The organism is Brevundimonas sp. (genome assembly GCF_041919755.1).
Classification (GTDB): domain Bacteria; phylum Pseudomonadota; class Alphaproteobacteria; order Caulobacterales; family Caulobacteraceae; genus Brevundimonas.
On sequence record NZ_JAYRTD010000006.1, the window covers coordinates 107,996 to 164,008 of the forward strand.

A 56,013-nucleotide genomic window follows, 5' to 3' on the forward strand; every position below is an offset into this window, starting at 1 on the left:
CCCGGCCCAGGTCGCCGTGACCTCCGGTGACGATGATGACGCGGTTGCTCATGGTCGGCGCTCCGAAAAAATACAGTCCACTGAGTCCACTCAGTCCACCTGGTAGGGGTCAGCCCGTCGACCGCCCCTCTCTGACGCCAGCGTGGCAGGGTCGAAAGACTATGTCATGAGGCTGCGTCAAATTCGGTCGTCAGGCGGCGAACACCTTGGCCATCAGCCGCTCCAACGCCTCGGCATCGACGACGTCGAAGGCGGCGACCTCCGTGGCGTCCACATCGAAGACAGCGAGCAGTCGGCCCGACGCATCCAGCACCGGCACCACGATCTCGCTGGCCGAGCGGGCGTCGCAGGCGATGTGGCCGGGAAAGGCGTGGACGTCCTCGACAATCTGGGTCTGGCGCGTGGCCGCCGCCGTCCCGCAGACGCCTCGCCCGAAGGCGATGCGCAGACAGCCCAGGGTGCCCTGGTAGGGACCGACCACGAGCTCCTCTGCCTTCGTCTCGTCGACCACATAGAAGCCGGTCCAGAAGAAGACCGGGAAGGCGTCGGACAGCATGGAGGCGACGGTAGCCATGCGCGCCACCCGGTTCGGCTCCCCTTCCAGCACGGCCAGGATCTCGGCCTCGACCTCGGCATAGCGTGCGGCCTTGTCGGCAGGGCGGTCGTCGCGGGCGATGTAGGACATGAGCAGTCTCGGACAGAGCGGGGCGTGGGCTCGCGGATATAGGCCCTGAGGCCCGCCGATGCGAGGTCCGGAGATCGTCAGTAAACCCCGACAATCGAACGTGCATCCAACCGTCCTGGCCGAACGTAGTTCAGGTGGAGCTGGCCGCTGTCCGGTCAGAGGAGGGAAGGATTATGCGACACATCACACTGGCCGCTGTGGCGGCGACCACTCTGCTGGCGATGGCAGGGACGGCCACGGCGCAGGACTGGAGTGGCCCCTACATCGGCCTGTCCGCCGGGGGCGCGGTGGCCGACGATGACGAAGACGAGCGCGTTGTCTTTGACACCAATCTGGACGGCAACTTCAACGACACGGTTCGCACCACGGGCGGCGTGGATGCCTTTGGCCCGACGACGGCCAATCCCGGTGGCTTCTGCAACGGCAAGGCTAGCGCCAACAACTTCGCTGCGGGTTGCACCGACGACGACAACGTCAAAGGCGATTTCGCCGTGCGCGTGGGCTGGGACTTCCAGTCTGGTCCCTGGGTCTATGGCCTCGTGGCCGAGGCGGCGGCGGTGGACGTCGAGGACTTCAACACCGCCTTCAGCATCACGCCCGCCGCCTATCAATTCAATCGCGAGATCGAGGACGTGGTCTATGCGGCCCGTCTGCGCGGCGGCTATGCCTTCGGGCGGACCCTGGCCTATGTCACCGGCGGTGCCGCGTTCGCCAAGGTGACCGACAGCTACTTCACGACCAATGCCGTCAACAGCTTTACGCCGTTGGTCTCCGAGCAGGATGCGACGGGATATCAGGCCGGTTTCGGCGTCGAGACGTGGCTGAACGACCGAATTACCGTCGGAGCCGAGTATCTGTATACCAGTCTCGATGCAGACGAAGGACTGACCGTGCGTACCGGCCCCGGCACCGCACCGCCCACCAATCCATTCCTGATCGTCAATCCGGCCGGTACCGACCAGCGCCGGACCAATGACGAACTGGCCTACCACGGGTTTCGCGTGACGCTGTCCGCGCGGTTCTAGGCTGTGTCAGCCCATTGAGGTGAAGCGGCCCCGGCGCAGCGCGTTCGGGGCCGTTTTCCTAATCGGGCCGGTAGGCGTGGAGGGACTCGAACCCCCAACCAGACCGTTATGAGCGGTCGGCTCTAACCATTGAGCTACACGCCCGCCGTGCGCGTGGCCTAGCAGGGCGGCGGCGGGCTTGCCAAGAGCGGTTTGCAACCGCGGGCCTGTCTGCGAATTCATGCAGATGAACGGCGTCTGTCGCCGTCGCCGTCCCGGCGTTCAGCCGACAGGCGTCACTGTGGCGACACGGTTGATCGACACGGTCATGCCGGATGGATCGTCACTGAGTTACGGAGACCAAGATGAAAACCCTTTCCCGCGCCCTGGTTCTGGGCGGCGTCATGATGGCGTCGGGCCTGATGACCACGACGGCCATGGCCCAGTCGCAGCCGAACGGCGGTGCGCCCCTGACCATCCAGGCCGTGACCGAGCGCCCGTCGCTGAACCTGTCGGCCTATGGCGAGGTCAAGGCCGCGCCGGACATGGCGACCATCAGCTTTGGCGTCGTAACCGAAGCCGCCACCGCCGCCGAGGCGATGCAGCAGAATGCGACCCGCATGACCCAGGTCATGGCCGCCCTGCGCCGCGCAGGCATCAACGAGCGCGACGTCCAGACCAGCGGATTGAACCTGTCGGCCCAGTACGACTACGTTCAGAACGAGCCGCCGAAACTGCGGGGCTATCAGGCCAACAACCGGGTGACGGTGATCATCAACGATCTGTCGAAGGTCGGCACCACCGCCGATGCCGTGGTCGCCGTGGGCGTCAACCAGATCGACGGGATCAGCTTCGGCCTGAAGGATCCGTCGTCGGCCGAGAACGAGGCGCGTCGTCTGGCGGTGCGCAATCTTCAGGCCAAGGCCGCCCTGTATTCCGACGCCCTGGGCACGCCGCTGGGCAGCATCCGCTCGCTGTCTGAAGGCGGCGGCTATGCGCCCCAACCGCCGATGCCGATGTATGCCGCACGCGCCATGTCGATGGACGCCGGAGCCTCGACCCCGGTCGCGGCGGGCGAGCTGACGATCCGCATCGACATCACGGGCGTCTACGACCTGAACCGCTAGGTCAGAGCAGCGGCCCTTCCTCGTCCGTCGCGGACGGGGAGGGGTCGTAGGTCCACTCTCGCGCCACTACCATCAGCAGGGCGACGTTGAAGCCATAGCCGATGATGAACACGGCCAAGGTCGTGACGGAGTCCAGGCCGGCCAGCAACGGCACGAGGCTCCACGGCGCGGTAAGGATGCGGGCGGGCAGGAAGCTGAGGCTGTCGAGCGACAGGCCGAGCGCGCTCAGTCCGATCGGCGTGGCCATCATCACCGCCGCGCCACCCGCCAGCACATAGGCCGCGAACAGCGGCCAGCGTAGTTTGGATAGTAGGTGGATCATCGTCAGTCCTGGGTGACGCCTTGAAGACGACTGGACCGAGACAACGCCCTCGTCAGCCGATGGTCAAGCCGCGCGCTTGATGGCGTTGCCGTCGTCCAGCAACACGACGGAGGGGCTCCACTGGCGGGCCTGTTCCTGGGGCATCTGGCCATAGGTGACCACGATGACCTTGTCGTTCTTCTGGACCAGGCGGGCGGCTGCACCGTTGACGCCGATCACCTTGGACCCGCGCGGAGCCTCGATCGCATAGGTGGTGAAGCGCGCGCCATTTGTGATGTTCAGCACATCGACCTGTTCGTGCGGGAAAATGCCGGCAGCCTCCAGCAGCTCCATATCGATGGCGATGGAGCCTTCGTAGTCCAGATCGGCCTGGGTCACCGTCGCGCGGTGCAGTTTGGCCTTCATCATCGTGACCAGCATGGGAGTGCGGTCCATTCAGACGCGGGGCGATAGGCCCCCGCTCGCAGGCGGCTCATATAGGGGTTTCGATGCGGCTCATCAATGCGCGTGTTGCAGCGCAGCGTAATGGTCGGGTGGCGCAGTTGATTACGGGACCTTCATTTGACCGGGGCGGAGGCCCCCCTATGCTGGCCCAAGGGCCAGTGCCGGTCCGGAACGGGTTTTCGACGACATCATGAAGCAATTCTTCCTGACCATGGGCGGCGTGTTCGCCGGCCTGCTGCTGTTCTTCGTGGTCATTCCGGTCGTCTTCATCAGCATCATCGTCGCCTCCGCCTCGTCCAAGCCGGCGACGCCCGGCAATACGGTCATTGAACTTGACCTGCGCGAGGGCGTGACGGACCAGACGCCGACCAATCCGTTCGCGGCCTTCGGCGGCTCGGGCCTGTCGACGCTGCAGATCGTGGATACCCTGGCCCAGGCCGGGGACGACGCCAAGGTGAAGGGCCTGCTGATCCGCCTGCCCGAGGGGGGGATGACGCCCGCCGCCGCCGACGAAATCCGTCAGGCCATCCGCCGCTTCCGCGCCAAGGGCAAGACGGTGATTGCCCACAGCCAGGGCTTCATGCCCATCGGCACCTCGGTCAGCAGCTATATGGTCGGCGCGTCTGCGGACCAGCTGTGGATGCAGAACACCTCGGCCTTCCAGCTGGCGGGCTTTTCGGCGGACTCCATCTTCCTGGGCCGCGCTTTCGACAAATACGGCGTCGAGCCGCAGTTCGAGCAGCGGCTGGAATACAAGAACGCCGTCAACGAGTTCACCGAGAGCGACTTCACGCCCGCGCACCGCGAGGCGATGTCGGCCTGGATGACGTCCATCTATACGACGTCGCTGGCCAATGCGGCCCAGGATCGCAAGCAGACGCCGCAGGCCCTGCGCACCGTGATCGAGGCCGGGCCCTATTCCTCGGCCCAGGCGCTGCAGAACCGCCTGATCGACAAGATCGGCCAGGTCGAGGAGGCCGAGGCCGAGATCAAGCGTCTGGCCGGTAGCGGCTCCGAGCTGATTGAGTTTTCCGACTATGCCTCGTCCAAGGGCGAGCGCACCGGCTCGGGCAGTTCGGCCATCGCCATCGTGGGTGGCGAGGGCGCGATCATGACGGGCACGGGCAGCGGCGGTTTCGGTGGTGGCTCGCAGATCAGTTCCGACGACACGGCCGAGGCCATCTATCAGGCGATCGAGGACAAGAGCGTCAAGGCCATCGTCTTCCGCGTCTCCTCGCCGGGTGGCTCGCCTGATGCTTCGGAGCAGATCCTGGCGGCTGTGCGCGCGGCCAAGGCGGCGGGCAAGCCGGTGGTGGTGTCGATGGGCGACTATGCGGCGTCCGGCGGCTACTGGATCAGTTCGGAGGCCAGCTGGATCGTGGCCCAGCCCTCGACCCTGACCGGCTCCATCGGCGTGTTCGGCGGCAAGTTCGTGCTGGCCGATGCGCTGGGCCGGTTCGGCGTGGACATGCGCGGCCTGTCGGTCGGCGGGGACTATGCCAGCGCCTTTTCGCCCTCGCAGCCGTTCACGCCCGAGCAGCGTACGGCCTTCGCGGCCCAGATCGACCGGACATACGATGAGTTCATCACCCGCGTGGCCACGGGGCGCAAACTGTCGCCCGACCGGGTGCGCCAGATCGCTCGGGGCCGGGTCTGGACCGGGGCGCAGGCTCAGGGACTGGGCCTGGTCGATCAGCTTGGCGGTCTGACGGAAGCCGTGGCCAAGGCACGCGAACTGGCCCGGATCCCGGCCGGCGATTCGGTCCGCTTCAAACGCTACCCGACGCCGCAGTCGCCGTTCGAGGCCCTGTCGGAAGCGTTCGGCGTGTCCAGCGAGGCGGCCAGGGTTCTGGTCGGTATCGGCGGCGTCATGAACGACCCGCAGGCCGAGGCCCTGGTGCGCCGGGTGCAGGCCGATCGGGCGCGGGCGTCGGGGGCGACGGTCCTGGCCGATCAGCCGTACTGAGACGAAACGACGCCCTGCACCGACCTGTGATGTGTCGGTCATTGACGGTTCATGTCGATGGACCGACATTGCGGCCAAGGCGTTGTTCGCAGCGCCCAGCAAAGGTGAAGACATGAGCCCGTCCGACCGCATCGCCCTCGGCCCGCAAGGCCGCCGTCCCTCCGGCAACCTGTTCGCGCCGGTGGTGTGGCTGGGTGGCGTGATCGCGACCATGGTGGCCATGGCCGTCGGGGCCGTGCTGGCCGTCTTCGCCGCCGCGGCGGTCGCTGTGTTCGCCGTGTTCGCCGCCGTGCTGGTCTTCTTCGCGGGACTGGCCCTTAGGGCGCGTCGCCGGATGACGGTGCGCAACCGCCGCGCCGAGGACGGTGTCATCGAGGCCCGCAAGGTCGATGGGGCCTGGGTCGCCTATGGCTGGGAGCGGACGGGCCGCTAGAGACGTTCAGGGAGGATCATGTTGATCGTCCGCGACGTTCCGTCCCCGAATTTCGATGCCCGGCGCGGCCCGCCGGACATGCTGGTGCTCCACTATACCGGTATGCAGACCGCCGAGGCCGCGATCACACGCTTGTGCGACCCCGAGGCCAAGGTGTCGGCCCACTATGTCGTCCACGAGGACGGCTCCATCCTGAAACTGGTCCCCGAGGAACGGCGGGCCTGGCACGCGGGGCGGGGCGTGTGGCTGGGCGAGACCGACTGTAATGCCGCCTCCATCGGCATCGAGATCGTCAATCCGGGCCATGAGTTCGGCTATCGCGACTTCCCCGAGGTTCAGGTCGATGCGGTGATCAGCCTGATCGCGGACATCCGCACGCGCTGGACCATTTCCGACAACCGCATCATCGCCCACTCCGACCTGGCGCCTGAGCGCAAGCAGGACCCGGGCGAGCGGTTTCCGTGGAAGCGACTGGCCGGTGCTGGCCACGGCCTGTGGTTCGAACCGGCGCAGGAGCGGGTCGCGGCGCTGGGCGTGCCGCTGAAGGTCGGGGACGAGGGGCTGGGCGTCATCGTCCTGCGCGCCGGCCTGCACCGCCTGGGCTATGGCTTGGCTCCCGGTGGTGACTATGACGAGGCGACCCGGCTGACCGTCGAAGCCTTCCAGCGCCACTGGCGACCGGCGCAGGTGGACGGCGTGGCGGACGGCGAGACGCGGGCAACGCTGATGGGGGTGCTGCAACTGGCGACGGCGGAGAGCACGACCGGGGTGCTGAACTAGCGGGACGGCCGTGAGTGCGGGCTTCCCTAACACTCGGCCAATGTCCGCTTTCAGTGTTGATGTCGGCGACCGCTCTCGACCCATAGCGGGCCTGCCCGCAGCGATAATCAAAAACTTAAGTTCAGCCTTTTGGCTCGTTTACCCGCCGACTCGCCGCAGTCTGGTCAAGTCTGGCCTGTCCGCAAGATCCAGAAACTCGGAGATACCGGTGAACCTCAATATAGGGGTCCGTGGAAAGCTGCCGTCGCAAATGCTGTCGGCGGTTCCTTGATAGCCGGCAAAATCAGTGAAAGCGGTTTCAACCGGCAAGGCGCTTACAAGTTCTCCGTCTCGTCGGTAGTTCAGGTTGGCTACTATCCGGTGCCTATGCGCCGAGCATTCGATCTCAATCACTTGCGATGTCGCGTCGAACTGCATTGTGTCAGGCAATTGTTCGGGCAATCCGGCGGGGCTTCGCTGCAGCAACAATGTCTCTGCAAAGATCCTGTCAGGATTAATGCTCGACTTTTGGATATCGATAACCCCAAGACGCCCACCGCCACCGAGATCGAGCAATACACCGTCAAACTGCCTGCGTGATCCGGGCGTAAACTCACTGCTCATTCCCGTTTGAGGCTGCTCACGAGCGGGAGCGCCATTCGAGCAAGCGCCTGCTATGGCTGTGGTCAGAAGTAAAACAACCAACCTAGCCTTTATCATGATCGGTCCTTCATCATCCCGGCTCACCTTGCCCGGCCGAACAGACCACAGATCACCTCGGCAATATAGGTCCGCTTACCACCCGTGGCGGACCCTCGCGAAGTCCGTTGAGCCGGCGTTGACCTGCGCGTCGCAAAAGCGCACCTAGCGGCTGTCAGACGGTCGGGCGGTCGCGGCGGGGGTTTCGGCCTCGGTCGAGGAAAGTCCGGGCTCCACGGTGAAAAGGCGGCGGGTAACGCCCGCCCGGGGTGACCCGAGGGATAGCGCCACAGAAAGCAAACCTCCGGACCTGCGGGACCGGTAAGGGTGAAAGGGTGGGGTAAGAGCCCACCGCGTCTCTGGTAACAGCGACGGCAAGGCAAGCCCCGCCTGGAGCAAGACCGAATAGGGACGTCGCGCAAGTTCGCTTGCAGGGCTCACCGCCCCGGACGTCCGGGTAGGTCGCGAGAACCGTCCAGCGATGGGCGGTCCAGATGAATGATCGTCGCTGCATCTCGGTGCGGAACAGAACCCGGCTTACAGGCCGTCTGACATTCTTTCTTTCAAGAGGAAGGGCGCTAACGCTCGGCTCGCGGAGCCTCGCTGCTTGAGCGCTTTTTTCCAAGGGGAAGAGCGCTAACGTTCGGCTCGCGGAGCCTCGCTGCTTGAGCGTAAATGCGGCGAGCGCACCGCGTTCGCGCGTTAACGCCTGTGTCAGCATCGCGGCGCGATAATAGTCCACAGCCTGTCTATACTTTGCGTGTTCCTTGTATGTTCACGGCCTTACTGCCATTGCGAGCCCAATTGAGGTTAATCCTCGTCAACTAATCCCATTGAGACCCATTCAATCCCATGCTATCCCATCTGCATCGAGTGGGGTGAGGCGTGCGCCGAACGGCGTCAATCGGATCAGAGGGGCGGGCCGAAGGGCCCGAGTTGGGGCGGTCGTGTTTCTCGGAACCTATGAGAAACAGTTGGACGGAAAGCGGCGCCTGCTGATCCCGCAGGAGTTCCGCACCGCCGACAACGGAGCCCAGAACGGCGTCTTCTGCTTCTTCTCCATCGCCTCGGATTGTCTGGAGGCCGGCGGCGACCGGCTGATGGCCGAATATGTCGCCCGCATCGAGGCCCTGCCGTTCGGCAGCGACGAACGCACCGCCATGGAAGAGGCCTTCTATGCCGCCCAGCGCCCGCTGTCCTATGACAGCGGTGGCCGGATCACCCTGCCCGAAGGTCTGTGCCAGGAGGCCGGGCTGGGCGAGGACGTCGTCATCGCGGGCATGGGGCCGCGCTTCCAGATCTGGGATCGCAAGGCGTGGAACGCCCGCCGCGCCGCCAGCCGCGCCCTGGCCCGCAAGGTCATGAACGGCGAGACGACGCGCGCCGTTGGGGAGGGTGCATGACGACCGCGCCCCACGCCCCGGTCCTGCTGGACGAAGTGATCGAAGCCCTCGCGCCCCGAGCCGGCGATGTGATCATCGATGCGACCTTCGGGGCCGGTGGCTATACCCGCGCCATTCTGGCGACCGGCGCGACCGTGATCGCCCTGGACCGCGACCCGACGGTCCAGCCGCATGCCGACGCCGTGGCCAACGACTATCCCGGCAAGTTCCAGCTGGTCCGCACGCCGTTTTCAGGCCTGGCCGAGGCCTTTGCCGGGACGGGCGAGGCGCGTCTGGACGGCGTTGTGTTCGATATCGGCGTCTCGTCCATGCAGCTGGATCAGGCCGAGCGCGGCTTTTCCTTCATGCGCGACGGGCCGTTGGACATGCGTATGTCGGATGAGGGCGAGACCGCCGCCGACATCGTCAATACCTGGGACCACGGGCCGATGGCCCATATCTTCAAACTGTATGGCGACGAGCGTCAATCGGGACGGGTCGCCACGGCCATCCTGCGTCGCCGGGTGGAGAAGCCGTTCGAGCGCACGTTGGATCTGGCCGCCGTGGTCGAAAAGGCCCTGGGCGGGCGTCGCGGAGCGGCCATCCATCCGGCGACGCGCGTGTTCCAGGCCCTGCGGATCGCGGTCAATGACGAGCTGGGCGAGTTGCGCGCCGGGCTGGAGGCGGCCGAGGCGACGCTGGCCCCCGGTGGCCGTCTGGCCGTCGTGACCTTCCACTCGCTGGAGGACCGGATCGTCAAGGCTTTCCTGACCGAGCGGACCGGCAATGCGCCGGGCGGTTCGCGTCATACGCCGGTGGCCATCGACACCCGCAAGCCCAGCTTCACCCTGGCGTTCAAGGGCGCGCGCGAGGCGGGCGAGGCCGAACTGGCCGCCAATCCGCGTGCCCGGTCGGCCAAGCTGCGGGCGGCGGTACGGACCGACGCCGCGCCGTGGGGGAGGGTGGCCGCATGACTGTGCCCGCCGTCGTTCAACGCGTCTTCGCCTGGAAGGTCCGGGGTATCCGCTGGGTCGAGATCATCGGCGTCATTCTGGTCGCCCTGATGGTCCTGTCCGTCTATGTCGCCAAGGCGGCGGCGGCGCGTCAGAGCAGCGAGATCGCCGACATGGAACGCCAGATCGCGACCAACGGCGAGCGGGTCCGTCTGCTGAGTGCCGAGGTGGCGCGTCTGGAACAGCCGGCGCGTCTGGAGGCTTTGTCGCGCGAGGCGGGTCTGGGTCCTGTCGATGTGCATCGCCAGGCCACCGAACAGGGCCTGCCCCTGATCGCGCCGGAGCCTGATCCTCGCCCGGTGGTCATCGCCCCGCCGCCCGCCGGTCCCGCGCCGGTCGCGGAAGAGCAGGCGGCGGTGCCGGAAGCGCCTGCGGAGGCTGCGCAATGAGCGTGCACGATCCGCATCATCAGGCCTGGACTCGCCCGGCCCCGGGTGTGTCAAAGCTGGGCGAGCTGTCGCGCAAGCTGCCGTCCTGGCGCTGGCTGGGCGAGGCCATGTGGTGGGTCGAGCATGCCTTTGGCCGGGCGCGGGCCGATGCGCGGCCCGAAGAGGACACGCGGGTTCGCATCCTGCTGATCCGCTGGCTGTTCGCGGGTGTTTTCTTCTGTCTGGCGCTGGGTGCGGCCAAGGCGGCGCTGTGGGGGCCGCAGGTGGGGGTGGGCAGCGCGTCGCATCCCAACGCAACGATGCGGGCCGACATCGTCGATCGCAACGGGGCCCTGCTGGCCGCCAACATCACCCACTACGGTCTCTATATCGATCCGTCGGAGGTCTGGGATCGCCCGGCCACGATTGCCGCCATCAAGAGGGCTGTGCCCCGCATCCGCATGAGTCGCCTGACCCGCGCCGTGAACGGCGATCGTCGGGTGCTGGCCCTGGCCCGTCTGACGCCGGCCGAGCGCGCCCGCGTGCACGATCTGGCCCTGGGCGGCCTGACGTTCGAGCCGGAGGATGTCCGCGTCTATCCGCTGGGCCAGTCCGCCCGCCACGTCGTCGGCAGCGTCGAGGAGGGCGGCGAGGCCGGCCTGTCCGGCGTCGAGAAGGCGTTCGATGCCGAGGTTCGCGCCGCCGGAGCGCGCGGCGAAGTCTTCCAGACCTCCATCGACCTGCGCGTCCAGGGCGTGCTGGAGAATGAGCTGGCCGCCATGGCTATGGAAACCCAGGCCAAGGGCGCGGTCGGCATCATCACCGACGTCCAGACGGGCGAGGTTCTAGGCATGGCCAGCTGGCCGGGCACCAACTCGCGCAATCTGGCGGCCAATGCGACCTATGAGATGGGGTCGGTGTTCAAGACCTTCACCGTGGCCGCCGCCATCGATACGGGCCGGGCCGACATGAACACCATGATCGATGCGTCGGAAGCGCTCCAGATCGGCAACCGTCGCATCAAGGACTTTCACGCCCAGAACAAGGTGATGTCGCTGGAGGAGGTCTACCTCCACTCGTCCAATATCGGCACCTCGCGCCTGGCGACCGAGATGGGGCCGGCGGTCATGCGCGACTATTTCCAGCGCTTCGGCCTTCTGTCGCAGGCTCCATTCGAGATCGGGTCGGAAACGCCCATCGTGCCGCGCGAATGGTCGGACTCGACCCTGGCGTCGCTGTCGTTCGGTTACGGCGTCTCGATCACGCCGCTACAGATGGCGGCGGCCATGCAGGCGATGACCAACGGCGGGCGCTATATTCCCCTGACCCTGCGCAAGGGCGGTCGGCCGGACGCGCCGGTGCGCCAGATCATTTCGCCCGAGACGTCCTTGACCATGCTGGATCTGATGCGGCGCAATGTCGTCAACGGCTCCGGCACGCGCGCCGATGCGCCGGGCCTGCGGGTCGGGGGCAAGACGGGCTCGGCCAACAAGTCGGTCAATGGCCGCTATTCGACCGCCCACGCCATCGGCACCTTTGCCGCCGTGTTCCCGGCCGACGGGCCGGTCAATGCGCGGCGGTATCAGATCCTGGTCCTGATGGACGAGCCTCAGACCTATCCGCGCACAGGAGGCTTCGTCGCGGCACCGGCCGTGGGCCGGATCGCCGACCGGATCGCGCCCTTCCTGGGCGTCCAGCGCCGGGCCGACGTCTGGCGCACGGCCACCGGGGAGCGCGTGCCGACCTATGAGGACGTCGAGGGGGACGGGCGATGAGCGTCCAGCCGCCGGTCCGCCTGTCCGACCTGCTGCGCCGCGACGTGGCCAGCGACCCGATGATCACGGGCGTCACTTCCGACAGCCGCAAGGTCGCGCCCGGCACCCTGTTCGTGGCACTGCCGGGCAGTGCCGCCGACGGCCGCGCCTTCATTCCCCAGGCCCTGTCGCAGGGGGCGGCGGCCGTTCTGGCCCCGGCAGATACCGACACGGCGATCGCGCCAGTGCTGGTCACCTCCGGCGATGTGCGCCGGGCCTATGCCATCGCAGCCCGCAGCTTCTATGGGGCCCAGCCCGCGACCTGCGTCGCCGTGACCGGGACCAACGGCAAGACTTCGGTCGCCGCCTTCTGCCGCCAGATCTGGGCGGCGCTGGGCCTGACCTCGGCGAGCATGGGCACCCTTGGGGTTTTGAAACAGTCCGGTAACGTTAATCAGGCCTTGACGGGGCCGGGCCTGACCAGCCCCGACGCCGCCGATGCTGCCCGACTTCTGGCCGATCTGGCCGAGGGCGGCGTGACCCATCTGGCGCTGGAGGCGTCGTCGCACGGCATCGACCAGCGGCGTCTGGACGGGGTGACGCTGAAGGCGGCCGGCTTCACCAACCTGACCCAGGATCATCTGGACTATCACGGCGATATGGCCGCCTATCGCGACGCCAAGCTGCGGCTGTTCGAGACCCTGCTGCCGCGGGGGCGGACGGCGGTGCTGAACGCCGATTCCGACGCCTATTCCCAGTTCGCCTCGGCCAGCATCATGTCGGGCCTGGGCGTGATGGCTGTGGGTGAGCGTGGGCGGGATCTGACCCTGCTGGGCCGCAAGGCCGTGCCGGAGGGCCAGCGGCTGTCACTGGATGTGCGGGGCAGCCTGCATGAGGTGCTGCTGCCGCTGGCGGGAGCGTTTCAGGCGTCGAACGCCCTGGTCGCGGCGGGGCTGTGCATCGCGGGCGGCGAAAGCCCTGAGCGCGTCCTGGCGGCGATGGAGAAGATCGAGGGCGCGCAGGGGCGGCTGGAGCGCATCCCGGGCGGAAGCGGGAAGGGTGAAGTCTATGTCGACTATGCCCATACGCCCGATGGGCTGGAGACGGTGCTGTCGGCTCTGCGGCCGCATGCGACAGGACGGCTGATCGTCGTGTTCGGCGCGGGCGGCGACCGGGATCGGGCGAAGCGCCCTCTGATGGGCGAGATCGCGGGTCGGCTGGCCGATGTCGCCATCGTCACGGATGACAATCCGCGCGGTGAAGACCCTGCCATTATCCGGCGGGCGGTGCGGGAAGGCTGTCCGGACGCGCAAGAGATCGGCGACCGCCGCGAAGCCATCCACCACGCCATCCACATGATGCGCGACGGGGATGTGGTGGTCATCGCCGGAAAAGGGCATGAGCAGGGCCAGATCGTCGGCGGGGTGACCCACCCCTTCGACGACGCGACCGTCGCCGCCGAAGCCCTGAACGCCCATGCCTGCTAAGCCTGCGCCCGCCAAACCTGTCCTGTGGACCTCTGAACAGATCGAAGCGGCCACGGGCGGACGCCTCTCCGGCCCGCCTTTCGCGGTCACGGGCCTGACCTACAACAGCCGCGAGATCGTGCCGGGCGACCTGTTTCTGGCTCTGAAGGGCGCGCGGGACGGGCACGCGTTCGCCGCTTCGGCCTTTGCGGCAGGAGCGGCCGGGGCGCTGACGGAGCATGGCGTCGAGGGCGGGCCGTCCATCGTCACCACCGATACGCTGAAGGCGCTGGAAGCCTTGGGTATCACCGCCCGCGACCGGGCCGCACGACGCGGGGCCGTCACCGGCAGTGTCGGCAAGACCAGCGTGACCCAGGCGATCAAGGCCGGGCTGGATCTGGCCGGCTCGTCCCACGGGTCGATCAAGAGCTACAACAACCACATCGGTGTGCCTTTGACCCTGGCGCGGATGCCACAGGGGACGGACAGGGCCGTGTTCGAGATCGGCATGAATGCGCCGGGCGAGATCGCACCCTTGTCGCGCATGGTCGCGCCCCATGCCGCCTGTGTGACCACTGTCGGGCCGGTCCATATCGAGGCCTTTGCCGATGGCGAGGCCGGTGTGGCGGCGGAGAAGGCGTCGATCTTCGAAGGCCTGCTGCCCGGCGGCGCGGCGGTGCTGAACGGGGATGTGGCGCAGGCGGCTGTGCTGGAAGCGGCGGCGCGGGCGCAAGGGGCGCAGGTCCTGCGCTTCGGCACCGGGGCCGCCCACGAAGCGCGGCTGATCGGGTTCACGCCGGACGCTGAGGGGGCGACCGTGCGGGCCGAACTGCACGGCAAGGCGCTGGAGTATCGCCTCGCGCAATCGGGCCATCACTGGGGCCTGAACAGCCTGTGTGTCATCCTGATGCTGGAGGCGCTGGACGTGCCGCTGGAGACGGCGCTGGCGGCCCTGGCCGGGTTTGCGCCCCTGGCCGGGCGGGGGCAGACCATACAGGTGGCGGCGCCCGGCGGGGCCTTCACCCTGATCGACGAAAGCTACAATGCCAATCCGCTGTCGATGGCCGCGGGGTTCCGCAGCCTGGGCGTCAGGCCGGTGGGGCCGGGCGGTCGGCGCGTGGTCGTCCTGACCGACATGCTGGAACTGGGCGACCAGTCGCGGGCGCTGCATCAGGGCCTGGCCGGTCCGATCGAGGCGGCGGGGCTGGACATGGTCCACGCTGCCGGGCCGGAGATGAAGGCACTGTACGACATTCTGCCGGACTCGCGGCGGGGCCTGTGGCGCGAGACGGCGGCCGAGCTGGCGGCCGAGGCCATGGTGCTGGCCGGGTCCGGCGACGTGGTCATGGTCAAGGGCTCGAACGGATCGAAGGCGTCGATGGTCGCCAAGGCCCTGGCGGCCTTGGGCAGCGAACCGCCCCTCAAGCAGCGAGCGTCCGCGACGCGAGCGATAGGGGCAAAGGAAGTCTGATGTTCTATCTGCTGTATCTGCAGTTCTCCGATGTGGCGCAGGACTATCCCCTGCTGAACCTGGTCCAGTACCAGACAGTGCGCGTGGCGCTGGCGATGGCGACGGCCATGATCGTGTCGGTGGCCATGGGCAGTCGGTTCATCAACTGGATCCGCGCCAAACAGGGCCGGGGCCAGCCGATCCGCGACGACGGCCCGGTCTCGCACCTGTCCAAGGTCGGCACCCCCACCATGGGCGGTCTGATGATCCTGGCGGGCATCGCGGTGGCAGTCCTGCTGTGGGGCGACCTGACCAATCCCTACATCTGGATCGTCAGCTTCGTGACGGCGGCCTTCGGCGTGCTGGGCTTCATCGACGACTATGCCAAGGTAACCAAACAGACCTCGGCGGGCCTGACCTCCAAGCAAAAACTGGCGGCCCAGGTCGTGGTGTCCGTGATTGCGGGCATCCTGACCGTGCTGTGGATGACGGCGTCGCCGACCTCGCCGGGGCTGGAGACCTCGATCGCCTTTCCGTTCTTCAAGGCCGTGCTGCTGAATATCGGCTGGTTCTATGTGGCGTTCGCGGCCTTCACCATCGTGGGCTTTTCCAATGCGGTGAACCTGACCGACGGTCTCGATGGCCTGGCCATCGTGCCGGTCATGATGGCGGCGGCAGCCTTCGGCATCATCAGCTATCTGGTCGGCAACTTCATCTTCTCGGGCTATCTGGGTGTCCACCATGTGCCGGGCTCGGGCGAGCTGGCCATCTTCTGCGCGGCCATCATCGGCGGGGGCACGGGCTTCCTCTGGTACAATGCGCCGCCGGCCAAGATCTTCATGGGCGACACCGGCTCGCTGGCCCTGGGCGGCGCGCTGGGGGCCATCGCCGTGGCGACCAAGCACGAACTGGTGCTGGGTATCGTCGGCGGCCTGTTCGTCATCGAGGCCGCTTCGGTCATGATCCAGGTCGCCTATTTCAAGGCGACCGGAAAACGCATCTTCCTGATGGCGCCGATCCACCATCATTTCGAAAAGATGGGCTGGCCGGAATCGACGGTGGTCATCCGCTTCTGGATCGTCGCCGCCATGCTGGCCCTCGCCGGCCTGGCGACGTTGAAGCTGCGCTAGGATGATCCCTGTTCCCGGCTTCGAGGGGCGGCGCATCGCGGTCTTCGGCCTGGGACGGTCGGGGCTGACGGCGGCGCGCGCCTTGAAGGCCGGCGGGGCCTTGCCGGTGCTGTGGGACGACAGCGTCTCCAGCCGCATGCAGGCCGAGGCCGAAGGCTTTGTGGTCGAGGATCTGACGGTCGCCGACTGGTCGGGCTTTTCGGCTCTGGTCCTGTCGCCCGGCGCGCCACTGACGCATCCCAAGCCGCACTGGACGGTGGACAAGGCGCATGAGGCCGGCATCGAGATCATCGGCGACATCGAGTTGTTCGCGCGGGCACTGGCGGCCTTGCCGGAGGGACAGCGCCCCCGCGTCGTCGCCATCACCGGCACCAACGGCAAGTCCACGACCACGGCCCTGATCGGCTGGGTGCTGAAACAGGCCGGGCTGACGGTCCATGTCGGCGGCAACATCGGCATCGGCGTGCTGGCCCTTCCCGAGCCGACGCCTGAGGCGGTCTATGTGATCGAGGTGTCGAGCTATCAGCTGGACCTGACCACCACCTTCGCGCCGGACGTGGCGATCCTGACGAATATCTCGCCGGACCATTTGGATCGGCATGGCGGGATGGAGGAGTATGTCGCGGCGAAGGCGCGGCTGTTCCAAGCGCAGGGGCCGGCAGCGCTTGCGCTGGTTGGGACAGATGAGGAATGGGGTCTCGCCGTCGAGAGCAAGCTGGCGGTCCAGGGGCTGAGAACGACTCGGGTCAGCAGCGCGAGTCACTCAGTGCGCTCGGAAGAGATCGTGGTTTCAAATGGCGCACTGGCCGTGCCGGGTCAGGATGAAATTGCCCTGACGCAAGCCCGGTCTCTCCCCGGCCGCCATAACGCCCAGAACGCTGCCTTCGCCTACGCAGCCTCTCTGGCGCTCGGCGTCTCGCACGACGCCGCCGTCGAGGGCCTGCTCTCCTTCCCTGGCCTGGCCCACCGCATGGAGACCGTCGGCACGCTCGGTCGCGTGCGCTTCGTCAACGACTCCAAGGCCACCAATGCCGATGCGGCGCGGCAGGCGCTGACCAGCTATGATCGCAGTTTCTGGATCGCGGGCGGGCGGGCCAAGGCGGGGGGGATCGACGATCTGGAGGATCTGTTTCCGCGCGTGGTCGAAGCCTTCCTGATCGGCGAGGCGGCGGGGCCGTTCGCGGCCCGGCTGGGGGATGCCCCGCACCGGATCAGCGGCGATATGGCCACGGCGGTGCAGCAAGCCTATGAGGCCGCTGCCGCCACGGGGCGCGAAGAGGTGGTGTTACTCAGCCCCGCGGCCGCCAGTTTCGATCAGTATCCCGACTTCGAGGTGCGCGGCGAGGCGTTTCGCGCCGCCGTCCTGGCCCTCGGCGCAACCCCCCTGGCCCCGTCATGACCGAAGCCTATAGCCCCGCGTTTTCGCGCAATGACAAGGGACCGGTGGCCAACTGGTTCTGGACGGTAGACCGGGGGCTGCTGGCCGCGGCCCTGACGCTGATGGGGATGGGCGTCGCGCTCAGCTTCGCCTCCAGCCCCGCCGCCATCCTGGCCGACCAGTCGATCACCGACCCCTTCCACTACAGCTGGCGGATGATGGTGTTCAGCTGTGCCGGGCTGATCATGCTGCTGGGAACGTCCTTCTTCTCGCCGCGCGGGGTGCGCCGCATCGCCCTGGCCGCGTTGCTGTGTGCCATCGTGACCATGATGCTGCTGCCCTTAATCGGCGATGAGGTGAAGGGCGCGGCTCGGTGGATCAATCTGGGTCCGTTCAGCCTGCAACCCTCAGAGTTCGCCAAGCCGGGCCTGATCGTCTTCTCCGCCTGGATGTTCGCGGAAGGCCAGAAAGGCGAGGGCGTGCCCGGCGTCAGCATCGCGTTCGGTGTGTGGGGCCTGACGGTCGCCCTGTTGCTGATCCAGCCGGACATCGGCCAGACGCTGCTGATCACCACCACCTTCATGGCGGTCTTCTTCATGGCCGGGGTGCCGCTGAAATGGGTGGCGGCGCTGGCGGCGGCGGGAGCGGCTGGGGTCGTGGGCCTTTATTTCAGCTTCAGCCACATGCGCGATCGCCTGAGCCGCTTCGGCTCGGACGACGCCAATGCCACCTATCAGATCGACCGCGCGTCAGAGGCCATCCGTGCCGGTGGCCTGGTCGGACGCGGTGTGGGCGAGGGGGTGATGAAGCGCTCGGTGCCCGACCTGCACACCGACTTCATCTATTCCGTCGGGGCCGAGGAGTTCGGCCTGGTGCTGAGCCTGATCATGATCGGCCTGTTCGCCTTCATCGTCCTGCGCGGCATGCAAAAGGCGATGCGGCTGCGCGACCCGTTCGAACAGACGGCGGCGGCGGGGCTGTTCATCCTGATCGGGCTGCAGGCCTGCATCAATGTGGCGGTGAATCTGCGGATGATCCCGACCAAGGGGATGACCCTGCCGTTCATCAGCTATGGCGGCTCGTCCATGGTGGCCATGGGCCTGACCATGGGGCTGGCCCTGGCCCTGACCCGCAAGCGGCCGGGTGCCTATGAGCCGGGGACCAGCCTGCCGCGACGGCGTATCCTGGGCTAGTAGGCATCCATGACTTCAAAACTCTGCGTCGTCGCCGCCGGTGGGACCGGTGGGCATATGTTCCCGGCCGAGGCCCTGTCGCGCGAGCTGGCCGGGCGCGGCTGGCGGATCGTGCTGGCCACGGATCGCCGGGGAGAGGCCTATGCCCAGAACTTTCCGGCCGAGGAGCGGATCGCGCTGGATGCCGCCACCGGGCGCGGGCCGATCGGCATGGCCAAGGCGGGCCTGGCGATCACGCGCGGTGTGGTTCAAGCACGCTCGGCGCTGAAGCGGTTGGATGCGGCGGTCGTGGTCGGCTTTGGCGGCTACCCTTCCGCCCCCGCCCTGCTGGCGGCGCTCAGCCAGGGTCGGCCGACGCTGTTGCATGAACAGAATGCCGTGCTGGGCCGCACCAACCGCTGGCTCAGCCCCTATGTCGGGGCCGTGGCGTCATCCTTTCCGAACCTGCAGAAGGTGCCGCAGGGCGTCGGCGCGCGGGTCACCCTGGTCGGCAATCCGGTGCGGGCCGACATCCGGGCGCTGGGCGAGCGGGCGTTTGTGGCCCCGACCGGCGACGGTCCGATCCATGTGCTGGTCACCGGCGGCAGCCAGGGCTCGCGCATCCTGTCCGACACCGTGCCACAGGCGCTGGCGGCCTTGCCCGACACCTTGCGCACACGCCTGCGGGTGCAACAGCAGTCGCGGCCCGAGACGCTGGAGGCCGCTCGCGCCGTCTATGCCCAGGCAGGGATCACGGCCGAGATCGCGCCCTTCTTTTCCGACATGGCCCGGCGTCTGTCGCAGGCGCATCTCGTGATCGGCCGGGCCGGGGCCTCGACCTGTTCGGAGCTGGCGGCGGCGGGTCTGCCCTCCCTGTTGATCCCGCTCAAGATCGCCATGGACGACCACCAGCGGTTCAATGCCCTCAGCCTGGTTCAGGCGGGTGGCGCAGAGATGGTGTTGGAAGACGAGGTGACGGTCGATCGCCTGACGGCGTCGCTGGATGCAATGCTTTCGGCCCCCGCGCGTCTGTCGGCCATGAGCGCGGGCGCGCGTTCGGCGGCCCTGCCGGACGCGACCTCGGACCTGGCCGACATGGTCGAGGCGGTGGCGATCTGAAGGCTGGCCTTCGCCTCGCCACCGTGACGCGCTAAAGGTCGCCCATGCCGACCTTTATCCAGGACATGACCCGCGAGGTCTTCCGCCTCTGGCGCGAGTTCTACTGGCTGCCCGAGTGGGTGGTGATCTCCGTCATCGTCGGCGTCTTCGTCTTCATCGGCTGGGCCGCCAATCAGGTGGTGTTCGGCCTGCTGAAATGGGTGGTGCGCAAGAAGGACGTCTTCTGGCGGGGCATGGTCGGGCGCGCCCGGCTGAAGGTGCGGATCGCGGTGATGATCATCGCCATCGGTCTGGGCGTCACCGTCTCGCCGATGGACCCGGAACCGTCGCTGCTGATCCGGCAGGCCCTGCTGTTCGGCTTCATCCTGGTGTGCGGCTGGATGCTGGCGGGGGCCGTGGACATGGGGGCCGTCGTCCACCTGCGGAAGTTCAACATGGACGCCGAGGACAATCTCAGTGCCCGCAAGCATGTGACCCAGACCCGCATCCTGCAAAGGGTGTCGGCCCTGCTGATCGGCCTGATCACCCTGGGGCTGGCGCTCCTGACCATTCCGGGGGTGCGCCAGTGGGGGCTGTCGCTGCTGGCCTCGGCAGGCGTCGTCGGCATCGTGGCCGGCCTGGCGCTGCAGCCCTTCCTGACCAATCTGATCGCCGGCATCCAGATCGCCACGGCCCAGCCGATCCGCCTGGACGACGCCGTCATCGTTGAGGGCGAATGGGGCCGGGTGGAGGAGATCACCTCGACCTATGTGGTGGTCAAGCTGTGGGACTGGCGCAGGATGATCCTGCCGCTGACCTATTTCATCCAGAAGCCGTTCCAGAACTGGACACGCGACAACGCCAGCCTGATCGGCACGGCCTTCCTGTATGTCGATTATGAAGCCCCCATCGACCGGCTGCGCATGAAGCTGGAAGAGATCGCCCATGCCTCGCCCCTGTGGGACGGCGATGTGGTCTCGCTGCAGGTGACCGAGGTGACCGAGCGCACGGTCCAAGTCCGCTGTCTGACCAGCGCTCGCAACGCCTCCATCGCCTTCGACCTTCGTTGCGAGGTGCGCGAGAAGATGCTGGCCTTCATGCGCGATGAGTTGCCGGAAGCGCTGCCGCGGGATCGGCTGGGGTGGGATCGCGACGCGGCCCCAGTCTCGCCGCAGGGCTAGTCGACGGCCGCCAGATTGGCCCGGCCCTGCCGGACAGCCTCCTTCAGAGTGGTGGCATCGGTCTCGTAGTTTTCCGGATTGCAGGCCGCGACCAGCAGTTCAAAGGCATCGCCGCCCTGAATGGCTTCGTACGACGGGGCGTCGTCGGGCGTCGATGGCCCTTCTTGACCCCCCTCGCGCACGCTGGCGAAATCCAGCCGGTCGACATAACCGTTGGCTCCGCAGTCAAACCGCCACCAGGACCAGCCGCCCCAATAGGGCGTGCCGCCGGCGCGGAAGTCCGGCTCGACCACCTGAAACACGCGGATGCGGCCGCCGTCGCCCTCGGGCTGAAGGCTGGCCAGGTCGGCGTACTGGGCGAACCGTCCGGCACCCAGAAAGACGAACCGGTGCGGTCCTTCGGGCTCGGAGAAGGTCAGCAGCGACAGCAGGCTCAGGATCATGCTCGATCGTAACCGCCCATTGACCCGGGCGCGATAGGGTCCCGGCATGACGCGCTTCATGACGCTGGATTTCGCCGACGGCGACCGTGCCGCCCTGCTGGGGCGGGTCACCGAGATGGCGCGTGGTCCCTATGCCTATGTCGTCACGCCCAATGTGGATCACGTCATCAAGCTGATGGACGAGCGGGTCGGGGCCGATGTCTATCAGGGCGCGGACCTGAAGATCTGCGACAGCCGCATCCTCAGCCATCTGGCCCGGCTGAAGGGCAAACGACTGTCGGTCTATCCGGGCTCGGACATGACGGCGGACCTGCTTGGGTCAGCGGCCGCCCGTGAGCTGACCATCGCGGTCTTCGGCCCGGATCGCGAGGCGTTCGACGATCTGGTCGCGCGCTATCCGCAGGCCCGGCTGGTGTTTCTGGACGCCCCCATGCTGGCACCCGACACGCCGGTCTGGGGCACCGCCGTGCGCGCCGCCGCCGAGGCCAAATGGGATGTGCTGCTGGCCTGCGTCTCCTTCCCCAAACAGGAGGGGTTCGCCCATGCCTTGCGGCTGGCGGGGCGAAAGAATGGCGTCACCCTGTGCGTCGGCGCTTCGGTGGATTTCCTGACCGGCCGTCAAAAACGGGCTCCGCAGGCGTTCCAGCGCCTGTCGCTGGAATGGCTGCACCGCCTGCTCAGTCAGCCCCGCCGCATGTTCCGGCGCTATGTCATCGAGGGGCCGGCGATCCTGGGGTGGTTCGTGCGGACGGAGGTGTTAGCGCCTATTCCTCCCCCCTTGGGGGAGGGGGACCGCGCGTAGCGTGGTGGAGGGGGCTCAACGGCCAGCAGTTTGCCTGACATGGCTCAAAACCGCATCCATGTCGGCCAGCACATCTCGAGCGGGGATGCGAAGCACGCGAACGCCTTGCGCCTCAAGCCATGCCGTTCGCCGTTCGTCACGAACCATGCGGTCTGACTCACTGTGGCGCTCGCCATCGATTTCGACGGCCAGCCGCGCATCGTCGCAATAGAAATCCAGGATGTAGGGGCCGATCGGGTGCTGTCGGCGAAAGCGCAGACCCGCAAGCCGACGACCGCGAAGGGCTGTCCACATCAGGATTTCAGGCAGCGTCATCTTGCGGCGAAGTTCCCGAGCGCGTTCGACGGTCTGGCGCGGGGCGTCCATCGGTGCAGCCTATCGTAGAAAGTGCGGCCGTGGCAGGCCCCCCTCCACCGCCGTTCCGGCGGTCCCCCTCCCCCAAAGGGGGGAGGAATGATTAAGCCACCATACCTTCGGCCTGCTTCAAATCCACACTAACAAGCTGGCTGACCCCCCGCTCGGGCATGGTCACGCCATACAGCCGGTCCATCCGGCTCATGGTCACCGGATTGTGGGTGATGACGATGAAGCGGGTGTCGGTGCGGTTACGCATTTCGTTCAGCATGCGGCAGAAGCGATCGACATTTGCGTCGTCCAGGGGCGCATCGACCTCGTCCAGCACGCAGACCGGGGCCGGGTTGGCCAAGAAGACGGCGAAGATCAGGGCCGCCGCCGTCAGGGCCTGTTCGCCGCCGCTCATCAGGCTCATGACCGACAGACGCTTGCCGGGCGGGCAGGCGTAGATTTCCAGACCGGCCTCCAGCGGGTCGTCGCTTTCGACCAGCTTCAGCTCGGCCTGACCGCCGTCGAACAGGGCCTCGAACAGGGCCTTGAAGTTGTCGTTGATGATGTCGAAGGCGGCGACCAGACGCTCGCGCCCCTCGGCGTTCAGCTCGTCGATGCCGTCGCGCAGGCGGGCGATGGCTTGGGTCAGGTCGGAGCGTTCGACCTTCATGGTCTGCAGCCGGTCGCCATATTCGGTGGCTTCTTCCTCGGCGCGCAGATTGACGGCCCCCAGTGCCTCGCGCTCGCGCTCCAGGCCGTACAGCAGGCTTTCGGCCCCTGCCGCATCGGGCGGGCGGGCGATGGCGTCGTCGGTCAGCTTCTGGCCCAGCTCTTCGGGCGACATCTGTGCGGTTTCGCGCAGGTTTGCCTCGGTCTCGGCCAGCTTTTCGGCAGCCGCCTCGGCACGGGCGGACAGGCCGGCGCGAGCCTCGCGGGCAGAGGATGCAGCCGCGTCGGCGGCGCGGCCGGCACGGTCGGCCTCTCCCGCTTCGGCCTCCCCCACGGCCAGGGCGTCGGCGGCGGCGCGGCGGCGGGTCTCGGCGGCGGTCAACGCATCCAGCAGGGCGGAGCGTTGTGTGGCCAGCTGTTCGGGCGCATCGGCGGCGGCCTTCAGTCGGGCGGCGACCTTTTCGGCGTCCTTTTCCAGCGCGACGACGCGGGCCCGGGAGTCCGAGGCGCGGCCGGTCCAGCTGTCGCGCTCGCGGGTCAGGCCGTCGCGGCGGGCCGTGCGCCCGGCGATCTCACGCGCCTCGCTGTCGCGTTCAACGCGGGCGTTGGCGGCGGTGGTGCGGGCGCTATCGGCGGTGCTGCGGGCCGTGGCCAGTTCGGCCCGCAAGCCCTCCAGCGTCTCGGAAGGTGCATCTCCGCCTTGCGCTTCAGCCAAAGCGGCGACGGCGGCCTCGTGCTCGGTGGTCAAGCGCGCGAGGGTGTCGTCCAGAGCCTGGGCGCGCGCCTCCTTGCGGGCCTGTTCGCGGCCCAAGGCCTCCACGCGGTCGCGGGCCGTGGTGACGGCCTTGTCCAGCACGAAGGGTGCGGCGCGGGCGGTCTTCACCGCCTCTTCGGCGGCGCGGAAGGCTTCGGTCGCGGCCTTCATGGCGGCCTGGGCCGCGTCCAGCGCCGGCTTGCCGGTGTCGATCTCGGCTTCCAGCTCGGCCAGGCGCGTGCGCTGGGCCAGGCGGACGGCGGCGGGGCGCGGGGCCTCGGCCCGCTGGACGAAGCCGTCCCAGCGATAGAGGTCGCCCTCGCGCGTCACCAGGCGGGCTCCGGGGGGAAGGTCGCGGGCCAGGGCGGGCGCAGCGGCGCGCTCTGCGACGCCGCAGAAGGCGAGACGGGCGGCCAGGGCGGGCGGTGCGTTCACATGATCGGCCAGAGGGTTCACTCCGACCGGCCAGGTCGCAGCGGTGACGTCAGCCCCGGCCCAGTGGGCCGCCGCGCGGGCATCCAGTGCGGCATCCAGATCGTCGCCCAGGGCTGCGGCCAAGGCGGCCTCATAGCCCTTGTCGGCGCGGACCTGATCCAGGGCGGGCGGATGGTCGCGGCGTCCCTGCGTCAGCAACTGCGCCAGCCCGCGCGCCTCGGTCTGCAAGCGGCCCAGCCGGTCCTCGGCGGCACGAACGGCGGTGCGGGCCTCGGCCTCGGCGCGAGCGCGGTCGCCGCGCGCGGCTTCGGCGGCCTCGACGGCGGCGCGGGCGGATGCCAGCTCGGCCTGGGCCCTGGCCATTTCGGCCGAGGCGGCCTCGATCTCAGGCGTTTCCAGCGGACCCAGCGACTCGCGCTCGGCCCTGGCCGAGGTCAGCTGGGCTCCGGCGCGCGCGACGCGGGCCTCGGCGTCGCGCTTGCGGGCGTTCTCGGCGTTCAGCCGAGCCTCGACCGAGGCGACGGCCCCGGCGACACGCTCGACCTCGGCATCGGCGGCGCGGCGGGCATCCTCGGCGACGGCGAGGGCCGTCTCCAGTTCGGGGCCACGCGCCGGGGCGGCGGCGATCTCGGCCTCGACGGCCGCGAGGGCTTCGGCGATCCGGCTCAGCTCGGCGGCGGCGTCGTCGGCCATGCGGCCTTCACGCTCGATGTCGGCGGCGATGCGCGCCGTCTCGGCCTGAAGCCGCTGGACCTCGGCCCGCGCGGCCTGCTCGGCCATGTCCAGCCGGTCGCGTTCCAGACTGGCGCGGTGCAGCAGGGCGGAGGCGACGGCATCCTCTTCCCGCGCAGGCTTCAGTGCCTCCTGCGCCTTCAGGGCGGCGGTCTGGGCGGCGGCGGCGGCGCTGGTGGCCGCGGCGACGGCGCGGTCCGCCTCGGCCAACTCGGCGGCTGCTCCCTCGGCGGCAATCCGGGCGTCGTTCCAGCGCACGAACAGCAGGGCGGCCTGCAGGGCGCGTATTTCAGCGCTGATCTTCTTGTAGCGTTCGGCCTGACGCGCCTCGCGCTTCAGCCGATTGAGGGCGGTTTCCAGCTCGCGCCCGATGTCGTCCAGTCGCTCCAGATTGGCCTCGGCCGCCTTCAGCCTCAGTTCGGCCTCATGGCGGCGGGTGTGCAGGCCGGCGACGCCGCCGGCCTCCTCCAGAATGCGACGACGGTTCTGGGGCTTGGCGGCGATCAGCTCGCTGATCTGACCCTGACGCACCAGGGCCGGGCTGTTGGCCCCGGTCGAGGCGTCGGCGAACAGCAGTTGCACGTCGCGGGCCCGCACCTCCTTGCCGTTGATACGGTAGGTCGAGCCCTGGCCGCGGTCGATGCGGCGCGACACCTCCAGCATGGGGGCGTCGGTAAAGGGCTGGGGTGCCCGACGCTGGGCATTGTCGATGGTCAGCTGGACTTCGGCGTGGTTGCGCGGCGGCCGGTTGGCGGCCCCGGCGAAGATGACGTCGTCCATCCCCTGGCCGCGCATGGCCTTGGCCGAGTTCGCGCCCATGACCCAGCGCATGGACTCAAGGACATTGGACTTGCCACAGCCATTGGGCCCGACGATGCCGGTCAGGCCGGGTTCGATATGCACTTCCGCCGGGTCCACGAAGGACTTGAAGCCCACCAGGCGGAGACGCTGGAACTGCATGGGCTAGGGCGTCAGCCCCCCGCCCGGGCGGCGCGGATGGCGGCCTCAAGACCCGCCAGGCTGCGATCGGTCACGGGCTTGCCGTTGACGAAGAAGCTGGGGGTGGAGTTCACGCCCGCCGCGGCGGCACCCTGGATGTCGGCATTGATGGCGGCCTGGGTTTCGGGGCTGGCGGCGCAGGTCTGGATCTGGTCGCGCGTGCGACCACTGGCGGCGATGGCGGGGGCGTACCAGTCCTGGAGCAGGCCACCGTCCAGCACCGCCCGCTGATTGTGCATCAGAACGCTGGCGACATCGAAGAACTTCTCAGGCACCGCGCACCTCGCCAGAGCAGCACCGGACAGGGACATCTGCTGCGGCTGGGTCGGCAGGTTGCGAAAGACGTAGCGGACCTGGCCGGTATCGACGAAGCGAGCCTTGAAGGCCGGATAGACATCGTTGTGCCAGGCCGCGCAGTGGTTGCACGAGAAGGAGGCGTATTCGATGACCGTCACCGGCGCGTCGGCTCGACCCAGGACGCGATCCTGAGCCGTGACGGCGGGCAGCTGAGCGAGGGCCGGAGCCGCCGCCGACCAGATCAGGGCGACGGCCATTGCGCCCAGGGTGCGCCGGTTCAGGGTCATATCCTACTTGGCCAGCTCGGCTTCGATGGCCTTGGACAGATCGGCCATGGTTGCACCGCTCTGGGAGCCCGGGGTGATCACGGTCTCGCCATTGACCAGGAACGTCGGTGTTCCGGTCACACCCGCTCTCGCCGCAGCCTGCGCGCGCTCATCGACTGCCGCCTGGGCCTCTGGATCCTTGATGCAGGTTTCGATCTGGGAGTTGCTCAGACCTGCCCCGTTACCGATGCGGAACAGGACAGCGCGCGCACCGCTCATGTCGCCAGAGGCAAACATCTCTTCCTGGCTGTTCATGATCTCGTGAACCACGTCGAAATATTTGTCGGGTCCGGCGCAGCGCGCGATCATGAAGCCAGCCGCTGCGACATTGGCCGGCGGCGTAGGAATTTCGCGGAAGACAAACCGCACCTTGTTGGTGTCGACATAGGCCGCCTTGAACGCCGGCCACGTCTCCTTATGCCAGGCCGCGCAGTGACCACAGGTGACGGAAGCGTACTCGACGACCGTGACCTTGGCCCCTTCGGGCGCACCCATCGCCATATCGCCTTCGGCGGCAGCACCCGCGCCACCGCCACCGCAGCCCGCGAGCGCGGCCATGCCAGCCAGGGCTGCAGCGGTCAGGGCCGCGCGGCGGCTCATCTGGGCGTACTTCGATTTGAAGGTCATGGCGTCGTCCTCACGGGTGGGGGATTTGTCTGCATCGCGCGATTCCCCGAACGCGCGCATGTCGTGCACCTTCGAGAACAGAAGCGGCGAAGTTTTGTCAACCGCCGGCACCGTCACGGTCGCTCAGGACCGCGCGACCCAGCCTCTCCAGCGAGCTTTTCAGGCTGTCCGGCGCGGCGGCGACAGAGGCCCTCAGCTCGGCCTCCTGATGGGCGGGCAGGGGCGGCGGCGCGGTGCGGCGTTTCGGCTGGGCTGGGCTGTCTTCCAGCGGCTTGACCGGCCCCTGGGCGATGCGCAGCTTGTCCACCGATCCCGCCCCCAGGAACAGGTTGACCCGCTGCAGGATGTCATCGGACTGATGCTGGACCAGAAGGGCGGCGGCCCCGACGACGCGGAGCTCCAGCGTGCCCGCCGCGCCACCGCGCCCCTTGGTCAGTTTCTGGGGGCGGCTGACGCGGGCCAGGCGTTCGCCGACGATCTCGCGCCAGCGGGCATCCAGCGCGCCGGGACCGCGCCCAAATTGGCCGTCCAGTTCCTTGATAAGTTTCTGCAACGCACGACCGGCGCGCGGGGCGGGGCGAGGCAGGGGCCGCGTGCGGCGGCGCGACAGGATTTCGCGGGCCTCTTCGTCGGTGGGCAGCGTGCGGCGCATATCCGGTCTATAGCGCAGGGAATGATCGGCGTCCCGCTCTCAGACAAATCTGCACCGGAGGTGGCCCGCATCCGCGCCGCCCTGCTGGACTGGTATGCGGGGCATGCGCGGACGCTGGTCTGGCGCGTGCCACCGGGGTCGCACGATCGCCCCGATCCCTACCGCGTGTGGCTGTCCGAGGTGATGTTGCAGCAGACGACCACGCCGCATGCGACGCCCTACTTTCTGGCCTTCACCACGCGCTGGCCGACGGTGAACGATCTGGCGGCGGCAGAGGACGGCGACGTCATGGCCGCCTGGGCGGGGCTGGGCTACTACGCCCGCGCCCGCAATCTGCTGGCCTGTGCCCGGGCGGTGGCGCGCGACCACGGCGGTGTCTTCCCGGGCACAGAGGCGGAACTGTTGAACTTGCCGGGCGTCGGGGCCTATACCGCCGCCGCCGTCGCCGCCATCGCCTTCGGACAGCCCGCCAATGTCGTGGACGGCAATGTCGAGCGGGTCATGGGCCGTATGTTCGCGGTCGAGACGGCACTGCCCGCCGCGCGGCGGCAGTTGAAGGCGCTGGCCGCGCGTTTCGTCATGGGCGATCAGCCGGGAGCCGAGCATGCCGACTGGCCCCAGGCGCTGATGGACCTCGGGGCCACGATTTGCCGCCCAAAATCGCCGCTGTGCGGGCAATGCCCCGTCGCCTTCGGCTGCACCGCCTTGGCGACGGGCGAGCCGGGCCGCTATCCGCTGAAGGCAAGAAAGGCCGAGCGACCGCATCGCCGCGGCATCGCCTGGGTGCTGCGTGACGGACAGGGGCGCGTCGCCCTGGTGCGGCGTCCGGACAAGGGTTTGCTGGGCGGCATGCTGGGCCTGCCGACCTCGGATTGGTCGGAGACACCTCATGACAAGCCGCCCGTGGTCGCTCAATGGCAAGACGCCGGATCGGTCGACCATGTCTTCACCCATTTCAGCCTGACGCTGACGGTCAGGGTAGCGACCGGAACGGGTGACTTCGTTTGGACGGATAAAGCCCAGGCCTTGGCCAACCTGCCGACGGTATTCAGAAAGGCGCTGGAACGCGGGCTAGCGCATTAGGTCATCCCTTTTCGGATGACGGTAGCCAAGGCAGTGTGCGGCTTGAACTGCGGGGCCACATGACCATAGCCACTACCGACGTCGTCATTCTGGGCGGAGGCCACAACGGCCTGGTCTGCGCCTACTATCTGGCCAGGGCAGGGCTGAAGGTGACGGTGCTGGAGCGGCGGCATGTGGTCGGCGGAGCGGCGGTGACGGAGGAATTCCACCCGGGGTTTCGCAACTCCACCGCCAGCTACACGGTCAGTCTTCTGAACCCGAAGGTCATCGCCGACATGGAACTGGCGCGGCACGGGTTGACGGTGGTCGAGCGCAAGGTGTCGAACTTCCTGCCGTTCGACGACGGTCGCTATCTGCTGGCCGGGGAGGGGCGGACGGCGGGAGAGGTCGCCAAGTTTTCGGCGCGGGATGCGGCGCGGTTGCCGGACTATGAGCGGCGACTGGAGGTCGTGGCGGGTGTTTTGCGCGACTGGATACTGAAGGCCCCGCCGAATGTGGTTAAGGGGGGCTGGGCGGCGATGCTGCCCGAGCTGCTTAAAGGTGCGTCGCTGGGGCGACAGGCGGCGGGGCTGGATACGCAGGGACGGCGCGACCTGCTGGATCTGTTCACCAAGTCGGCGGGCGACTGGCTGGACGGCTGGTTCGAGAGTGACCCCATCAAGGCCCTGTTCGGCTTCGACAGTATCGTGGGCAACTATGCCAGTCCCTACACGCCGGGCTCGGCTTATGTGCTGCTGCACCACGTCTTCGGCGAGGTGAACGGCAGAAAGGGCGTCTGGGGTCACGCCATCGGTGGCATGGGGGCGATCACCCAGTCCATGGCGAAGGCCTGCGCGGAAGGTGGCGTCGACATCCGGCTGGAGGCTCCGGTCGCCGAGGTGTTGACCGAAAAGGGCCGGGCTGTCGGGGCGGTGACAGAGGTTGGCGACATCGTGCGGGCGCGGGCGGTGGTGTCGAACCTGCATCCACGGCTGCTGTTTGAACGATTGGTGGACGATGCCGTCGTACCGGCGGACTTCCGCGAGCGGATCGGCAACTATCAGTCCGGGTCGGGCACGTTCCGGATGAACGTCGCGCTGTCTGAGCTGCCGAACTTCACCAGCCTGCCGGGGCAGGGGGATCACCTGACGGCGGGGATCATCATCGCGCCGAGCCTCGCCTACATGGACCGGGCCCACGCCAGCGCGCGGCTGAACGGATGGTCTTCAGAGCCCATCGTCGAGATGCTGATTCCGTCCACGCTGGACGACAGTCTCGCGCCGTCAGGACAGCATGTGGCGTCGCTATTCTGCCAGCATGTCGATCCGACACTGGGCGACGAGCATCGGGACACGGTGGCCGATCTGATGATCGAGACAGTCGACAGGCACGCGCCGGGGTTCAAGGCGTCCGTTGTGGGGCGGCTGGCGCTGGGGCCGCGCGATCTGGAGCGGCGTTTCGGACTTGTCGGCGGCGACATCTTCCACGGGCGGCTGACGCTGGATCAGTTGTTCAGCGCCCGGCCCGTTCTGGGAAATGCGGATCACCGTATGCCGGTGCCGGGATTGTATCTCTGCGGATCAGGTGCGCATCCCGGTGGGGGCGTCACCGGTGCGCCGGGGCACAATGCGGCCCGGGCTGTGCTGAAGGACTTGAGCCGCTAGATCAGACCTTGGCCATGCCGAGCGCCCTCATCAGGGCGTCTTGCACTGCTGCTTCGCTGAAGGGCTTCTGCAAGGTGGGGCGACTCTTCCATTCGTCGGGCAGTCCGCCTTCGCCATAGCCGGTGGAGAAGACGAAAGGCACATTGCGCGCGGCCAAGGCCTCGGCGATCGGGAAGATCTTCACCCCGGCCACATTGACGTCCAGCAGGGCTGCATCCAGCGCCGTGCCGCCGTCGATCAAGGCCAGACCTTCCTCGACGCTGGAAGCGGGGCCCACGGTCGTGCAGCCCATGTCTTCGAGGATGGTCTCCAGCAGCATGGCGACCAGAGACTCATCTTCCACGATCAAGACGTTGCGACCGGACAGGGGCTGGCTCATGCGGGCAGGTCTCGATCGAGGGGCAGGGTCAGGCGGGCGATCAGCCCGGAGGAGCCATAGTCCATGGCGACCGTCCCACCAAGGTCATGCCGGACATTGCGTTCGATCAGACGACTGCCGAAACCGCGGTGATTCGGGGATTGAAGGTCTGTCACGCCGGACTCCTGCCACGTCAGATTCAATGTCCGCGTGGGCGTATGCGTCACGGTCCAGTCGATCACGACCTTCCCATCGGGCGCTGCCAGCGCGCCGTATTTGGCCGCATTGGTCGCCAGTTCGTGGAAGACCATGCCGAGAGAAATCGCCGAGGCGGAATCCAGATCGACTGCGGGACCGTTGAGCAGAACCCGTGTCTGGTCGTGCGCCTGGGTTTCGTGTTCCAGTATCGACCGCAGATTGGCCCCTTCCCAGTGGCTGCGCGTCAGCAGGTCGTGAGTGTGGGACAGGGCCAGCAGCCGGGCCTGGAAGCTTGCCGCAAACCGTGCCGGGTCGGTGTGGGATCGCGCTGTCTGCATTGCGATGGACTGCACCGTCGCCAGCGTGTTCTTCACCCGGTGGTTCAGTTCGTCGATCATCAGCTTCTGACGCTCGGCGGCCAGAACCGATTCCGTGACGTCGTGCCCTTGCACGAACACCCCGATGATGGTGCCGTCCGCCTCGCGGATCGGCTGATAGCTGAAATCGACATAGGCGTCGGACGGCGGTGCGCCGGGCTTTCGCGGAAACTGGAACAGGCTGGCGTTGCCACGAACAGGCTCGCCCGTTCGGAACACCTGGTCCAGCATTTCCACATAGCCTTGCGAGACGACCTCGGGCATCGCCTGCGCGATCGGCTGCCCCTGCACGTCGCGATAGCCGATCATCTGACGATAGGCTTCGTTATGGAACTGGAACGTGTGCTCCGGCCCCGACAGCACGGCGACGAAGCCAGGGGTCTGCATGAACATCTCGACCAGGCGGTTGCGCTCGACGGACAGGCGCCGGTTGTCTTCCTGAACCAGCCGCGCCCGCTCCAGGATGTTGCCGCCGACGATGGCATCGAAGGCTTTCAGCGGGGCTGCGCCCTCCGCCACCTGCATCTGTTGGCGCAGTAGCTCCAGTTCGGTGATGTCGTTGGTGTGCTGCAGGATCATCACCACCTCGCCCGCTTCATTCAGCAAGGGGGTGTGGGTGGCGCTCCAGTAGCGATCCTCGAAAACCTCGCCGGCGTCGGTCTTGCGCGGGATCGAATAGGGAATGACGGCCAGATGATCGCGTTGGCGCGTCTCGCGAACCTTTTCCAGCGAGGCGCGAAGCTGTCGCACATTCTCCGGCGCGTCTTCACCCGGTCCGGCGTCGAAGGCGGCAAAGAGCGAGCGACCGACGATGGCCTCCCGCGTGGTGTTGGTGACATCCAGATAAGCCTGGTTGGCACCGGCAATCTCGAAGTCCGGCGTCATCAACACATAGGGATTTGGCGAGGCGTCGAAGGCCTGGCCAAGGTCGACATTCGGATCCCCGGATTTGGAAAGTATCTTCAAGCCTGTTCCCGCTGCTGGCCCCGTCAACGCCGTCGGTGCCGGTTGGTTTCAACCAGAAACCATCGGTGTTGCAAATCTCGAGTTGGGGCCGACGCGATATCGCGTTTAAGGAAGGCGGATGAGCCTGGTTTCCCTCCTGTCCGCGGCGGTGCTGATGCTGTCTCCCGTTTCACAAACCGATCCGGTGGTGGAGGTCCAGACGACGGATGGCGTACTGGTCGGGCGGGCCAATGCACAGGTGCAGGCCTTCAAAGGCATCCCCTATGCCATGCCGCCGGTCGGGGTCTGGCGCTGGCGTCCGCCGCAGCCGGTTGAGCCCTGGGACGGGCCGCGCGACGCCGGCAATGTCGGGGCCCTGTGTCCCCAGCCGCCGGCCAATGGCGATCCGGGGGTCGGGCCCCTGCCCATGAGCGAGGATTGCCTGACGCTGAACGTCTGGTCGCCGCTGGAAGCGGCGGAACCTGCCCCTGTCATGGTCTGGATTCACGGCGGCGGTTTCAACAACGGCTCCGGCACGGCGGCCCTATATGACGGCACGGCCTTGGCCCGGCGCGGTGTGGTGGTCGTGACGATCAACTATCGCCTGGGTCGGCTGGGCTTCTTCGATCATCCGGCCCTGGCCGCCGAACGACCGGAGGGCGAGCCGGGCGGCAACTATGCCCTTATGGACATGATCGCCGCCCTGAAATGGGTCCAAGCCAATGCCGGGGTGTTCGGTGGCGATCCGGGCCGGGTGACGATCTTCGGAGAGTCGGCCGGTGGCGCGGCGGTGACACGCCTGATGATCTCTCCCGAGGCTTGGCCGCTGTTCCACCGCGCCGTTGTCCAGTCGGGGCTGGGGCGCGACACGGGCACGCCGCTGGATCGCCCTTCAGCGCTGGGCAAGCCGTCGCTGCAGGATCGGGGTCGGGCCCATGCGCAGGGACTGGGCTTGGCGGCACCGTCCGCCGCCGATCTGCGGGCCATCCCCGCCGAAACCCTGCTCGCGCCCGCGCCGAGCTTTTACGGCGGCGACAATCTGGTAATCGACGGGTCAGTGGTTCAGGAGGACGTCGAGGCCGCATTTGCGGCTGGCAGACAGGCACCCGTGCCCCTGATCATCGGCACCAACAGCGCCGAGTTCTGGTGGATGAAACCTTCCGACCTCAGCCCCTATGGCGAGATCGACGACGCCATGACGCCGGACGAGCGCGCGGCCATCGTCGCGGCCTATGGCGGGGAAGACGGATACAACGCCCATGTCGTCAGCGATCTGGCCTTCAACGAACCGGCGCGGCACCTGGCCCGGCTTCACGCGCGGGCGGGCCATCCGACCTACCTCTATCGCTTCGACGTCGTTCCCGATCCCAATCCGGAGCCGCACGAGGGCGCGACCCATGCGTCGGAGCGGCCCTATGTCTTCGACAATCTGGCGACGACCAACTGGCCTATGGGCGAGCGCGATTATAGGGCGGCCGCAGCCATGGCCGGCTATTGGACGCGATTCGCCGCAGCAGGCGATCCGAATTCCGAGGGCCGACCGGTCTGGCCCTCCTTCGGGGCCGAGCCGGATCGGCTACTGGAGTTCACCAACGATGGACCCGTCGCCAAGCCCATCCCCTTCAAGGACAGGCTGGACCTGATCGAGGCCTATTATAGCCGTCCTCGATAGAAGGCTTGCCGCCTCGCTTGTGGCCAGTGCGCCACAACATCGGGCCTGCTCTGATATGGCCGAAATGCGGCCTTGCGTGACGCAATCTCCCTGTGCCATGTAAACGGTTACACGGATTGAAGGACGGACTCGCGGCAAGCGGGCCGGGACCTGACCGGTCAGGGAAGGGCGTCTGTTGGTCGTAGCGATCATCCAGCAAACTTGCGCGGCGGTGGCGGCATGAAGCCGGCCAATATCCGTGACGTGGCGCGCCGCGCGGACGTATCCGTGGCCTCGGTCTCGCGCGTGCTGAACGGCGCCGGCCCGGTCACGGCAGCCACCCGCGAAAAGGTTTTGCAGGCCGTCGAAGCCCTGCAATACGTCCCCCATTCTGGTGCCCGCAGCCTGTCGACCAGCAAGACCCAGACGATCGGCGTCATCCTTCCCGACCTGTACGGCGAGTTCTTCTCGGAGCTGATCCGCGGCATGGACGTCGCCGCGCGGGCTTTGGGCTATCACCTGATCGTCTCCAGCTCGCATGACGATGCGGAGGAGGCATCCGCCGCCATCCGCTCCATGCGTGGGCGGGTCGATGGCCTGATCGTCCTGTCGCCCCATCTGGATGCGGCCAATCTGGCTTCGAGCCTGGCGGGCCGCCTGCCGGTGCTGCTGATGAATGGCGGGGCGGGCGAGGCCGACCGGCCATCCATCGTGGTCGACAACCACGGCGGCGCGGTGCGGGCAGTCGAGCATCTGCTGGAGACGGGCCGTCGCCGGATCGTTCACATCTCGGGCCCGGCGGGGAACCTCGAGTCCGAGGCGCGTCTGGCCGGCTATCTGCAGGCGATGGCCAAGGCCGGTCTGCCGACCATGGTGCTGGACGGGGCCTTCACCCAGGCGTCAGGCCAAGCGGCCGGTCTCAAGATCAGCGAGATGGCCCTGAGGCCTGACGCTGTCTTCGCCGCCAACGACATCATGGCCGTCGGAGCCATGCTGGCCTTGCAGGATGCAGGTCTGCGCGTGCCCGAGGATGTCGCCCTGGTCGGCTTCGACGACGTGCCGATTGCCGACATGGTCCGGCCCGGCCTGACGACCCTCGGCATCAACATCGCAGAGACGGGCCGTGGTGCGCTGGAGCGTCTGGTCCGCATCATCAATAGCGCAGACGACGGCCCCGCCGATGTGTCCTGCGAAACCGTGCGACCGCAGTTGGTCGTGCGGGCGTCCACGGCGGCCGCGTCCCTGGCCCGTTCCACTCACCAACCCGGCGCACGCGCCGTCCATCCTGTTTCAGCCCTGGAGGGGGAGAACCCACAATGACACGCAACAAGGCTTACTTTGGCGCCGCATCCGCGCTGGCGCTGGCGATTTCACTGGCGGGTGCCGGCGTGGCATCGGCGCAGGTCACGACCTCGACGGTGCGTGGTGTGGTGACCGATGACGGAGCGGCTGAAGCAGGTGCTACTGTAGTCGCGCGCGATACGGCCAGCGGCTTCACCAGCCGGACGACGACCAGTGCCAACGGCACCTACGTCCTGTCGGGCCTGCGTCCGGGCAATTACGAGGTCACGGTTACCAGCACCGATGGAGAGACAGGCTCGGATGTGGTGTCGATTGGGGTTGGTCAGGTCGGTGATCTGGACCTGTCCGTGTCCGGGGCTGTTGTAACCGGTTCCACCGATCCCGGTGCCACAGAGTTGGGAGAAGTTGTCGTCACCGGGCGCCGTCTGGCCGAGGTGCGCACTCCTGAGAACGCGACCAACGTCACGACGCAGCAGATCAATACCCTGCCGCAGATCAACCGCAACTTCCTGAACTTTGCAGCACTGGCGCCCGGCGTTCGTCTGTCATTGGACGAGAACGAGCAGACGATCACTGCCGGTGGCCAGCGTGCCGAGTCCGTCAACGCCTTCATCGACGGGGCCAGCCTGAAGTCTAACATCATCGCCGGTGGCATCATCGGTCAGGATGACAGCCGCGGTAACCCCTTCCCGCAAGCCGGCATCCAAGAGTTCCGGGTCGTCAGCCAGAACTTCAAAGCCGAATACGAACAAGCGTCGTCAGCGATCATTACGGCCGTCACGCGCTCCGGGACCAACGAGTTTCAGGGTGAAATTTTCGGCACCTATCGCGATCAGAGTTTCATCGCTCAGGACATCTTTGCCGAGCGTGCTAACCTTGAGAAGCCGGACCTGGAAGTGCGCCAATATGGGTTCGCCTTGGGTGGACCGATCATCCGGGACCAACTGCACTTCTTCGGCACCTATGAGCGCAAGGAAGAAGGGCGCGCCCGCGTCGTCGATCTGGGGGATCGTGCGACTCTCGCTGATGAGGCACGGTTCGCCGAGTATATCGGCACCTTCGCTGCGCCATTCGAGGAAGATTTGTATTTCGGCAAGCTGAGCTGGCAGCCGGCCGAGGGCCATCTGATCGACTGGAGCGTCACTTATCGTGATGAATCCGACCTGCGTGATTTCGGTGGAGCCGACGCGTTCGAACGCGCCAACAATCTGCAGCAGACGACGCTGACCAGCAACGTCCGCTATCAGTGGCAAACGGACTCGTTCCTGAACGAGTTCGCGATCGACTACCGCGATTACAACTATAATCCGGGCGCAGCCAACTTCTCGGATGTTGGTCAGAGCTTCAGGCGGTTCGAGGATTCGAACCAGAATACCCCGGCGTTTGACCCAGACTTCTTTGGCGGCTTCACGATCCTGAATATCGGCGGTCGCGACAGTACCCAGGACATTCACGACAACGCCGTCACCGTCCGAAACGATCTGACGTTCAACGATTGGGAGATGAATGGCTTCCACACCATCAAGGTGGGCGGCAAGGTGTCGTTCCAGAACTATCAGGTCGAAAAGCAGTTCGGCCGCAACCCCTTCTTCTACTACGATCTGGACGGTCGCCCTGAACTGAGCGGCAGCAGCACGGTGCCATACCGAGTTGAATTGGGCCGGTCCTTCCCGGAAGTCGATCTCGATAACACCGTCATCGGCCTTTACATTCAGGATGATTGGCGCATCACCGATCAGCTCGAGCTGAACCTGGGCATCCGTTGGGACTATGAGACCAACGCCAACAACAAGGACTATGTGACCCCTGCCAACGTCGTCACGGGCTTGAACCAGTATTTTGCCTCGACGGCAGGCGGACGTCCGGCGGGCTATGTGCCCAGCTTCTTCAATCAGTCGGACTACATCTCCACCGGCAACAATCGTGACGCCTATGCCAAGGCGTTCCAGCCGCGCTTCGGCTTCTCCTACGATGTGTTTGGCGATCGCTCGACCGTGATCTTTGGTGGCGCGGGTCGTTACTATGACCGTGTGAACTTCAACTTCTCATACGACGAATTGGTCAAGCCGTTCGATATTCGCCAGAACGCCTTCTTCAGCACCACGGGTCGTCCCGCGGGTGAGGATCGCGACCCTGGTCCGGGCGTAGATCTGCCTGGTGAAGCGGGCGATCCCATCCTGTGGCAGTCGTCCTATGGCACGGCCGCAGGTCTTGATCCGGTCTTTGCGACCATCCCGGGCAAAGGCGAAGTCTTCCTGCTGAAGAACGACTTCGAGCCACCACGTACCGACCAGTTCAATCTGGGTCTTCGCCAGCGCTTTGGTGACTGGCAGAGCGAGTTCACGCTGGCTTATGGCAAGACCGAGAACGAATTCACCTGGCTGTACCTGGGTCGCTGCCGTGAGCCCAACCGGCCAACACAGGGTGGCGGCTTCGGCGACAATGGTGGCTTCTGCGGACCCGATGGTACGAACGAATTCCGCAACTATTTTGCGTCCGACCACAACAAGAGCCGTGAGTTCAAGGCCCTGTATGTCAAGCTGGACAAGAACTACACGCGCGATTCCGGCTGGGGTCTGAACATCGCCTACACCTGGTCCGAGGCCGAGCAGAATGGTGGTCGTGACGCCTTCTGCTTCGACTGCTTCGACATCGAAAACTCGCCGGTTCGTCCGACCGACAATGACGAGCGTCACCGGATCGTGGCCAACGGCATCGTCGATCTGCCCTTCGACTTCCAGCTGTCGGGCATTCTGACGCTGGGGTCGGGCGTCCCGTTTGACGTCTTCGACGGCACGGGTGCCAACTTCGTCTATCGTCCGAACGGTGGCCGCCCGCAGCAGTTCAACTTCATCATTCCGAACTCCTTCGCCTATCGGAATCTGGACCTGCGCTTGACCAAGAACTTCCAGGTCTGGGGCGGCCAGGAACTGTCGGTGTTCGTCGATGCGATCAACGTGTTCAACTTCGACAACTTCGCAGGGTTCGACGGTGGGACGGGATCGGCGACGGCTCCCAATCCCAACTTCGAGCGCCCGTCGCGTGTGCTGTTCCCGACCCGGACCTTCCAGATCGGTATGCGGTACAGCTTCTGATCTCCTGAGCCTGACGGCCGCCCCTCGCATCCCGGGGGGCGGCTGATTTTTTGACTGTTCCCTGTTTGCGTAAGAAGGTGTGGCCCATGGATCGTCGCGGATTTCTGATGGGCACGGCCGTGGCCTCGGCGGCGATGCTGGGCCTTGGGGTGCATCAGGCGGCGGCGCAGACGCACAGGCCTCCGCTGGTGAGCAATCCCGTCGATCCCGAAGTGGACGAGCTTCAGAAGCGCACCTTCGACTGGTTCACCCATGTCACCAATCGCACGAACGGCCTGACGCCGGATCGCTGGCCAACACCGTCCTTTTCGTCCGTGGCGGCCGTCGGCTTCGCCCTGACCTGCTGGCCCATCGGGGTCGAGCGCGGCTGGATGAGCCGGGAAGAGGCGCGCGAACGGACCCTGACCACCATCCGCTTCTTCCACGACCTGCCGCAGGGGCCCGAGGCGACGGGCGTCGGCGGTTACAAGGGCTTTTTCTACCATTTCCTGGACATGAACACCGGCCACCGCTTCGGTCGGACCGAGTTGTCGACGGTGGACACGACGTTGCTGATCGCCGGCATGCTGTTCGCCGCGCGCTGGTTCGACGGCTCGCATCGGGACGAGCGCGAGATCCGGCGTCTGGCGCAAGCGCTTTATGAGCGGGTGGAGTGGGACTGGGTCGTCGTCCGGCCTGATCGGATCAGCATGGGCTGGCACCCCGAGAGCGGTTTCATCGAGGCCGACTGGAACGTCTATAACGAGGGCATGCTGGTCCTGCTGCTGGCCATCGGCAGCCCGACCCATCCGGTGCCGGCCAGCGTCTGGGACGAATGGTGCAGCGTCTACGACCGCAGCTGGTCGAGCCGCTGGGGTCGCCCGCACCTGCATTTCCCGCCCCTGTTCGGGCATCAGTTCAGCCATCTGTTCGTCGACTTCCGCGGCATCCAGGACGCCTGGCTGCGCGAGAAGGCGGCGGAGATCCCCGGCTTCGACTATTTCGAGAACAGCCGCCGCGCGGTCGAAGGCCAGCGCGCCTATGCCGTCGAGAACAGCCTGCGTTGGAAGGGTTATTCCGCCGATGTCTGGGGCCTGACGGCCTGCGACGGGCCGGGCGATTTCAGACAGGTGGTCTTTGACGGCACGGAGCGGGAGTTCTTCAGCTATTCCGCGCGCGGCCCCGGCGACCGCGACGACGGCACCCTGGCTCCCACAGCCGCCATGTCATCCCTGCCGTTCGCGCCCGCCGAAGTCACGGCCTGCCTGAAGGCGATGAAGGCTCAGTATCCGGACGTCTACACCCAGTACGGCTTCCTCGATGCCTTCAACCCGACCTTGACGGAGGCGGCCGCACCCTTGCGGCACGGCAAGATCACGCCGGGCGGCTGGATTGCCGATGATTACCTTGGCATCGACCAGGGCCCTATCGTCATCCAGATCGAGAACCATCGCAGCGACATCGTCTGGAGCCGGATGCGCGGCGAGCCAAACCTGACGCGTGGCTTGAAGCGCGCCGGCTTCACCGGGGCCTGGCTGGGTCGCGGATGAGCCTGTTCCGCCCGGATCGCAGGACGGCGCTGGGCCTTCTGGCCGGTGCGGGCGCGGCCGGGCTGACGGGGTGCGGGCCGCGCGACGACGGCACCACCCGCCTGCGCTTCTGGGCCATGGGGTCGGAGGCGACCAATGTCGGCCAGTTGCTTCCGGAGTTCGAGCGGCTTAACCCCGGCATTACGGTGGAGGTGCAGGCCCTGCCGTGGACGGCGGCGCACTCAAAGCTGCTGACCTCCTATGCCGGGTCGTCGCTGCCGGACCTCAGCCAGGTCGGCAACACCTGGGTGTCGGAGATGACGGCCATCGGCGCCATCAGCCCCCTCCCGGCATTTGCAGACGACCTGCTGACCGATCAGTTTCCGGCAGTGCTGGAGACGAACCAGATCAGTGGCCGACCGATGGCGACGCCCTGGTATGTCGATACCCGACTGATCTTCTATCGTACCGATCTGCTGGAGCGGGCAGGCTATGACGCCGTGCCCCAGACCTGGGATGGCTGGAAACAGGCCATGCATGCGGTCAAGCGCGTGGCGGGAGCCGGGAACTATGCGGTTCTGCTGCCGGTCAATGAGTTCGAGCAACTGCTGACGTTTGGACTGCAGGGCACCGAGCCGCTGCTGCGCGACCGCGACACGCGCGGCAACTTCTCCAGCCGGTCGTTCGTGGCGGCCCTGACCTTCTACAAGAGCCTGTTCGACGAGGGCCTGGCCCCGTTGGCGTCGTCGACCCAGATTTCCAACGTATGGACCGAGTTCGAGCGCGGCTATTTCAGCTTCTACTTTTCCGGCCCCTGGAGCATCGGCGATTTCCGCACGAGGCTGGCTCCGACCACGCGGTGGATGACGTCCGGCGTGCCCGGACCGAACGGGCCGGGGGCCTCGGCTCCGGGTGGGTCGTCGCTGGTGGTCTATCGGTCGTCGCCGCATCAGGAGGCGGCGTGGAAGCTGGTGCGCTATCTGTCGGATCCAGCGGTGCAGGCGCGGTTCAACGGCATCACCGGCAATCTGCCCGCGCGCGAGAGCGCGTGGGCCACCCCGGCGGTCGCCGCTGACCCCTATATCGCCGCGTTCAAGGGGCAGCTGTCGCGCGCCAGGGCCGTGCCCAAGGTGCCGGAGTGGGAGCGGATCGTCACCGAGATGCAGATCGTCGCCGAGCGCATGGTGCGCGGCGAATACACGCCCGCTACCGCCGGGGCCGAGATCGACCGCCGGGCCGATCGTCTGCTGGAAAAACGCCGCTGGATGATCGAACAGGGGAGGGCGGAATGACTGCGCAGCCGATCCCGCCGCTGACGGCCAAGGCCACACGCAAACCGGGCACGCCCCGCTCGCGCGAACGCGCCGCCTGGGGCTTCGTGGCCCCGGCTCTGATCGCCATCGCCGTCTTCTTCGCCATCCCGGTTTTCGCGGCCCTGCTGCTCAGCCTGACGGATTTCGACATCTACGCCCTGGCCGACATCGGCAATATGCGGTTCGTGGGGGTGCAGAACTACGAGCGGCTGTTCACCAATCCGCTGTTCTGGACGGCGATGAAGAATACCGGCGTGTTCACGGTCATAGGCGTGCCTCTGTCGATCGCCACCTCCCTGGCGGCGGCGGTGATACTGAATGCGCGCGTGATCAAGTGGCGGCCGATCTGGCGGGTCGCCTTCTTCGCCCCCTTTGTGACCACGCTCGTGGCCACAGCCGTCCTGTGGAACTACCTTCTTCACACCAAATACGGCGTCATCAACTGGACCATTGGAGCGGTCGGCATCCCGCCCGTGGACTGGCTGGGCCAGCCTTCGACCTCCATCCCGGCGATCCTGATGTTCGTGGTGTGGAAGATCTTCGGCTACAACATGCTGATCTTCCTGGCCGTGCTGCAGACCGTGCCGGACGACCTGTACGAGGCCGCGCGCATCGACGGGGCCGGGCCGTGGAAACAGTTCCGCCACGTGACGCTGCCCGCCATCGCGCCGACCCTGCTGCTGGTGTCGATCATCTCGGTCGCGGGCTTCTTCCAGCTGTTCGCCGAGCCCTATGTGATGACGCAAGGGGGACCCGCGCAGTCGACCGTGACGGTGCTCTACTTCATGTACGAGGAGGGCTTCAAATGGTGGAACCTGGGCTCCGCCAGCGCCGTCGCCTTCGTGCTGTTCCTGTGCATCCTGGCCGTCACCCTGGTCCAGCTGGCCGTGGCGAAACGGCTGGGGGCCTACGAATGAGCGCCCGTCGCCTTAAGGCCCTGATCCTGAACATCGGCGTGGCGCTGATCGCATTGCTGGTGCTCTTTCCGCTCGTCTGGATGCTGTCGGTCAGCTTCATGTCGACGGGTGAGGCCGCGACCTTCCCGCCGCCGTTGTTGCCCAAGGTCTGGACGCTGGAGCATTACCGCGACCTGTTCGTGACCCAGGGCATGGGGCGGTATCTGTGGAACAGCTTTGCCCTGGCGTCGCTGGCCACGGCCCTGGCTTTGGCCTTCACCGTGCCCGCCGGTTACGCCTTCGCCAAGCTGAGCTTCAAGGGACGGGATCGCGTGTTCCAGATTCTGGTCGGAGCGCTCGTCGTGCCGGCCCAGATCGGCACCTTGCCGCTATTTCTGATGCTGAAGTCGGTGGGGCTGGTGAACACCTATGCCGGGGCACTGGTGCCGTGGCTGGCGTCGATCTTCGGCCTGTTCCTGGTGCGCCAGTATGCGCTGAGCATCCCCGACGAAATGCTGGAGGCGGCCCGCATCGACGGCGCGTCCGAAGGGCAGATCTTCCGCCGCGTGGTCCTGCCGACGCTGCAGCCCATCATCGTGACTCTGGCCCTGTTCGTCTTCCTGGGCAGCTGGAACGACTTCCTGTGGCCGCTGATCATCCTGACGGACCAGTCAAACTATACGCTGCCCGTGGCGCTGGCCGCCCTGTCGCGCGAGCACGTGCAGGACATCGAGCTGATGATGGCGGGAGCCGTGATCACGGTCGCGCCGGTGCTGATCCTCTTCCTGGCCCTGCAACGCTACTACATCCGCGGCATGCTGGCGGGGAGCGTGAAGGGGTGATCAGGAGTATGCGTATGTGGGTTCGATGGTTGGTTCTGATCGCGCTGCTGGTGATGCCCGCAGGCATGGTCCACGCCCAGTCCACTCGCACCCTTGACGCCTTCGAGCCCCTGACGCCGTGGACCGCCGACGCCTCCACCGACGTGTCCTCGCGGATCAGTGCCGTGCCCGGTCATGACGGCCAGGCCATGCGGCTGGACTACGATTTCAACGGCCGGTCTGGCTATGCCTTCGCGGCCCGGTCGATCGATCTGGCGGTTCCCGAAAACTATGAGATCAGCTTCTGGCTGCGCGGCGAGATGCGGCCCAATACGCTGGAGATCAAGTTCACTGATGCCTCGGGCGAGAACGTCCACTGGCGTCAGGTGCGGGCGTTCCAGGCGACCAGCGGCTGGACCCGCTATGTCATCAAGAAGCGGCAGGTTATCTGGGCCTGGGGCCCGAACCCGGACCGGACCTTCCGGGGAGCTCAAAGGATCGAGTTCGTCATCACGGCGGGCGAGGGCGGCCAGGGCTGGATCGAGGTCGATCAGCTAGAGCTGCGTGAGTTGCCACCGGAGCCGTCTGTCCCGCCACGCCCGCTGGCGGAGGCGTCGAGCGAGGCGGGACGCAGCCTGGCTGGTCTGGCCGTCGACGGCGACCCGACCACAGTCTGGCGGACCGAGGCTGCGGGTGCGCAGAGCCTGACGCTGGACCTCGGGTATGAGCGCGAGTTCGGCGGCCTGACCCTGCGCTGGGCCGAACGCGGCGCGGCGATGGACTATGCCGTCATGGCCTCGTCCGATGGGCATGACTGGCGTGAGCTGGCGCAAGTGACCGGCGGTGACGGCGGTGTCGACTGGCTGCGGACGCCGGAAGCCTCGGCCCGATGGTTGCGGCTGGATCTGAAGGCTCCGCAATCGACCTCCACCGTGGTCGGTCAGGCCGGCGCCGGCCAGCGGCTGGGCGTCACAGAGGCCGCCGCCTATGCCCTGTCAGAGATCGAGATCGAACCCCTGTCGTTCGGCGAGACGGCGACGACCTTCATCACTGCTGTGGCCGGCGAGAGCCGTCGCGGCCTGTATCCGCGCGGTTTCCACGGCGAGCAGCCCTACTGGACCCTGGTCGGGGTCGATGGCGGCGGCGAGAGCGGCCTGATCGGCGAGGACGGGGCCATCGAACTGCGTCGTGGCGGACCGTCGATCGAGCCGTTCGTGCTGGACAACGGGCGGCTGGTGACCTGGGCCGATGTGAATGTCACCCAGAGCCTGCGCGATGATGACCTTCCGGTCCCGTCGGTGACCTGGACATCAGACGGGTGGACCTTGACCACCACGGCCTTTGCCGACGGCACCCCGGAGGCGGCCCAGCTTTATGGTCGCTATGCCCTGACCAACACGTCCAGCCGGGCACAGACCCTGACGCTGGCGCTGATGGCGCGGCCCTATCAGGTCAATGGGCCGCGCCAGTTCCTGACGACGCCGGGCGGTGTCGGGCCGATCAATCGTCTGCGCTGGACCGGCTCTGCATTGGCCTTGAACGGTGATCTGGGCGTCCGGCCCATGGTCGCGCCTGACGGTATCGCCTTGTCCGGATTCCAGGGGGGCGGCGATCCGCAAGCCTTGCTGGCTGATGCGGCCCGTCGCCGGGCAGCGGGTGCCGAGGTGAGCGTCGAGGATAAAGACCTGGCCAGTGGTGCGATGCTGTATGACGTCACGCTCCAGCCCGGAGAGACCCGCACCTTCGGCTGGGTGTCGGCGCTGTCCGGCGACCTGCCGACGCTGCCGGTGACCGGTTCGATCGAAGCTGTGCTCGACACCGTCGAGGACCGTGTCGCCAGCGCATGGCGCGAGAAGATGGACCGCTTCGACCTCACCCTGCCGCCCGAGGCCCAGCGGATCGAGGACGTCATGCGCTCTTCTTTGGCCCAGATGCTGATGTCGCGGCAGGGCCCAATCCTGCAGCCGGGTACCCGCAGCTATAACCGCAGCTGGATCCGCGACGGCGCTATGATGGCCGAGGGTCTGAACCGGCTGGGGCATGCTGATCTGTCGGCAGATTATCTGCGCTGGTACGCCCCCTATGTTTTCGACAACGGCAAGGTGCCCTGCTGCGTCGATGCGCGCGGGGCCGATCCGGTGCCGGAGAATGACAGCCACGGCGAGTTCGTCTTCCTGGCCGCCGAGACATATCGGTACACCCGCGACGAAGCCCTGCTGCGGCAGGTGTGGCCCCAGGTTCAGGCCGCCATCGGCTATATGGACACTTTGCGGGCCTCGACCCGCACCGCCGAGTTCCAGGCGGCGGACAAGCGGCACCTGTTCGGCCTGCTGCCCCCGACCATCAGCCACGAAGGCTATTCGGACCGTCCGGCCTATTCCTACTGGGACGATTTCTGGGGCCTGCTGGGATACCGCGACGCCGTCTTCATCGCCGAGACTCTGGGCGACGCCGAGGCGGCGACGCGCATCCGGGCGTCGGAGTCCGAGTTCAAGGCCGACATCATGGCCTCGATCCGCGCAACGGCCCAGGTGCACGGCATCGACTGGATCGCGGGCGCGGCGGACCGGGGCGATTTCGACGCCACCTCCACTACCATCGGCCTGTCGCCCGGCGGGCTGATCGACGACCTGCCACCCGAGCTTCTGACCGGGACCTTCGACAAGTGGTGGGACAACTTCACGGCCCGTCAGGAGAACCGTCAGGCGTGGAAGGACTACACCCCCTATGAGCTGCGCAATGTCGGGGCCATGGTCCGGCTGGGACGGCGCGAGGAGGCGCTCAGGGCGCTGGACTTCTACTTCGCTGACATGCGCCCCATTGCCTGGAACGGCTGGGCCGAGGTGGTCGGACGCGACGAGCGCGAGCCGCGCTTCATCGGCGACATGCCCCATGCCTGGATCAGCTCGGACTACATCCGCTCGACCCTGGACCTGTTGGTCTATGAGCGGGACCGCGACCACGCCCTGGTTTTGGCGGCGGGCATCCCGACCGCCTGGCTGGCGGGAGAGGGCGTGGGCGTCGAAGGCGTCCGCACCGCCTATGGCCCGCTGACCTATCGCCTGAAGCAGGAGGGCCAGGGCTATGTGCTGACCCTGGGCCCTGCGGTCATCCCTGCGGGCGGCTTCGTCATCCAGTGGCCGCCGGGCGAGACGCCGCCTGCCCGTGTGCGGATAGACGGTCGAGCAGCGGCGTGGAATGGATCGGAACTGTCGATTCCCGCTGGAGCGCGTCGGGTAGAGATGCGCTGATCAGGCCGCCGGTTCGGCCGCGCGCTCCGCAACGGCTGGTGCCTCGCAATAGACGTAGCCTTCGACAATGTAGTGGCCCGGCCTGCCTCCGTACCGGTCGTAGTATGTCGTCGGCTGCAAGGCCGTGTGCATCGATTTGCGGGCCACTTTGCCGTCGCACAGTTCCGACGCCCGGCGGTTCCAGTACTCCATGGCCAGACCACCATCCATCAGCTCGACGCGGACGGTGTGGCCCCCATCCGCGTTCGGCCGGTCACTATAGCCGAAGTATGACTTGTCGCTGATCGGCACATAGTCGACTCCGCTGACGCAGCCGCTCAAGGCCAGCAGGGCTAGGGCGGCGCAGGCGCGAGCAGGCTCGCGGAACGTCATGACCGGTTCAGCGCGCGCGAACTGCGGCTCGGGCGGCGGCGCGGATCTGTTCGATCCGCTCGGAGTGGACCTTGGCGATGCTCATGGTGTTGCCGAAGGTCGTGAAGCTGGTCACGCCGGCAGGCGAGGAAATGTAGGAGCCGGCCTGCACTCCTGCGCCCACGCGGCGCACGGTCCGACCGTCGGGCAGGGTCTCGACCAGTTCGTCCTGACCTTCCAGGCTGGGAACAGCGGTGCGGTTCATGTCGATCAGGGCATATCGGGCCAGCAGGCGATGGGCATTGTCGACTTCGGCCCGCAGCAGGGCACCGTTGTCCTTGATCCATTCGCGGGCCAGGAAGATCGAGATTTCGCCCTTGGTCAGGTTGTCGTCGGTGGCCTGTTCCATCTCCTTGGTCATGGCCTTGTAGGCGTCGGTGCCCTCGACCGGCAGGGCCCCATTCTCGTCGCGGGAGTTCTCCTGAACCGAAGCGATGAGGCGTTCGCGCAACTCGGGCGTCAGTTCCGGCACAGGCAGTTGGCGCGAGAAATAGGTGAAGGTGTTGCGATAGGTCGGACCCGTCAGCTCGCTCGCGGGAGGCGACTTTTCGAAGCTGTAGGGCGTGACATACGGCACCTCGGTGTTGGCGTAGGTCAGGGTGAAGACGATCTGCAGCGTCGAGGCGTCTTCCGACAGGGTGTAGGCCGAGGTGACCTCGACCGCGTCATTGGCCGGCGTGGGCACTTCCAGCCGCTGGACGGTCGTCACGTCTGAAACGACAACCGCATTGGCCGGCGGCGTGGGGTCGATCTGACGTCGCAGATGATCCGCCAGCGAGGCGTTCAGCGAATCGACCGGCATGACTTCGGCGATCTCGTTGGCGGTCTTGGTCGCGCGGCGCGCCGGGAAGGAATTGATGATCGCGTCCATCGTCGCCGACACCAGGGCCCCGATCAGGCCGAACTGGGCACCGGCGGCCGAACTGTCCTGCGCAAACCAGGTCTTGGCAATGCCGTTGTTGTCCTCGACCACGGTGAAGGTGGTGGGACCGATCGCGGCGATCTGACCCTCATTCAGGGGTCGCGCATTCGGCACCGGCGTGGTGGCGCAGGCAGCCAGAGACAGCGCGGCGAGCGCGGCGACGAAGATACGCATGAGACTTCCCCCGAACGACCGCACCTCCCCCGGCGCGGTTAATGCGTCAGCCTAATCCGAAAGCCCGGCAGGGTGTCAAGACCGGCGTTCTTAGTCGCCGTAGCTGTCGTACTGCTGACCCTGGGCGAGATTGCCGAACTTGGTGGTATCGGCGTCGAAGGACAGTTTGACGATGCCGATCGGACCATGGCGCTGCTTGCCGATGACGACCTCGGCCTGGTGCTCCAGCCGGTCCATGTCTTCCTGCCACTTGAGGTGTTCTTCGGTGCCCTCGCGCGGCTCGGCCCGGCCCAGATAGTAGCTTTCGCGGTAGACGAACATGACGCAGTCGGCGTCCTGCTCGATCGAGCCGGATTCGCGCAAGTCGGACAGTTGCGGCCGCTTGTCCTCGCGCTGCTCGACCTGACGCGACAGCTGCGACAGGGCGATGATGGGGACGGACAATTCCTTAGCCAGGGCCTTGAGGCCGCCGGTGATCTCCGACACTTCCTGCACGCGGTTCTTCTGGTTGCCGCCTTCGCCGACGGTGACCAGTTGCAGGTAGTCCACGATGATCAAATCGAGGCCGTGTTCCATCCGCTTCAGCCGACGCGCGCGGGCGGCCAGCTTGGCGATGGACAGGCCGCCGGTGGCGTCGATGTAAAGGGGGCTTTCGCCGATCTCGACGGCGGCGTCCCTGATCTTGCCGAAATCCGAGGCGTTGATCTCGCCCTTACGCAGCTTGTCGGACGAGACGCCAGAGGCATCGGCCAGAATCCGCATGGCCAGCTGCTCGGCGCTCATTTCCAGTGAGTAGAAGGCCACGACCCCGCCCGAGACGGTCTTGCGTCCTTCTGGCGTCGGCTCCCAGCGATAGTTGCGGGCCACGTTGAAGGCGATGTTGGTGGCCAGCGCCGTCTTGCCCATCGACGGACGACCCGCGAGGATCAAAAGGTCCGAGGGGTGCAGGCCGCCCAGCTTGGCGTCCAGATCATCCAGATTTGTGGCCAGGCCGGCCAGCTTGCCGTCGCGCTGATAGGCTTCCGCCGCCATCTGGACCGCGCCGGACAGGGCGTTGGAAAAGCTGACGAAGCCGGATGACGGCTTGCCCGTTTCGGCCAGCGAATAGAGTTGTGCCTCGGCCCCCTCGATCTGGTCGATGGCGGGGGTTTCGGGCTGCGGGGCCTGATGGATGATCTCTCCGCCGATGCGGATCAGGTCGCGGCGTAGCGCCAGGTCATAGACGACGCGAGCGTAGTCGGGGGCATTGGCCGCGGGCGGAGCGCGGTCGACGAGGTCGGCCAGATAGCGCAGGCCGCCGAACTCCTGAAACGCCGGGTCCTGCTTGAACCGTTCCATCAGGATGGTGGGCTCGGCCAGCATGCCCTGACGGATGTGATCCTCGATGGCGTCGTACAGACGCTGGTGGAAGGGCTCATAGAAATGGGTGCCCCGCAGGCGGTCCGACAGCCGCTCGAACACGGCATTGTCGAACATCAGCGAACCCAGCAGCGCCTGCTCGGCCTCAAGGTTGTGAGGCATGACCGTAACCGATGGATTGTCGAGCGGCGACGGAAAGCTGAGGGGAGCCAGGGCGTTCATACGCAAACCCATAGCGTCATGATGGGTCAGCTGGGGACGTATTCCGACCGATCGGCGATATGACAGGGGATAGGCTGTGGATGGTGATCGAAGGGCAAATGTCTCCATCGCTCTTCAGAAAATGAAGTGGAGACATTTTCCAGATAGGGTCCAACCTGAACGAACTGACATAGGGCCTGATCTTGCTGCCGACAGGAGCGGGCCGATTGTCAGGATGCAGTTTTCAAAGACCCCCGCCAGCGATGAAATACGCTGCCACATAGATGCGTCACTTGCGGACGTAGCTCGATCAAGTCGCCTGTTCGGCGCATGCCGAAGGAGCGAGTGTCTCCACACAGGAGTCGAGAGGGACCAGCATATCAGGGTCGGAATTACACGCCCTCGGGGCGACGCACGGCATTGGGGTTATGCCGATCCGGGAGGAGAGAAAGGGGCGACAATACTGGGCCCAATACACGACGCGGACAAACGCGCCGCCCCTTCCATCACGGCCCTGAGGCCGTGATCCTGGCCTCTCGTCGGCATACGACGAGAGGGGTGAGGTCCTAGCTCAGCACAACGATTGCGACGCGGCGGTTCTGGGCGCGGCCTTCGCGGGTCGAGTTGTCGGCGATGGGCTGGTCCTCGCCATAGGAGATGGTCGCCATGCGGTTCAGGGCGACACCGTTCTGGCTGAGGTAGCGGCGAACGGCCTCGGCGCGGGCATTGCCCAGTTCGCGGTTGCGACCGGCGTCACCGGTGGCGTCCGTATAGCCCTGGATTTCCAGATAGACGTTGCGGTTTTCGGTGCGCAGGCGCTGGGTCAGCTCGGCCAGACGGGCCTCGGCCTCGGGCGACAGGGTGTCGGCGTTCACCGGGAATTTGACCGAGTCGTCGGAGAGAACGACCTCGTACAGGAACTTGCCCTCGGCCAGTTTCTGGGCGTCGGTGGCGCGACGCAAGGCCTCGCCGGCGGTGCCGGCGACCTCGGTCACGCGGCCGTCGACGGCGGTGACCCGCTGATCGACGACGGCGGTCTGTTCACGAACGAAACGGTGGCTGGCGCAGCCGCTGGCCGCGACGCCGAAGGCGAGTACGACGCCGGTGATCGCTGCGGTCCTGAGGGTGGATCGGGTCAAGTTTGAACTCCTGAATAGGGGGCGCGGTATCCCTGGTCATCACGCGCATGTTACGGTGAAGTGAAGCTCGGGGCGTGGTCATGACCACTAAAGGGCCAGAACATGTCAGCTTGACCATACGCTGAGCGGGGTTACGCATGAATAATGCTGTTCGCCACGATCCTGACGCGAGCCAATGATCTGAACGCGATCACAGGTCTGGATTGCGATACTGAATGCGCAAGCTCGGACGACCATCGGTATTCGATGTTGTGGAGTGCCATTGGCCCCAGTTTCCTCAAACACAACTCAAGGACGACGCAGGCGGCGGTCACGAACATCGTGGGCGGTGGTCGCCAGCGTGGCGGCGCACGCCGTCCCGCTGGGGCTGATGCTGCTGTTGCCGCCCAAGGTACCGGATAGGGTCGAGCCGCCAGTGGTGATGGTGACGCTGGAGCCGCCGCTTGTGCCCGCGCCGGTCCCGCCGCCTCCACCCCCGCCCGATACGGCGACAGAGGAGGCGTCGTCCGCCGCCTCGGCTCCGGCCCCCGCACCACCCGCGCCCGTGACTCGCGTTCGTGCCACCGCCCCGCGCCGTCCTCCGCCGATCCCGCCACCGCCAGAGGTCAGGCCACTGCCGGCACCCCGCGAGCCTTCGCCCGCGCCGATGGTGACACTGGGCGAGTCGGAACTGGCCGGGGCGACGCGGGCAGGGTCAGGCCTGTCGGGCGGGCAGGGTGGCAGTGGCTCGGGCACCGGCGAGGGCAGCGGCAATGGCGGCTGCGACATGGTTCAGCGACTTCAGGATGCCCTGCGGACCGACCCGGAGGTGCGTCAGGCGGTGGCGCAGGCGCAAGGCATTGCGGGCACCGGCCGGACGCCCCTGCTGTGGAACGGTCGCTGGGTGCAGACGCAGGGCGAGGAGGGCGAAGGCCTGGCCGGCGTGCGTCAGGCCATCGCCCTGGAAGTCGCCTTCGCGCCCGCCGCCTGCAAGAGCCAGCGTATGCGCGGCATGGTCCTGATCGCCTTCAGCGACGCCCGCGGCGGACCGCGCGTGGCGCTGGGGACCGGGTCTTGGCGGTGGTCGGACCTGCTGAACGCGCGGTAGGGGCTATTCGAACTCTACCAGCACATCGTCCGCCGCGACAGGATCTCCCGCCGCCGCGCTGACCGCCTTCACCACGCCGTCGCGCTCGGCCTTGAGGATGTTCTGCATCTTCATGGCCTCGATGATGGCGACGGTCTCGCCCGTCTTGACCACCTGGCCGGGCGAGACGGGGATGGCGACGACCAGGCCGGGCATGGGGGACTGGATCAGTTTGGAGGTGTCGGCGGCGACCTTTTCCGGCAGGCGGGCGAACAGTTCGGCCAGGCGCGGGGTCAGGACGCGGACGCGGGCCTTGGTGGCGCGGCTGCGAATCTCGAAGCCGTCGGCGACGCGGCGGACCTCGGCGGTGAAGGGGGTGTCGTCGAGAATGGCGCGGAACTGGGCCTGTCCGGGCCGCCAGTCGATGTCGGACAGGCTCAGGGCGCGGTCCTCGCCCGCCAGGTCCAGCGTCAGGGCCTCGTCATCGTCATAGGACAGGCTGACGCCGATCGGGTCGCGGTCGATCATGACCACCCAGTCGGTGCGGTCCGACGGATCGCCCGCCTGTTCGGACAGGATTTCATGCATGGCGACGGCGCTGGCGACCATGATGTCGCGCTGAAGCGGACCGGCAGGCAGGCCGTGGAAGCCGTCGGGGAATTCGTCGACGATATAGCTGGTCGACAGATTGCCGGACTTGAAGCGTTCCTGATCCATTACGGCGGCCAGGAAAGGCACGTTGTGGCCGACGCCGTTCAGGTAGGTGTCCTCCAGGGCGCGGGCCATGCCTTCGACCGCACCGGCGCGGGTGGGGGCCCAGGCGCAGAGCTTGGAGATCATGGGGTCGTAGAACATGCTGATCTCGTCGCCCTCGCGGACGCCGGAATCGTTGCGCACGACATAGGGGCCGGTCGACCCCTCGTGTTCGCCTTCCTCGGCCTGTTCGTAGCGGACCAGGCGGCCGATCGAGGGGAGGAAACCTCGGTACGGGTCCTCGGCATAGATGCGGCTTTCGATGGCCCATCCGTTGATGCCGAGGTCATCCTGGGCGAAGGGCAGGCGCTCGCCGGCGGCGCTGCGGATCATCTGTTCGACCAGATCGACGCCGGTGATCAGTTCGGTGACTGGGTGTTCGACCTGAAGCCGGGTGTTCATCTCCAGGAAGAAGAAGCTGCGGTCCTGGCCGGCGACGAACTCGACTGTGCCGGCACTATCGTAGTTCACGGCGCGGGCGAGGGCGACGGCCTGATCGCCCATCGCTTTGCGGGTCGAGTCGTCCAGCAGGGGGGAGGGGGCCTCCTCGATGACCTTCTGGTTGCGGCGCTGGATCGAGCATTCGCGGTCGAACAGGCCGACGATGTTGCCGTGCTTGTCGCCCAAAACCTGGATCTCGATGTGGCGCGGATCGACGATGAATTTTTCCAGGAAGACGCGGTCGTCGCCGAAGGCGGTCAGGGCCTCGGCCTTCACGGCAGCGAAGCCTTCGGCCATGTCGGCGTCGGAATGGGCGACGCGGATGCCCTTGCCGCCGCCGCCTGCGCTGGCCTTAATCATGACCGGATAGCCGATCTGGCGGGCGATTTCGACGGCGTGGTCGGGGGTTTCGATCAGGCCCATGTGGCCCGGCACGGTGGAGACGCCGGCTTCGGCAGCGAACTTCTTGGACGTGATCTTGTCGCCCATGGCCTCGATGGCATGGGGGTTGGGGCCGATGAAGGTGATGCCCTCGGCCTCCAGCCGCCGGGCGAAGACGGGGTTTTCGCTCAGGAAGCCGAAGCCGGGGTGGACCGCCTCTGCGCCCGAACGCCGCACGGCGTCCACGATCCTGTCCTGGATCAGATAGGACTGGGCCGCAGGCGAAGGGCCGATGTGGATGGTCTCGTCCGCCATCTCATAGGCCAGCGATCCCGTGTCGGCGTCAGAGTGCACGAGTGCTGTCCGGATGCCCATCTTGCGGGCGGTCTTGATGATGCGGACGGCGATCTCGCCACGGTTGGCGATCAGGATTTTCGAGAACATCAAGCTTTCCGGGTTCAGGCCGCCGCGCGGCTGGCCGTGGGGAACGTGTCCCGATTAGGGCGCGTTTCGCGCGGAGTAAACCGAGGTGGCAGGCGTGGCGTTGCCGAATGCAGGGTTGGCAAGCCCCGCCGCGATACGCTTTAACCCTGCCACCCCCGTCCATCGGCCCGGAGACAAGACCTGATGACCCGCATGCTCACCCTTACCGCCGCCGCCGCCCTGACGCTGGCCGCGGGGGTCTCGCCCGTCGTGGCGCAAGACTTCCGTGCCCTGGCCCGTCAGGACCTGCAGGCCGCGCATGATGAACTGGCGGCCAACCACCCCGCAGCCGCCCTGCCGGGCGCACAGAGCGAGACCTTCCGTTCCTGGATCGATGCGGGTCTGGCGGATGCGCTGGGTCAGGCGGATCGTGTCAACAGCGGCGACAGCCATGCCTATCTGCTGCGCTATTACGGTGCAGGGTTCCGCGACTCCAACATTTCGATCCGTCCGACCTACGAAGGTCTTGGTCCGTACTTCGGCACCAGCTGGCCCGGTTTCACCACGGGTTGGCGTGGTGGCAAATATGTCGTCACTTACATTCAGGAAGGCGTCCGCGGTACGCCGCCTCTGGGAGCCACGCTGGTGGATTGTGGTGGCACCAGCGCCGAGGATCTCGCGCGTGCCAAGCTTGATCGCTGGGAAGGCAATCTGGACACCGAAGCGGGGCGGGTCACCTCGGCTCCCTACCTGCTTTGGAACCGCAACAATCCGTTCACGATGGGTGTGCCTGCGACCTGCAACTTCCAGGTCGGCAATAACCGGCGTCCGCGTGAATTCCAGATTCGCCCGGTACCGGTTACGCCCGCCGGGCTGGAGGCCGCCTACCGTGCCACTGTCTACATGCCGCCGGCAACGCCACTGTCGATTGAAACCGTCAATGGGAGACCGTGGGTAAACGTCCACTCATTCGACGATGGGGCTGGTTGGGATGCATTCAACGCGGAAGTAGAGGCTCAGCTTGAGACGTTGCGTGGGCCGCAGGGACTGGTCATCGACTTGCGGGCCGCCTCAGGGACGTCGGTGAACAGCTCCACTCGTCGCGGCTATGGCCTGGCCAATCGCATCTGGACACCCGAGTTCACCATCAGCCGTCAGCCCGCGGCCGGAGCCATCACCTATCGCGCCACCCAAGGGAACCGCGACTGGTATGCTGCTGCGGTCGGGCGGATGCAGGCGGACCCGAGCTTTGTCGCCGAGGCCCCGCAGATCATCGCTCAAACGCTGGAGATCGTGGCCGCCTTTGATGCCGCGATCGCTGCGGGCCAGACGACCTTCACCCTTACTGGACCTGAATTGGCTGCGGACACCGGCGCTGCCAACCCGGTGCAGGGCCCTGTGATCGTCCTGGTGGATGCCGGCTGCTCGGGCGGTTGTCTGGATACGCTGGATCTGCTGAGCAAGCTTCCCAACGTGCGGATCGCGGGTTCGACGACGGCGACCGATTCGATCTTCATCGATCCGACGGTGGAGCGCCTGCCTTCGAACTACGCGCAGCTCAGCTATGGCCACAAGGCCTGGACGGGCCGGACGCGGGCCAACAACCAGCCCTACACGCCTGCCGAGGGCCTGGCCTATACGGGTAATCCGACCGACGAGAATGCCGTCCGGGCCTGGGTCGGGACGCTGTTCGGGGCGTAACCCATGTTGGACCACTAACGCCGACGACGCGGTCGTTAGCGGCTTGCGCTGCAGGTGAGGCCGGGCAGGGGTGGAACCCCGGTCCGGCCTTTCCTATTTGGGCTGCATGACAAACCTCGCCCCCGACGCTGCCAACCTGTCTCCCTCCGGCTATGACCTGACGCCGCCCGACGATGCCGAGCGGGCGCGGCTGGAGGCGGACCTCAACGAGGAGGAGCGCCGCGTGCTGCTAGCCCACGGGACGGAAGCACCATTCTGCGGAACCCTGCTGGGCGAAAAGCGGGTCGGCATCTTCTGCTGCCGCGAATGCGGCCTGCCGCTGTTCAGACAGGGCACCAAGTTCGAGAGCGGCACGGGCTGGCCCAGCTTCAGTGAGCCGGTCGATGAGGCGCATGTGAAGGCGATCACCGACCGGTCATATGGCATGGTGAGGACGGAGACTCGCTGTGCCCGCTGTGACAGCCATCAGGGCCATGTCTTCCCCGACGGTCCGCCGCCCAGCGGCCTGCGCTATTGCATCAACTCAGTCGCCCTGACCTTCGTGGCCGAGGGCGAGGCGCTGCCCGATCCTTTGGGGCGCGGCGACGGCAGGGCCTGACCTTGGCCGCAATTGGCGCTAAGGTGGTCCTTGTACAGGAGTTGGCCGGATGTTGATGACGACCCTCATGATGGCGGCGACCCTGGCGGTC

General features: G+C 66.7%; 50 protein-coding genes, 1 tRNA gene and 1 other RNA gene (2 of these 52 only partly in view). 33 read left to right on the top strand and 19 right to left on the bottom strand.

All coding sequences use genetic code 11. The annotated features are described in order from the left end of the window. A protein-coding gene (locus ACE3TH_RS09520; protein WP_374599512.1) for an SDR family NAD(P)-dependent oxidoreductase crosses the window boundary here: on the bottom strand, positions 1 to 52 show its beginning. Its footprint begins 626 nt before the window's first position; 52 of the gene's 678 nt are visible here — the first part of the coding sequence; its start codon is at positions 50 to 52; its stop codon lies off the left edge, out of view. 138 nt (positions 53 to 190) lie between these two features. Further along, positions 191 to 685 (bottom strand): GAF domain-containing protein, encoded by a 495-nt coding sequence (locus ACE3TH_RS09525; protein WP_374599514.1) that lies wholly within the window; start codon positions 683 to 685, stop codon positions 191 to 193. A 173-nt stretch (positions 686 to 858) separates the two neighbouring features. Here ACE3TH_RS09525 and ACE3TH_RS09530 point away from each other — a divergent pair, with 173 nt between their 5' ends. After that, positions 859 to 1,710 carry an outer membrane protein gene (locus ACE3TH_RS09530; protein WP_374599516.1) on the top strand — a complete coding sequence of 284 codons (852 nt, stop codon included), beginning with the start codon at positions 859 to 861 and terminating at the stop codon, positions 1,708 to 1,710. 71 nt (positions 1,711 to 1,781) lie between these two features. Here ACE3TH_RS09530 and ACE3TH_RS09535 read toward each other — a convergent pair. After that, positions 1,782 to 1,854: transfer RNA gene (locus ACE3TH_RS09535), tRNA-Ile, on the bottom strand. 200 nt (positions 1,855 to 2,054) lie between these two features. Between ACE3TH_RS09535 and ACE3TH_RS09540 the strand changes: the two genes are divergently transcribed. After that, entirely contained in the window at positions 2,055 to 2,816 is a 762-nt protein-coding gene (locus ACE3TH_RS09540) for an SIMPL domain-containing protein (RefSeq protein ID WP_374599518.1), read from the top strand. 1 nt (position 2,817) lies between these two features. Here the strand turns inward: ACE3TH_RS09540 and ACE3TH_RS09545 are convergent, their stop codons facing one another. Further along, positions 2,818 to 3,138: a hypothetical protein gene (locus ACE3TH_RS09545; RefSeq protein ID WP_374599519.1), complete on the bottom strand. Its 321-nt coding sequence runs from the start codon at positions 3,136 to 3,138 to the stop codon at positions 2,818 to 2,820. 63 nt (positions 3,139 to 3,201) lie between these two features. Further along, the gene (gene panD, locus ACE3TH_RS09550) at positions 3,202 to 3,558 is read right to left on the bottom strand and encodes an aspartate 1-decarboxylase (RefSeq protein WP_374599591.1); all 357 of its coding nucleotides are present in this window, start codon (positions 3,556 to 3,558) and stop codon (positions 3,202 to 3,204) included. Between the two features lie 214 nt (positions 3,559 to 3,772). Here panD and sppA point away from each other — a divergent pair, with 214 nt between their 5' ends. From sppA to ACE3TH_RS09630, 16 genes are all read left to right on the top strand, one after another. Next, positions 3,773 to 5,548 carry a signal peptide peptidase SppA gene (sppA, locus tag ACE3TH_RS09555; RefSeq protein ID WP_374599521.1) on the top strand — a complete coding sequence of 592 codons (1,776 nt, stop codon included), beginning with the start codon at positions 3,773 to 3,775 and terminating at the stop codon, positions 5,546 to 5,548. Positions 5,549 to 5,660: 112 nt separating this feature from the next. After that, entirely contained in the window at positions 5,661 to 5,981 is a 321-nt protein-coding gene (locus tag ACE3TH_RS09560; protein ID WP_374599523.1) for a hypothetical protein, read from the top strand. A gap of 18 nt (positions 5,982 to 5,999) precedes the next feature. Further along, a complete protein-coding gene (locus ACE3TH_RS09565; RefSeq protein WP_374599525.1) occupies positions 6,000 to 6,761 on the top strand; it encodes an N-acetylmuramoyl-L-alanine amidase in 762 nt (253 codons plus the stop codon). A gap of 129 nt (positions 6,762 to 6,890) precedes the next feature. After that, complete coding sequence (locus ACE3TH_RS09570) at positions 6,891 to 7,340, top strand: hypothetical protein (protein ID WP_374599526.1); 450 nt, start codon at positions 6,891 to 6,893, stop codon at positions 7,338 to 7,340. 274 nt (positions 7,341 to 7,614) lie between these two features. Then, an RNA gene (gene rnpB / locus ACE3TH_RS09575) (RNase P RNA component class A) lies at positions 7,615 to 7,995 on the top strand. A 391-nt stretch (positions 7,996 to 8,386) separates the two neighbouring features. After that, on the top strand, positions 8,387 to 8,842 hold the full coding sequence (locus ACE3TH_RS09580) for a division/cell wall cluster transcriptional repressor MraZ (RefSeq protein WP_374599528.1): 456 nt from the start codon (positions 8,387 to 8,389) through the stop codon (positions 8,840 to 8,842). Continuing rightward, complete coding sequence (gene rsmH / locus ACE3TH_RS09585; protein ID WP_374599529.1) at positions 8,839 to 9,795, top strand: 16S rRNA (cytosine(1402)-N(4))-methyltransferase RsmH; 957 nt, start codon at positions 8,839 to 8,841, stop codon at positions 9,793 to 9,795. Before ACE3TH_RS09580 ends, rsmH begins: the two co-directional genes overlap by 4 nt. Continuing rightward, positions 9,792 to 10,223 carry a cell division protein gene (locus ACE3TH_RS09590; protein ID WP_374599530.1) on the top strand — a complete coding sequence of 144 codons (432 nt, stop codon included), beginning with the start codon at positions 9,792 to 9,794 and terminating at the stop codon, positions 10,221 to 10,223. Before rsmH ends, ACE3TH_RS09590 begins: the two co-directional genes overlap by 4 nt. Further along, positions 10,220 to 11,977 carry a peptidoglycan D,D-transpeptidase FtsI family protein gene (locus ACE3TH_RS09595; protein WP_374599531.1) on the top strand — a complete coding sequence of 586 codons (1,758 nt, stop codon included), beginning with the start codon at positions 10,220 to 10,222 and terminating at the stop codon, positions 11,975 to 11,977. The genes ACE3TH_RS09590 and ACE3TH_RS09595 overlap by 4 nt, the downstream gene beginning before the upstream one ends. Next, the gene (locus ACE3TH_RS09600; RefSeq protein ID WP_374599532.1) at positions 11,974 to 13,443 is read left to right on the top strand and encodes a UDP-N-acetylmuramoyl-L-alanyl-D-glutamate--2,6-diaminopimelate ligase; all 1,470 of its coding nucleotides are present in this window, start codon (positions 11,974 to 11,976) and stop codon (positions 13,441 to 13,443) included. The genes ACE3TH_RS09595 and ACE3TH_RS09600 overlap by 4 nt, the downstream gene beginning before the upstream one ends. Then, positions 13,433 to 14,893, top strand: a complete 1,461-nt coding sequence (gene murF, locus ACE3TH_RS09605) for a UDP-N-acetylmuramoyl-tripeptide--D-alanyl-D-alanine ligase (RefSeq protein WP_374599533.1) — start codon at positions 13,433 to 13,435, stop codon at positions 14,891 to 14,893. Before ACE3TH_RS09600 ends, murF begins: the two co-directional genes overlap by 11 nt. After that, on the top strand, positions 14,893 to 16,002 hold the full coding sequence (mraY, locus tag ACE3TH_RS09610) for a phospho-N-acetylmuramoyl-pentapeptide-transferase (RefSeq protein ID WP_296170139.1): 1,110 nt from the start codon (positions 14,893 to 14,895) through the stop codon (positions 16,000 to 16,002). The genes murF and mraY overlap by 1 nt, the downstream gene beginning before the upstream one ends. Before the next feature lies 1 nt (position 16,003). Next, positions 16,004 to 17,401 carry a UDP-N-acetylmuramoyl-L-alanine--D-glutamate ligase gene (murD, locus tag ACE3TH_RS09615; protein WP_374599534.1) on the top strand — a complete coding sequence of 466 codons (1,398 nt, stop codon included), beginning with the start codon at positions 16,004 to 16,006 and terminating at the stop codon, positions 17,399 to 17,401. After that, positions 17,398 to 18,573 (top strand): FtsW/RodA/SpoVE family cell cycle protein, encoded by a 1,176-nt coding sequence (locus tag ACE3TH_RS09620; protein WP_374599535.1) that lies wholly within the window; start codon positions 17,398 to 17,400, stop codon positions 18,571 to 18,573. Before murD ends, ACE3TH_RS09620 begins: the two co-directional genes overlap by 4 nt. Positions 18,574 to 18,582: 9 nt before the next feature. Further along, positions 18,583 to 19,671 carry an undecaprenyldiphospho-muramoylpentapeptide beta-N-acetylglucosaminyltransferase gene (gene murG / locus ACE3TH_RS09625; RefSeq protein WP_374599536.1) on the top strand — a complete coding sequence of 363 codons (1,089 nt, stop codon included), beginning with the start codon at positions 18,583 to 18,585 and terminating at the stop codon, positions 19,669 to 19,671. Between the two features lie 44 nt (positions 19,672 to 19,715). Continuing rightward, positions 19,716 to 20,831 (top strand): mechanosensitive ion channel family protein, encoded by a 1,116-nt coding sequence (locus tag ACE3TH_RS09630; protein WP_374599537.1) that lies wholly within the window; start codon positions 19,716 to 19,718, stop codon positions 20,829 to 20,831. On the opposite strand, the gene ACE3TH_RS09635 is transcribed toward ACE3TH_RS09630, so the two are convergent. Then, positions 20,828 to 21,322 carry a hypothetical protein gene (locus ACE3TH_RS09635; RefSeq protein ID WP_374599538.1) on the bottom strand — a complete coding sequence of 165 codons (495 nt, stop codon included), beginning with the start codon at positions 21,320 to 21,322 and terminating at the stop codon, positions 20,828 to 20,830. The two genes, ACE3TH_RS09630 and ACE3TH_RS09635, sit on opposite strands and share 4 nt — an antisense overlap. Between ACE3TH_RS09635 and ACE3TH_RS09640 the strand changes: the two genes are divergently transcribed. After that, positions 21,321 to 22,076 (top strand): WecB/TagA/CpsF family glycosyltransferase, encoded by a 756-nt coding sequence (locus tag ACE3TH_RS09640; protein ID WP_374599539.1) that lies wholly within the window; start codon positions 21,321 to 21,323, stop codon positions 22,074 to 22,076. The genes ACE3TH_RS09635 and ACE3TH_RS09640 overlap by 2 nt on opposite strands. Positions 22,077 to 22,091: 15 nt before the next feature. On the opposite strand, the gene ACE3TH_RS09645 is transcribed toward ACE3TH_RS09640, so the two are convergent. The 5 genes from ACE3TH_RS09645 to ACE3TH_RS09665 all read right to left on the bottom strand — a co-directional run bounded on the left by ACE3TH_RS09645 (position 22,092) and on the right by ACE3TH_RS09665 (position 27,912). Next, a complete protein-coding gene (locus ACE3TH_RS09645) occupies positions 22,092 to 22,442 on the bottom strand; it encodes an endonuclease domain-containing protein (RefSeq protein WP_374599540.1) in 351 nt (116 codons plus the stop codon). A 91-nt stretch (positions 22,443 to 22,533) separates the two neighbouring features. Continuing rightward, the gene (gene smc / locus ACE3TH_RS09650; protein WP_374599541.1) at positions 22,534 to 25,971 is read right to left on the bottom strand and encodes a chromosome segregation protein SMC; all 3,438 of its coding nucleotides are present in this window, start codon (positions 25,969 to 25,971) and stop codon (positions 22,534 to 22,536) included. Between the two features lie 11 nt (positions 25,972 to 25,982). Beyond that, the gene (locus ACE3TH_RS09655; RefSeq protein ID WP_374599542.1) at positions 25,983 to 26,594 is read right to left on the bottom strand and encodes a thioredoxin domain-containing protein; all 612 of its coding nucleotides are present in this window, start codon (positions 26,592 to 26,594) and stop codon (positions 25,983 to 25,985) included. A gap of 3 nt (positions 26,595 to 26,597) precedes the next feature. Then, complete coding sequence (locus tag ACE3TH_RS09660) at positions 26,598 to 27,377, bottom strand: DsbA family protein (RefSeq protein WP_374599543.1); 780 nt, start codon at positions 27,375 to 27,377, stop codon at positions 26,598 to 26,600. Next, positions 27,358 to 27,912: a DUF721 domain-containing protein gene (locus ACE3TH_RS09665; RefSeq protein WP_374599544.1), complete on the bottom strand. Its 555-nt coding sequence runs from the start codon at positions 27,910 to 27,912 to the stop codon at positions 27,358 to 27,360. Before ACE3TH_RS09665 ends, ACE3TH_RS09660 begins: the two co-directional genes overlap by 20 nt. A gap of 21 nt (positions 27,913 to 27,933) precedes the next feature. Between ACE3TH_RS09665 and ACE3TH_RS09670 the strand changes: the two genes are divergently transcribed. Both ACE3TH_RS09670 and ACE3TH_RS09675 read left to right on the top strand, forming a co-directional pair. Continuing rightward, positions 27,934 to 28,995, top strand: a complete 1,062-nt coding sequence (locus ACE3TH_RS09670; RefSeq protein ID WP_374599545.1) for an A/G-specific adenine glycosylase — start codon at positions 27,934 to 27,936, stop codon at positions 28,993 to 28,995. 59 nt (positions 28,996 to 29,054) lie between these two features. Then, positions 29,055 to 30,638, top strand: coding sequence for a phytoene desaturase family protein (locus tag ACE3TH_RS09675; protein ID WP_374599546.1), 1,584 nt, complete (start codon positions 29,055 to 29,057; stop codon positions 30,636 to 30,638). A gap of 1 nt (position 30,639) precedes the next feature. On the opposite strand, the gene ACE3TH_RS09680 is transcribed toward ACE3TH_RS09675, so the two are convergent. Further along, on the bottom strand, positions 30,640 to 31,017 hold the full coding sequence (locus tag ACE3TH_RS09680; protein WP_374599547.1) for a response regulator: 378 nt from the start codon (positions 31,015 to 31,017) through the stop codon (positions 30,640 to 30,642). After that, positions 31,014 to 32,537: a sensor histidine kinase gene (locus tag ACE3TH_RS09685; protein ID WP_374599548.1), complete on the bottom strand. Its 1,524-nt coding sequence runs from the start codon at positions 32,535 to 32,537 to the stop codon at positions 31,014 to 31,016. The genes ACE3TH_RS09680 and ACE3TH_RS09685 overlap by 4 nt, the downstream gene beginning before the upstream one ends. A 118-nt stretch (positions 32,538 to 32,655) precedes the next feature. Here ACE3TH_RS09685 and ACE3TH_RS09690 point away from each other — a divergent pair, with 118 nt between their 5' ends. The 8 genes from ACE3TH_RS09690 to ACE3TH_RS09725 all read left to right on the top strand — a co-directional run bounded on the left by ACE3TH_RS09690 (position 32,656) and on the right by ACE3TH_RS09725 (position 46,353). Beyond that, a complete protein-coding gene (locus ACE3TH_RS09690; protein WP_374599549.1) occupies positions 32,656 to 34,188 on the top strand; it encodes a carboxylesterase/lipase family protein in 1,533 nt (510 codons plus the stop codon). 219 nt (positions 34,189 to 34,407) lie between these two features. Then, positions 34,408 to 35,487, top strand: a complete 1,080-nt coding sequence (locus ACE3TH_RS09695) for a LacI family DNA-binding transcriptional regulator (protein ID WP_374599550.1) — start codon at positions 34,408 to 34,410, stop codon at positions 35,485 to 35,487. Then, a complete protein-coding gene (locus tag ACE3TH_RS09700; RefSeq protein WP_374599551.1) occupies positions 35,484 to 38,564 on the top strand; it encodes a carboxypeptidase regulatory-like domain-containing protein in 3,081 nt (1,026 codons plus the stop codon). Before ACE3TH_RS09695 ends, ACE3TH_RS09700 begins: the two co-directional genes overlap by 4 nt. Before the next feature lie 86 nt (positions 38,565 to 38,650). Then, positions 38,651 to 40,093, top strand: coding sequence for a glucoamylase family protein (locus ACE3TH_RS09705; protein WP_374599552.1), 1,443 nt, complete (start codon positions 38,651 to 38,653; stop codon positions 40,091 to 40,093). Further along, positions 40,090 to 41,364, top strand: coding sequence for an extracellular solute-binding protein (locus tag ACE3TH_RS09710; protein WP_374599553.1), 1,275 nt, complete (start codon positions 40,090 to 40,092; stop codon positions 41,362 to 41,364). The genes ACE3TH_RS09705 and ACE3TH_RS09710 overlap by 4 nt, the downstream gene beginning before the upstream one ends. Further along, entirely contained in the window at positions 41,361 to 42,302 is a 942-nt protein-coding gene (locus tag ACE3TH_RS09715) for a carbohydrate ABC transporter permease (protein ID WP_374599554.1), read from the top strand. The genes ACE3TH_RS09710 and ACE3TH_RS09715 overlap by 4 nt, the downstream gene beginning before the upstream one ends. Beyond that, on the top strand, positions 42,299 to 43,123 hold the full coding sequence (locus ACE3TH_RS09720) for a carbohydrate ABC transporter permease (protein ID WP_374599555.1): 825 nt from the start codon (positions 42,299 to 42,301) through the stop codon (positions 43,121 to 43,123). The genes ACE3TH_RS09715 and ACE3TH_RS09720 overlap by 4 nt, the downstream gene beginning before the upstream one ends. Positions 43,124 to 43,131: 8 nt before the next feature. Continuing rightward, the gene (locus ACE3TH_RS09725; RefSeq protein ID WP_374599556.1) at positions 43,132 to 46,353 is read left to right on the top strand and encodes a discoidin domain-containing protein; all 3,222 of its coding nucleotides are present in this window, start codon (positions 43,132 to 43,134) and stop codon (positions 46,351 to 46,353) included. Here the strand turns inward: ACE3TH_RS09725 and ACE3TH_RS09730 are convergent, their stop codons facing one another. The 5 genes from ACE3TH_RS09730 to ACE3TH_RS09750 all read right to left on the bottom strand — a co-directional run bounded on the left by ACE3TH_RS09730 (position 46,354) and on the right by ACE3TH_RS09750 (position 51,123). After that, on the bottom strand, positions 46,354 to 46,725 hold the full coding sequence (locus ACE3TH_RS09730; protein ID WP_374599557.1) for a hypothetical protein: 372 nt from the start codon (positions 46,723 to 46,725) through the stop codon (positions 46,354 to 46,356). A gap of 7 nt (positions 46,726 to 46,732) precedes the next feature. After that, a complete protein-coding gene (locus tag ACE3TH_RS09735) occupies positions 46,733 to 47,860 on the bottom strand; it encodes a hypothetical protein (RefSeq protein WP_374599558.1) in 1,128 nt (375 codons plus the stop codon). A 90-nt stretch (positions 47,861 to 47,950) separates the two neighbouring features. Continuing rightward, entirely contained in the window at positions 47,951 to 49,441 is a 1,491-nt protein-coding gene (locus ACE3TH_RS09740; protein WP_374599592.1) for a replicative DNA helicase, read from the bottom strand. A 545-nt stretch (positions 49,442 to 49,986) separates the two neighbouring features. Continuing rightward, the gene (locus tag ACE3TH_RS09745) at positions 49,987 to 50,559 is read right to left on the bottom strand and encodes an OmpA family protein (protein ID WP_374599559.1); all 573 of its coding nucleotides are present in this window, start codon (positions 50,557 to 50,559) and stop codon (positions 49,987 to 49,989) included. A 288-nt stretch (positions 50,560 to 50,847) separates the two neighbouring features. Beyond that, positions 50,848 to 51,123, bottom strand: coding sequence for a hypothetical protein (locus ACE3TH_RS09750; RefSeq protein WP_374599560.1), 276 nt, complete (start codon positions 51,121 to 51,123; stop codon positions 50,848 to 50,850). An 82-nt stretch (positions 51,124 to 51,205) separates the two neighbouring features. On the opposite strand from ACE3TH_RS09750, the gene ACE3TH_RS09755 reads away from it, so the two are divergent. Next, entirely contained in the window at positions 51,206 to 51,646 is a 441-nt protein-coding gene (locus ACE3TH_RS09755; RefSeq protein ID WP_374599561.1) for a hypothetical protein, read from the top strand. Positions 51,647 to 51,649: 3 nt separating this feature from the next. Here ACE3TH_RS09755 and ACE3TH_RS09760 read toward each other — a convergent pair whose 3' ends face one another. Continuing rightward, complete coding sequence (locus tag ACE3TH_RS09760) at positions 51,650 to 53,644, bottom strand: biotin carboxylase N-terminal domain-containing protein (protein WP_374599562.1); 1,995 nt, start codon at positions 53,642 to 53,644, stop codon at positions 51,650 to 51,652. A gap of 183 nt (positions 53,645 to 53,827) precedes the next feature. Between ACE3TH_RS09760 and ACE3TH_RS09765 the strand changes: the two genes are divergently transcribed. The 3 genes from ACE3TH_RS09765 to ACE3TH_RS09775 form a co-directional block, all read left to right on the top strand. Continuing rightward, on the top strand, positions 53,828 to 55,324 hold the full coding sequence (locus tag ACE3TH_RS09765) for a hypothetical protein (protein ID WP_374599563.1): 1,497 nt from the start codon (positions 53,828 to 53,830) through the stop codon (positions 55,322 to 55,324). 106 nt (positions 55,325 to 55,430) lie between these two features. Further along, positions 55,431 to 55,922, top strand: a complete 492-nt coding sequence (gene msrB / locus ACE3TH_RS09770) for a peptide-methionine (R)-S-oxide reductase MsrB (protein WP_374599564.1) — start codon at positions 55,431 to 55,433, stop codon at positions 55,920 to 55,922. A gap of 49 nt (positions 55,923 to 55,971) precedes the next feature. Next, positions 55,972 to 56,013 carry the beginning of a hypothetical protein gene (locus ACE3TH_RS09775; RefSeq protein WP_374599565.1) on the top strand. Its footprint extends 567 nt past the window's final position, so the window shows 42 of its 609 coding nt (coding positions 1–42); its start codon is at positions 55,972 to 55,974; its stop codon lies off the right edge, out of view.

Excerpts from the sequence above, each read along its gene's own strand:
- ACE3TH_RS09755 (WP_374599561.1), top strand. The coding sequence starts at position 51,206 with ATGGTGACACTGGGCGAGTCGGAACTGGCCGGGGCGACGCGGGCAGGG.
- ACE3TH_RS09630 (WP_374599537.1), top strand. The coding sequence starts at position 19,716 with ATGCCGACCTTTATCCAGGACATGACCCGCGAGGTCTTCCGCCTCTGG.
- ACE3TH_RS09695 (WP_374599550.1), top strand. The coding sequence starts at position 34,408 with ATGAAGCCGGCCAATATCCGTGACGTGGCGCGCCGCGCGGACGTATCC.
- ACE3TH_RS09700 (WP_374599551.1), top strand. The coding sequence starts at position 35,484 with ATGACACGCAACAAGGCTTACTTTGGCGCCGCATCCGCGCTGGCGCTG.
- smc (WP_374599541.1), bottom strand. The coding sequence starts at position 25,971 with ATGCAGTTCCAGCGTCTCCGCCTGGTGGGCTTCAAGTCCTTCGTGGAC.
- ACE3TH_RS09655 (WP_374599542.1), bottom strand. The coding sequence starts at position 26,594 with ATGACCCTGAACCGGCGCACCCTGGGCGCAATGGCCGTCGCCCTGATC.
- ACE3TH_RS09765 (WP_374599563.1), top strand. The coding sequence starts at position 53,828 with ATGACCCGCATGCTCACCCTTACCGCCGCCGCCGCCCTGACGCTGGCC.
- murF (WP_374599533.1), top strand. The coding sequence starts at position 13,433 with ATGCCTGCTAAGCCTGCGCCCGCCAAACCTGTCCTGTGGACCTCTGAA.
- ACE3TH_RS09690 (WP_374599549.1), top strand. The coding sequence starts at position 32,656 with ATGAGCCTGGTTTCCCTCCTGTCCGCGGCGGTGCTGATGCTGTCTCCC.
- ACE3TH_RS09635 (WP_374599538.1), bottom strand. The coding sequence starts at position 21,322 with ATGCCGGGACCCTATCGCGCCCGGGTCAATGGGCGGTTACGATCGAGC.
- ACE3TH_RS09540 (WP_374599518.1), top strand. The coding sequence starts at position 2,055 with ATGAAAACCCTTTCCCGCGCCCTGGTTCTGGGCGGCGTCATGATGGCG.
- ACE3TH_RS09680 (WP_374599547.1), bottom strand. The coding sequence starts at position 31,017 with ATGAGCCAGCCCCTGTCCGGTCGCAACGTCTTGATCGTGGAAGATGAG.
- panD (WP_374599591.1), bottom strand. The coding sequence starts at position 3,558 with ATGCTGGTCACGATGATGAAGGCCAAACTGCACCGCGCGACGGTGACC.
- ACE3TH_RS09600 (WP_374599532.1), top strand. The coding sequence starts at position 11,974 with ATGAGCGTCCAGCCGCCGGTCCGCCTGTCCGACCTGCTGCGCCGCGAC.
- ACE3TH_RS09565 (WP_374599525.1), top strand. The coding sequence starts at position 6,000 with ATGTTGATCGTCCGCGACGTTCCGTCCCCGAATTTCGATGCCCGGCGC.
- ACE3TH_RS09595 (WP_374599531.1), top strand. The coding sequence starts at position 10,220 with ATGAGCGTGCACGATCCGCATCATCAGGCCTGGACTCGCCCGGCCCCG.
- ACE3TH_RS09720 (WP_374599555.1), top strand. The coding sequence starts at position 42,299 with ATGAGCGCCCGTCGCCTTAAGGCCCTGATCCTGAACATCGGCGTGGCG.
- ACE3TH_RS09640 (WP_374599539.1), top strand. The coding sequence starts at position 21,321 with ATGACGCGCTTCATGACGCTGGATTTCGCCGACGGCGACCGTGCCGCC.
- ACE3TH_RS09525 (WP_374599514.1), bottom strand. The coding sequence starts at position 685 with ATGTCCTACATCGCCCGCGACGACCGCCCTGCCGACAAGGCCGCACGC.
- ACE3TH_RS09710 (WP_374599553.1), top strand. The coding sequence starts at position 40,090 with ATGAGCCTGTTCCGCCCGGATCGCAGGACGGCGCTGGGCCTTCTGGCC.
- ACE3TH_RS09725 (WP_374599556.1), top strand. The coding sequence starts at position 43,132 with ATGCGTATGTGGGTTCGATGGTTGGTTCTGATCGCGCTGCTGGTGATG.
- ACE3TH_RS09620 (WP_374599535.1), top strand. The coding sequence starts at position 17,398 with ATGACCGAAGCCTATAGCCCCGCGTTTTCGCGCAATGACAAGGGACCG.
- ACE3TH_RS09675 (WP_374599546.1), top strand. The coding sequence starts at position 29,055 with ATGACCATAGCCACTACCGACGTCGTCATTCTGGGCGGAGGCCACAAC.
- ACE3TH_RS09740 (WP_374599592.1), bottom strand. The coding sequence starts at position 49,441 with ATGAACGCCCTGGCTCCCCTCAGCTTTCCGTCGCCGCTCGACAATCCA.
- ACE3TH_RS09730 (WP_374599557.1), bottom strand. The coding sequence starts at position 46,725 with ATGACGTTCCGCGAGCCTGCTCGCGCCTGCGCCGCCCTAGCCCTGCTG.
- ACE3TH_RS09705 (WP_374599552.1), top strand. The coding sequence starts at position 38,651 with ATGGATCGTCGCGGATTTCTGATGGGCACGGCCGTGGCCTCGGCGGCG.
- ACE3TH_RS09665 (WP_374599544.1), bottom strand. The coding sequence starts at position 27,912 with ATGCGCCGCACGCTGCCCACCGACGAAGAGGCCCGCGAAATCCTGTCG.
- ACE3TH_RS09545 (WP_374599519.1), bottom strand. The coding sequence starts at position 3,138 with ATGATCCACCTACTATCCAAACTACGCTGGCCGCTGTTCGCGGCCTAT.
- sppA (WP_374599521.1), top strand. The coding sequence starts at position 3,773 with ATGAAGCAATTCTTCCTGACCATGGGCGGCGTGTTCGCCGGCCTGCTG.
- ACE3TH_RS09735 (WP_374599558.1), bottom strand. The coding sequence starts at position 47,860 with ATGCGTATCTTCGTCGCCGCGCTCGCCGCGCTGTCTCTGGCTGCCTGC.
- murG (WP_374599536.1), top strand. The coding sequence starts at position 18,583 with ATGACTTCAAAACTCTGCGTCGTCGCCGCCGGTGGGACCGGTGGGCAT.
- ACE3TH_RS09530 (WP_374599516.1), top strand. The coding sequence starts at position 859 with ATGCGACACATCACACTGGCCGCTGTGGCGGCGACCACTCTGCTGGCG.
- murD (WP_374599534.1), top strand. The coding sequence starts at position 16,004 with ATGATCCCTGTTCCCGGCTTCGAGGGGCGGCGCATCGCGGTCTTCGGC.
- ACE3TH_RS09670 (WP_374599545.1), top strand. The coding sequence starts at position 27,934 with ATGATCGGCGTCCCGCTCTCAGACAAATCTGCACCGGAGGTGGCCCGC.
- rsmH (WP_374599529.1), top strand. The coding sequence starts at position 8,839 with ATGACGACCGCGCCCCACGCCCCGGTCCTGCTGGACGAAGTGATCGAA.
- ACE3TH_RS09715 (WP_374599554.1), top strand. The coding sequence starts at position 41,361 with ATGACTGCGCAGCCGATCCCGCCGCTGACGGCCAAGGCCACACGCAAA.
- ACE3TH_RS09590 (WP_374599530.1), top strand. The coding sequence starts at position 9,792 with ATGACTGTGCCCGCCGTCGTTCAACGCGTCTTCGCCTGGAAGGTCCGG.
- ACE3TH_RS09760 (WP_374599562.1), bottom strand. The coding sequence starts at position 53,644 with ATGTTCTCGAAAATCCTGATCGCCAACCGTGGCGAGATCGCCGTCCGC.
- ACE3TH_RS09645 (WP_374599540.1), bottom strand. The coding sequence starts at position 22,442 with ATGGACGCCCCGCGCCAGACCGTCGAACGCGCTCGGGAACTTCGCCGC.
- mraY (WP_296170139.1), top strand. The coding sequence starts at position 14,893 with ATGTTCTATCTGCTGTATCTGCAGTTCTCCGATGTGGCGCAGGACTAT.
- ACE3TH_RS09560 (WP_374599523.1), top strand. The coding sequence starts at position 5,661 with ATGAGCCCGTCCGACCGCATCGCCCTCGGCCCGCAAGGCCGCCGTCCC.
- msrB (WP_374599564.1), top strand. The coding sequence starts at position 55,431 with ATGACAAACCTCGCCCCCGACGCTGCCAACCTGTCTCCCTCCGGCTAT.